The 54,231-nt window shown below is 40.4% G+C and carries 44 protein-coding genes and 2 pseudogenes; 22 read left to right on the top strand and 24 right to left on the bottom strand.

Going from position 1 to position 54,231, the window contains the following annotated elements; translation table 11 throughout:
• Nucleotides 1-254: 254 nt before the first annotated feature.
• From U2P89_RS12595 to U2P89_RS12540, 12 genes are all read right to left on the bottom strand, one after another.
• Nucleotides 255-1,175 (bottom strand): toprim domain-containing protein, encoded by a 921-nt coding sequence (locus U2P89_RS12595; protein WP_322191556.1) that lies wholly within the window; start codon nucleotides 1,173-1,175, stop codon nucleotides 255-257.
• 171 nt (nucleotides 1,176-1,346) lie between these two features.
• Nucleotides 1,347-2,414 (bottom strand): AAA family ATPase, encoded by a 1,068-nt coding sequence (locus U2P89_RS12590; protein WP_322191555.1) that lies wholly within the window; start codon nucleotides 2,412-2,414, stop codon nucleotides 1,347-1,349.
• 2 nt (nucleotides 2,415-2,416) lie between these two features.
• Nucleotides 2,417-2,731: a DUF3853 family protein gene (locus tag U2P89_RS12585; protein ID WP_322191554.1), complete on the bottom strand. Its 315-nt coding sequence runs from the start codon at nucleotides 2,729-2,731 to the stop codon at nucleotides 2,417-2,419.
• 190 nt (nucleotides 2,732-2,921) lie between these two features.
• Complete coding sequence (locus U2P89_RS12580) at nucleotides 2,922-3,905, bottom strand: hypothetical protein (protein ID WP_322191553.1); 984 nt, start codon at nucleotides 3,903-3,905, stop codon at nucleotides 2,922-2,924.
• A 116-nt stretch (nucleotides 3,906-4,021) separates the two neighbouring features.
• Nucleotides 4,022-5,296 carry an ATP-binding protein gene (locus U2P89_RS12575; RefSeq protein ID WP_322191552.1) on the bottom strand — a complete coding sequence of 425 codons (1,275 nt, stop codon included), beginning with the start codon at nucleotides 5,294-5,296 and terminating at the stop codon, nucleotides 4,022-4,024.
• A 79-nt stretch (nucleotides 5,297-5,375) separates the two neighbouring features.
• On the bottom strand, nucleotides 5,376-6,665 hold the full coding sequence (locus U2P89_RS12570; RefSeq protein ID WP_322191551.1) for a site-specific integrase: 1,290 nt from the start codon (nucleotides 6,663-6,665) through the stop codon (nucleotides 5,376-5,378).
• A gap of 307 nt (nucleotides 6,666-6,972) precedes the next feature.
• A complete protein-coding gene (locus tag U2P89_RS12565; protein WP_091909311.1) occupies nucleotides 6,973-7,602 on the bottom strand; it encodes a hypothetical protein in 630 nt (209 codons plus the stop codon).
• An 18-nt stretch (nucleotides 7,603-7,620) separates the two neighbouring features.
• Nucleotides 7,621-8,928: an OmpA family protein gene (locus tag U2P89_RS12560; RefSeq protein WP_092026806.1), complete on the bottom strand. Its 1,308-nt coding sequence runs from the start codon at nucleotides 8,926-8,928 to the stop codon at nucleotides 7,621-7,623.
• A gap of 6 nt (nucleotides 8,929-8,934) precedes the next feature.
• Nucleotides 8,935-9,669, bottom strand: a complete 735-nt coding sequence (locus U2P89_RS12555) for a hypothetical protein (RefSeq protein WP_092026808.1) — start codon at nucleotides 9,667-9,669, stop codon at nucleotides 8,935-8,937.
• A 1-nt stretch (nucleotide 9,670) separates the two neighbouring features.
• A complete protein-coding gene (locus tag U2P89_RS12550; protein WP_092026810.1) occupies nucleotides 9,671-10,027 on the bottom strand; it encodes a DUF4870 domain-containing protein in 357 nt (118 codons plus the stop codon).
• 14 nt (nucleotides 10,028-10,041) lie between these two features.
• A complete protein-coding gene (locus U2P89_RS12545) occupies nucleotides 10,042-10,512 on the bottom strand; it encodes a hypothetical protein (protein WP_322191550.1) in 471 nt (156 codons plus the stop codon).
• Nucleotides 10,513-10,544: 32 nt separating this feature from the next.
• On the bottom strand, nucleotides 10,545-11,417 hold the full coding sequence (locus tag U2P89_RS12540; protein ID WP_092026812.1) for a hypothetical protein: 873 nt from the start codon (nucleotides 11,415-11,417) through the stop codon (nucleotides 10,545-10,547).
• Nucleotides 11,418-11,669: 252 nt separating this feature from the next.
• On the opposite strand from U2P89_RS12540, the gene U2P89_RS12535 reads away from it, so the two are divergent.
• From U2P89_RS12535 to U2P89_RS12520, 4 genes are all read left to right on the top strand, one after another.
• The gene (locus U2P89_RS12535) at nucleotides 11,670-12,407 is read left to right on the top strand and encodes a LytR/AlgR family response regulator transcription factor (RefSeq protein WP_091909327.1); all 738 of its coding nucleotides are present in this window, start codon (nucleotides 11,670-11,672) and stop codon (nucleotides 12,405-12,407) included.
• Nucleotides 12,408-13,874, top strand: coding sequence for a sensor histidine kinase (locus U2P89_RS12530; protein WP_091909329.1), 1,467 nt, complete (start codon nucleotides 12,408-12,410; stop codon nucleotides 13,872-13,874).
• A 57-nt stretch (nucleotides 13,875-13,931) separates the two neighbouring features.
• Nucleotides 13,932-15,143: an IS256 family transposase gene (locus U2P89_RS12525; protein ID WP_091909350.1), complete on the top strand. Its 1,212-nt coding sequence runs from the start codon at nucleotides 13,932-13,934 to the stop codon at nucleotides 15,141-15,143.
• 200 nt (nucleotides 15,144-15,343) lie between these two features.
• A complete protein-coding gene (locus U2P89_RS12520; RefSeq protein ID WP_092120838.1) occupies nucleotides 15,344-17,050 on the top strand; it encodes a transposase in 1,707 nt (568 codons plus the stop codon).
• Between the two features lie 29 nt (nucleotides 17,051-17,079).
• On the opposite strand, the gene U2P89_RS12515 is transcribed toward U2P89_RS12520, so the two are convergent.
• From U2P89_RS12515 to U2P89_RS12500, 4 genes are all read right to left on the bottom strand, one after another.
• Complete coding sequence (locus U2P89_RS12515; protein WP_322191558.1) at nucleotides 17,080-18,096, bottom strand: alpha/beta hydrolase; 1,017 nt, start codon at nucleotides 18,094-18,096, stop codon at nucleotides 17,080-17,082.
• A 297-nt stretch (nucleotides 18,097-18,393) separates the two neighbouring features.
• On the bottom strand, nucleotides 18,394-19,218 hold the full coding sequence (locus tag U2P89_RS12510; RefSeq protein WP_322191549.1) for a carboxymuconolactone decarboxylase family protein: 825 nt from the start codon (nucleotides 19,216-19,218) through the stop codon (nucleotides 18,394-18,396).
• Between the two features lie 36 nt (nucleotides 19,219-19,254).
• Entirely contained in the window at nucleotides 19,255-19,752 is a 498-nt protein-coding gene (locus U2P89_RS12505) for a cyclophilin-like fold protein (protein WP_322191548.1), read from the bottom strand.
• A gap of 14 nt (nucleotides 19,753-19,766) precedes the next feature.
• Complete coding sequence (locus U2P89_RS12500; RefSeq protein WP_322191547.1) at nucleotides 19,767-20,825, bottom strand: NAD(P)-dependent alcohol dehydrogenase; 1,059 nt, start codon at nucleotides 20,823-20,825, stop codon at nucleotides 19,767-19,769.
• A gap of 333 nt (nucleotides 20,826-21,158) precedes the next feature.
• On the opposite strand from U2P89_RS12500, the gene U2P89_RS12495 reads away from it, so the two are divergent.
• From U2P89_RS12495 to U2P89_RS12435, 14 genes are all read left to right on the top strand, one after another.
• Nucleotides 21,159-22,055 carry a helix-turn-helix domain-containing protein gene (locus U2P89_RS12495; protein ID WP_092027740.1) on the top strand — a complete coding sequence of 299 codons (897 nt, stop codon included), beginning with the start codon at nucleotides 21,159-21,161 and terminating at the stop codon, nucleotides 22,053-22,055.
• Between the two features lie 115 nt (nucleotides 22,056-22,170).
• Nucleotides 22,171-22,518, top strand: coding sequence for a hypothetical protein (locus U2P89_RS12490; RefSeq protein WP_322191546.1), 348 nt, complete (start codon nucleotides 22,171-22,173; stop codon nucleotides 22,516-22,518).
• Between the two features lie 226 nt (nucleotides 22,519-22,744).
• Nucleotides 22,745-24,310 carry a class I SAM-dependent DNA methyltransferase gene (locus U2P89_RS12485; protein ID WP_322191545.1) on the top strand — a complete coding sequence of 522 codons (1,566 nt, stop codon included), beginning with the start codon at nucleotides 22,745-22,747 and terminating at the stop codon, nucleotides 24,308-24,310.
• Between the two features lie 128 nt (nucleotides 24,311-24,438).
• A complete protein-coding gene (gene rhuM, locus U2P89_RS15260; RefSeq protein WP_416188637.1) occupies nucleotides 24,439-24,609 on the top strand; it encodes a RhuM family protein in 171 nt (56 codons plus the stop codon).
• 20 nt (nucleotides 24,610-24,629) lie between these two features.
• Nucleotides 24,630-25,865: a restriction endonuclease subunit S gene (locus U2P89_RS12480; RefSeq protein ID WP_322191544.1), complete on the top strand. Its 1,236-nt coding sequence runs from the start codon at nucleotides 24,630-24,632 to the stop codon at nucleotides 25,863-25,865.
• A gap of 287 nt (nucleotides 25,866-26,152) precedes the next feature.
• Complete coding sequence (locus U2P89_RS12475) at nucleotides 26,153-26,623, top strand: hypothetical protein (protein ID WP_322191543.1); 471 nt, start codon at nucleotides 26,153-26,155, stop codon at nucleotides 26,621-26,623.
• Between the two features lie 7 nt (nucleotides 26,624-26,630).
• Nucleotides 26,631-26,822, top strand: coding sequence for a hypothetical protein (locus U2P89_RS12470; RefSeq protein WP_322191542.1), 192 nt, complete (start codon nucleotides 26,631-26,633; stop codon nucleotides 26,820-26,822).
• Nucleotides 26,806-29,235, top strand: coding sequence for an AAA family ATPase (locus tag U2P89_RS12465; protein WP_322191541.1), 2,430 nt, complete (start codon nucleotides 26,806-26,808; stop codon nucleotides 29,233-29,235). Before U2P89_RS12470 ends, U2P89_RS12465 begins: the two co-directional genes overlap by 17 nt.
• Before the next feature lie 156 nt (nucleotides 29,236-29,391).
• Nucleotides 29,392-30,291: a DUF488 domain-containing protein gene (locus tag U2P89_RS12460; protein WP_322191540.1), complete on the top strand. Its 900-nt coding sequence runs from the start codon at nucleotides 29,392-29,394 to the stop codon at nucleotides 30,289-30,291.
• A gap of 2 nt (nucleotides 30,292-30,293) precedes the next feature.
• The gene (locus U2P89_RS12455) at nucleotides 30,294-31,127 is read left to right on the top strand and encodes a hypothetical protein (protein WP_322191539.1); all 834 of its coding nucleotides are present in this window, start codon (nucleotides 30,294-30,296) and stop codon (nucleotides 31,125-31,127) included.
• Nucleotides 31,128-31,132: 5 nt separating this feature from the next.
• Nucleotides 31,133-34,357 (top strand): type I restriction endonuclease subunit R, encoded by a 3,225-nt coding sequence (locus U2P89_RS12450; protein WP_322191538.1) that lies wholly within the window; start codon nucleotides 31,133-31,135, stop codon nucleotides 34,355-34,357.
• A 6-nt stretch (nucleotides 34,358-34,363) separates the two neighbouring features.
• Entirely contained in the window at nucleotides 34,364-35,899 is a 1,536-nt protein-coding gene (locus tag U2P89_RS12445; RefSeq protein ID WP_322191537.1) for an RNA-binding domain-containing protein, read from the top strand.
• Between the two features lie 5 nt (nucleotides 35,900-35,904).
• Nucleotides 35,905-36,825: a hypothetical protein gene (locus U2P89_RS12440; RefSeq protein WP_322191536.1), complete on the top strand. Its 921-nt coding sequence runs from the start codon at nucleotides 35,905-35,907 to the stop codon at nucleotides 36,823-36,825.
• Nucleotides 36,826-36,843: 18 nt separating this feature from the next.
• The gene (locus U2P89_RS12435) at nucleotides 36,844-38,460 is read left to right on the top strand and encodes a hypothetical protein (RefSeq protein ID WP_322191535.1); all 1,617 of its coding nucleotides are present in this window, start codon (nucleotides 36,844-36,846) and stop codon (nucleotides 38,458-38,460) included.
• Between the two features lie 431 nt (nucleotides 38,461-38,891).
• Here U2P89_RS12435 and U2P89_RS12430 read toward each other — a convergent pair whose 3' ends face one another.
• The 4 genes from U2P89_RS12430 to U2P89_RS12415 are packed head-to-tail and all read right to left on the bottom strand — an operon-like array spanning nucleotide 38,892 to nucleotide 46,292.
• Entirely contained in the window at nucleotides 38,892-39,803 is a 912-nt protein-coding gene (locus tag U2P89_RS12430; RefSeq protein WP_322191534.1) for a BT_3987 domain-containing protein, read from the bottom strand.
• Between the two features lie 23 nt (nucleotides 39,804-39,826).
• Nucleotides 39,827-41,794: a RagB/SusD family nutrient uptake outer membrane protein gene (locus U2P89_RS12425; RefSeq protein WP_322191533.1), complete on the bottom strand. Its 1,968-nt coding sequence runs from the start codon at nucleotides 41,792-41,794 to the stop codon at nucleotides 39,827-39,829.
• 12 nt (nucleotides 41,795-41,806) lie between these two features.
• On the bottom strand, nucleotides 41,807-44,896 hold the full coding sequence (locus U2P89_RS12420; protein ID WP_322191532.1) for a TonB-dependent receptor: 3,090 nt from the start codon (nucleotides 44,894-44,896) through the stop codon (nucleotides 41,807-41,809).
• Nucleotides 44,897-44,915: 19 nt separating this feature from the next.
• On the bottom strand, nucleotides 44,916-46,292 hold the full coding sequence (locus U2P89_RS12415; RefSeq protein ID WP_322191531.1) for an IPT/TIG domain-containing protein: 1,377 nt from the start codon (nucleotides 46,290-46,292) through the stop codon (nucleotides 44,916-44,918).
• A 366-nt stretch (nucleotides 46,293-46,658) separates the two neighbouring features.
• Here U2P89_RS12415 and U2P89_RS12410 point away from each other — a divergent pair, with 366 nt between their 5' ends.
• Complete coding sequence (locus U2P89_RS12410; RefSeq protein ID WP_322191530.1) at nucleotides 46,659-47,093, top strand: helix-turn-helix transcriptional regulator; 435 nt, start codon at nucleotides 46,659-46,661, stop codon at nucleotides 47,091-47,093.
• Between the two features lie 641 nt (nucleotides 47,094-47,734).
• Here the strand turns inward: U2P89_RS12410 and U2P89_RS12405 are convergent.
• Together U2P89_RS12405 and U2P89_RS12400 are read right to left on the bottom strand one after the other, a co-directional pair.
• Nucleotides 47,735-48,325 carry an ImmA/IrrE family metallo-endopeptidase gene (locus U2P89_RS12405; protein ID WP_322191557.1) on the bottom strand — a complete coding sequence of 197 codons (591 nt, stop codon included), beginning with the start codon at nucleotides 48,323-48,325 and terminating at the stop codon, nucleotides 47,735-47,737.
• A gap of 157 nt (nucleotides 48,326-48,482) precedes the next feature.
• Nucleotides 48,483-48,617 (bottom strand): annotated as a pseudogene (locus U2P89_RS12400) (GNAT family N-acetyltransferase); the annotation flags it as partial.
• A 263-nt stretch (nucleotides 48,618-48,880) separates the two neighbouring features.
• Between U2P89_RS12400 and U2P89_RS12395 the strand changes: the two are divergent.
• On the top strand, nucleotides 48,881-49,444 hold the full coding sequence (locus U2P89_RS12395) for a class I SAM-dependent methyltransferase (protein WP_091907059.1): 564 nt from the start codon (nucleotides 48,881-48,883) through the stop codon (nucleotides 49,442-49,444).
• Between the two features lie 84 nt (nucleotides 49,445-49,528).
• On the opposite strand, the gene U2P89_RS12390 is transcribed toward U2P89_RS12395, so the two are convergent.
• Entirely contained in the window at nucleotides 49,529-50,362 is an 834-nt protein-coding gene (locus U2P89_RS12390) for a DNA-formamidopyrimidine glycosylase family protein (RefSeq protein WP_322191529.1), read from the bottom strand.
• A gap of 479 nt (nucleotides 50,363-50,841) precedes the next feature.
• Here U2P89_RS12390 and U2P89_RS12385 point away from each other — a divergent pair, with 479 nt between their 5' ends.
• On the top strand, nucleotides 50,842-51,891 hold the full coding sequence (locus tag U2P89_RS12385; protein WP_322191528.1) for a rhodanese-related sulfurtransferase: 1,050 nt from the start codon (nucleotides 50,842-50,844) through the stop codon (nucleotides 51,889-51,891).
• Nucleotides 51,892-51,920: 29 nt separating this feature from the next.
• Here U2P89_RS12385 and U2P89_RS12380 read toward each other — a convergent pair whose 3' ends face one another.
• Nucleotides 51,921-53,555, bottom strand: coding sequence for an ABC-F family ATP-binding cassette domain-containing protein (locus U2P89_RS12380; protein WP_322191527.1), 1,635 nt, complete (start codon nucleotides 53,553-53,555; stop codon nucleotides 51,921-51,923).
• A gap of 130 nt (nucleotides 53,556-53,685) precedes the next feature.
• Between U2P89_RS12380 and U2P89_RS12375 the strand changes: the two are divergent.
• Nucleotides 53,686-54,177, top strand: a pseudogene (locus U2P89_RS12375) (DMT family transporter); the annotation flags it as partial.
• Nucleotides 54,178-54,231: the final 54 nt, after the last annotated feature.

Genomic DNA, 54,231 nt, shown 5'->3' with positions numbered 1-54,231 from the left:
GCAAGCCGGGTGGTGTGAGAGGGCGGGGGAGTAATCCCCCTACCTACTCGATTTTCCAAATGTACTATGGCGTAGCCCATAAAATTGCGGTTGATTGTTAAGTGAGTTTGCGCGAACTTGGGGTGTCCAGAGGGGTTTACCCCTTTGGCTTATTGGGGGATTTTTAGCGGATGTGGAACGAAGCGTTAAGAAAATCCCCTAATAAGCTACGGCATTTCTTCGGTGGAAATGCCCCGTGTGTCCGCCTCGTGGGTTTAGCGTTTGATACGCGTGCCGATTTTCGGCATTGTTTTTTCTACTTCGATTGTTTGTTTCTTTTGAAACTTCGGAAGCTTTTTCCCGCACAAATAATCGTTCACATCTTTAAATTCGGCGTATCTTTTTGAAATATCCACCACGGGTAAATTCAGTTTTTGCAGTTTTTCCAATGCCTGTTTACCGGCTTCGTCATTATCCAAAAACGCGTTGATTTTTTCGTGTTTCGAGAGAAACGGGACAGCTTTTTCGAGGTTGGCGGTTGAGTTGAGAACAACGGCTGAAACGTCGGCTTGCCCAGCTTGCAGAGTAAGTAGGCTGAGATAGTCCATAAATCCTTCGAAAAGATTAACGGTTTGCGTTTTCTTATCGAAAGTGGTGATTTCTTTGGGCGGAAGACAACCTTTGAAATAGGGATTTAAGGTTTCAAATCCGTCTTTGTCGCTGGGAAAAGCAACGGCGAAATACGCTTTACCTTTCAGCGTGTAATATACTTCTTTGCAGTATTTCCGTGCCAAATCCATCGGTATTTTGCGATTTTTGAGCATTTCAATCAGCGCCGGATGGTTTAACGGCTTGATTTTCACATCGGATATTTCATCTGAAATCTCCTGCTGTCGAAAAGAAAAAGACGATTGATGTGTTTGGGGATTGGGAACGGCTTGTTCAATGGCTCTCAAGGCGTCCGAAACGCTGTTTGTTTGGTGCAGTTTCATCGCCAAATCAATGATGTTGCCTTTTTCTCCGCTTCCGAAATCGCGCCATTGGTTGATGTTGCGGTTTACTTTGAACGACGGTTCACTCTCGTTTCTGAATGGTGATTTGTACCAAAGATTATGACCTCGTTCTTTGCTCGGTTTTACTCCGATACGGGACAAATAGTCTTCGATGCGGATTTGCTTGGCTTGTTCTGAATTCATAGTTGTAAGATTTTTATATTTGGATATTTTTTCTTTTCGTTAGCAAAATATCGTTATATCGGTTCAGTACGGTACAGGAATATATAGCCTGAGACCATACCGAACCGAATTTTTCCGTCGGTTCGGTACGGGTCGCCACCATAGGCACCCGTATTGTACCGAACCTCCCGGTCAATAATAGAATTTGGGGTTAAAAACATACTGCTTGCTTCTATTTTGAATTATCATCCGTTTGTTTTTTAGGAACGTAAGCAGTTTCTTCACTTTACCGATACCGTAAGTAACTCCGGTTACCGTGGCGTAACTCTTCCGCAAGGCTTCCACCATTTCGCCGTAACCGAATCCCTTTTCGGCGTTTTCATAAACGAGCTCCAACGCTTGGCGGTGTTCGTTTTCGGAAAGTTCGGTGTAGTCAAAGCCGTTTTTCGCAGATTCCGGTTCCGCCTGATATTCCGTGTCTAACTGCGGAATATTGATGTTGTCCGGTTCGTCGCAAATGCGGAAGGCGAATTTTTCAAACGGTTTGGAGCGGATAAACGATGCCGAAACGATGCTTCGGTCTTCATCCGCGGGGTCTTTGGTTACTTGCAGAACGGTTTCGGCTTTGTTGTTGAGTTCCGTGCCGATGTGTCCGCGACTGTTGTCGTCGCCTTTGTTCAAGTGCAACACGGTTTGGATATGGATTTCCCGTTCGCTTGTCCACTGCATCAAGTCTCCGATGAGCGTGGTGGCTTGTGTGGCGTTGTTGATGTCGAGCATCAGGTCGCGAATGCCGTCAATGATTACCAAGCCTACTCCTTCTATGCTGTAAATGGCTTTTCGGATGATTTCGCACCGCACGGCGGGATTGGCAATTTCCCGAAGGTGGCTGAATATCAGGTTTTCTGGCTGACGGTCGAGCGGAAGTCCGGCAAGTTTGAGGATGCGTTGCAACACTTTTTTGCAGTGGAACGGGCTTTGTTCGGTATCGAAATAGAGAATTTTTCGTTTCCATTCGGGCAATGACGCCCGATATTCCAACACTTGTCCGTTGATTAACGCCGATGCCACGATTGCCGACACGTTGAACGTTTTCTTGGCTTTGGCTTTTCCGGTGGACGCGCTGAAATTGCCCAGCGTGCCGATAATGGCGTCGTCCACTTGCAGGATGACGGGCGGAAGCGTAAACTCGTCGGTAACACGCACGAGCGATTTTTGCCAAAGTGCGTCGAGGTCGATTTTGCTGTTTCTTGTTTCCATCGTCATTTTCTTCCGCCTGTTTTACGTCCGGCTAATTCAAGTGCAAGTTCAGCATCTACAATGATTTTCCGCCCAATTTGCGTGATGGCTCGGTCAATTTTCCCGCTTTTCTTGATGCGGTGCGCCGTGGGCATACTGCACCCGAAAAGTTTGGCTATTCCGGCAATGCCATACACGTGGCGTTTCTCGGTTCCGTCGTGTGCGATGGTAGATGTGGTTTGTTGGGCGGTTTTCCCGATGCAGTTTTCTTGCAGATACAAAAATTCTTCGCCCGTCATTTGCCACAATGGTTTTTGTTTTAAATTTTGCAAGTCCATTATTTTTTCCTTTCATTGTTACGATTTTACAATTGCCTTGTACTTCGGCGGTTGATGTTCGAACGATGCAAAGGTAAGGGCGTAAGAAAGTGGTAAGGATGTGGCAGGAATAAAAATATCCAATTGAAAATCAATCGGATATAAAATTATTTTGAGTGGTAAAAGTGGTGGTTCGGTTAGAGAAACCGTTTTAACTAAAAAGCTCTTTTATTTCACGTGCAAATTGTTCCGATTTCCGGCTTGGCACTTCGGAAATAGGTTCTTTGTATTTTGATTTGTAGTAACTCTCGTCAATTTCCAAATGTTGAAGAATAGATGTCCGCCATTCCGTTTTGTTGCCGGATTTGATGTTTTCGTACATTTTGTAAACAAGAAAACAGACACGTGTTTTTTCGCCTTGCTTCAATTTTAATATTTTGTCGCTTGCCAGTAAATTTATTGCCGTGTAAAAATCGGTTTCGGAAAGATTTTCAAAAATGGTATTGTTACAAATTTTGTGGATTTCCGATGCCGTTTTCATATCGAAAAATATTCCTTCAGGCAGGCTGTGAATTGTTTTTGGAATATATTTTTGAACTATTTCACTTAGCTTTTGGCTCAACGTTAGAATTTTCGGGAAATAATTATCTTGATATTTTTCTGCCGTTTTCCGTGCAACATTCTGTTTTTCATACAAGTCGTTCAGTAGTGCCTTTTCTTCATTGTATTTTTCGGTCAGTGCTTCGTGTTTTTCCCAAAGTCGCTTTTCTTCAATCTCTGAATGCGCTCGAAAACCAATCATATCCAACGAATTGTTGATTTCGCTTAATTCTTTCCAACGCTTTTGAGTATTGTGTAATTGGTCGCCGATTTGGTCTTCGTATTGATTGACAAAGTTATCGCAAGCTTTTTCAATGTTCAAGTTTTTAAGTGCATTCTTATTTGACAAAATCAGCCGGATATTATTCTGAATTTCAGTCGAAAGACTTTCTATTAATGTCTTGTAACGTTCCAATTCGGTTTGCATCGTCAAGTCAATTAGCATTGTTTCAAACAATTGGACATTATCAAATTGGGTGTGAAAGTCAGCAACAAATTGTTGTTGTGTAAACTCAATCAAACGCCTGTTTGAAACTTCGGCAATTATCGCATTGAGTTGGGTGTATCGGGGAAGGATGTCGGTGATTTGGGTCATAAAGCTATTTTCGTTCGAGCAAATTGGACTGTTCTTGTTCTACTTTATCTATGGATGATGGCATTGATGTTATGCTTTCAGCTTGCGCAAGAAGCTCTTGCGTAAATTTGAACAGATTACCTATTTAGCATTTCATCTAAATTCCACGCCGAAATATGTTCAATTCCTTCGTTGGTGGGGATTTTGTAATCATCCATACTTACCACATATTTATCAAAATTATCATCGATAAGTTTCAATGAGCGGTACTCTCTTTCGATGGTTTTTTCCTCCGTCAATTGTAGCGTTACTTGCAAATAAAGCCTTTTATCGCCTTTTATGGCAACAAAATCAACTTCCGCATCTTTTATCGTTCCCACGTAAACTTGAAATCCGGCACGTCGCAAACTCAGATAAACGGCATTCTCCAACAAATAACCAATTCCGTAACCGTACCCGGCGTAAAGATAGTTTCGATAAGCCAAGTCGTTCAGATAATATTTGCTGTTGCCCGAAATGGTGTCTTTTCCTTTTATATTGTAGCGTTCGGCACGATGAACAAGAAATGAATTTTCTAAATAATTGATGTAAGACGACAAGGTTTCGTAGTTTGTTTTCCGCTTTTTAGATGCAAAGAAGTTGATGATATTTGTTATCGAAATAAGGCTTGATGCAGTATTGACTAAATAAACAAATAAATCATCTAATAGCTTCACATCTTTGACGTTATAACGTGCAACAATGTCTCGCAACATAACAGTATCTTTGATGGATGACACGTAATTTTGCTTCATTTCATCGTTGGGCAGATTGAAAAGTTCGGGCAAAGCACCGCTTTGAAGGTATTTTCTGTAACTTTCGCTACTAATTTCCAGTCCTGAAATTCCACAGAATTCGGGAAAACTAAACGGGAAAATCTCAAATTCAACGTATCTACCCGATAAAAGTGTTGCTAATTCACCGGACAAAAGATTAGAGTTGGAACCGCTGATAAACAGCTCGCTCGGTTCTGCAAAGTCCTGTGAATGTGAGTTTACAAATCGTTCCCACTCGTCTATATACTGTATTTCGTCAATAAAAATATAGACTTTCCCGATTGGCTTTAATGCTTTCCGATAGGCTTTGTAAAGTTGCTCCAACTCAACTGCACTTCGCAAAGTAGCCAACTCCATATACTCTTTGTTGATGTAAAGTATATTCTCGCTCTTTACGCCCTCGGATATTAGCTTTGATGCGATTTGACGCAGAATATAACTTTTACCCGCACGGCGCTGACCAACAAGTACTTTTACCAACTTATTGCCCACGTACTGACCGATTTTGTCCGTGTAAGATGTACGGGAATATCCCAAATCTATCGGGTTACTATCCCAAAAATTGTACTTCCTTATTGAATTAATTATTTCAATCATACTTGAAAATTTCCAGCAAATGTAGGAATTTTAAAACACACTTGAAAATTTTGACCAGATTTTTCTTCAAATAATCTCTCTACAACTGATTAAACTTACTCATGGCGCTCGCTTTTATATCGTCGGCAATGTCGATGTAAGGTTTCATTGCCTTATAATCGCTGTGTCCTGTCCATTTCATAACCACGTTTGCCGGAATGCCGAGGGAGAGAGCGTTGCAAATGAATGTGCGACGAGCGTCGTGGGTGCTTAGCACGGCATATTTGGGCAAAATAGTTTCAATGCGTTCGTTTCCTTTGTAGTGTGTTTGATGCACCGGATTATCAAGCCCTGCCAGTTCAGCCAAATCTTTCAAATAACTGTTCATTTTTTGGTTGGATATTACGGGAAATACTTTTCCGTTCTCAAAATGAAAATCCTTGTATTTATCGTATATGGCTTTGCTTTTATCGTTAAATTCGATGACAATCCTGTCGTTGGTTTTCACGGTTACAATATCAATATACGAGCCTTTTATATGCGAATGACATAAGTTATACACATCGGAATAACGTAAACTTGTGTAACAGCAGAACAAAAACACATCACGCACCTTTTCTAAATACTTTTTGTCTTCGGGGATTTCAAAATCGGTCAGTTGTTTTAACTCTTGGGCGTCTAAAAACACCACTGTTTTTTGCGCGGTTTTCAGTTTTGGTTTGAAATCCATAAACGCATTATCCACTGTCAAGTTCTTTGATGCAGACCAGCGAAGTACCCATTTCAATAAGCCTATTTGTTTGTCGATGGTTGAGTTTTTGAGGTCTTGCTTGTGAAGCATATCAGCAAAAGCGGAAAGTCCCTTCTCTGAAAAATCATCCATTGTTGGCTCGGGATTCCATCTTTCAATGTGCTTTTTTAAGGCATTGAATTTTTGCAATGTTCCTTTTGCCCAATTGTTTCTTTTGCTGTTTTCTGAAACAAACTCGTTGAACACCTTCCAAAACGACAACACTTTTTCCTCTTGAACGGCGTTATCTGTGGCTACATCTTTTTTAATGACAAGGTTAAATATTTCTCGCAACTCAGTCGTTGTTGGCATTTCCTCCTTCACTTCAAATTCTTTGAATATCTTCTGAATTTCGGCAAAATACGCTAACAAATCCGCATTGATTTCGGATGCAGACTGTTTGAGTTTATTCGTACATCCGTTTTTCACACGTTGTTTTTCCAAATCCCACTTTGCCACATCAATCCTATAACCGGTGGTAAATTCCACTCGTTGATTATTGTAAACAACCCTCATTCTGATGGGTACATTCTCTACAATGGGCTTTCCATTTTTCTTTCTGCTCTCTAATGCAAAGATGATATTTCTCTTGATATTCATGCTATTTAGCCTTTAAAATCTACACCCAAATTTACACCCATTTTTTGTCATAGCAAAGGATATTTAGAGATATTTTATGAAAAATATTTTCACATAAACAGTTGGTATATAGACAATTGATGTTTTATGGTATTTTATGATAGTAATGTGATTAGTCCCGTCCATACCGCAAAATAAAAGGTAAAAAGCTTGTAAAAAGCTTTTTACCTTTTTCCTTTTTTAAGATTCATTGATTCTTATACTTCTTTACCATACAGGATTATTGATCTCACCATCTATCTTTGTTGAAGTATACTTTATAACAAAATCACTTCAACTTGTTGATATTTAGGTTTGCAATTAGACTCCAAAGTTCATCAGGATTCATGTTTTCACCTTCTGCGTCAACCATAAATCGCTCATCAACAGTTGTTTTGATTTCCGAATTATTATCTTTCTTGTAATATGTTTCCAATGATTGACTTCCCTCTCTTTGCTTAGTCTGTTCTGTTTTAGAATCAGACTCCGATTCGAAACCTTTTGCCATGCCGGTCATAAAGCCCTGAAATGTATAAATAGCAGCGCCTGCCTCACCGGCTCCGTCAGTTATCGTAATTCTCATTGACTTATCACTTGCCCCGTTTTTGAATTCAAGCGTTCCGGAGGTAGCGGATGATGTCTGAAATGTAAATGAACTCCTTTCCATGTCCCCAAGTTTTTCGGGCATCCAGCTTTTAAATTTCTCATTATCAATAGGGGTTATTTTTTTTAATTCTTCCACCCGTTTCTCCAAATCCTTGGATGTTTTCTCTATATTCTTCACGTTTTTTACAAGGTCTTTTGCTTGGTTGACAGACTCTTTAGCGCTTTTTATTTTTTCTGCTGTTTCGCTTTTACAAGCACTAAGTACAAGAAATGTGGTAAACAATAAACCGATTAAGTAAATTTTTGTTCTCATTTTATTGAAATTTTCAAGTTACAGTTTTCTGAATTCCACCCTTCTGTTCTGTGCTTTGCCTTCGGTAGTGCTGTTATCAGCCACCGGTTCTGTTTCCCCTTTTCCGCTTGTAAGAAGAGTGTTTGATTCGATTCCGAAATTATCCACCAGGTATTTTTTAACTGCCAAAGCACGTTTGTCGGAAAGTATCTGGTTGTCTGCTTCCTCACCATCACTATCTGTATGGCCTATAATGACGAAGATAGTACCCGATGCAGATTTCATGGCTTCGCCAATTTCGTTCAATACATTTGCTGAATTAGGCTCAATTTTATCGGAACCGCTGGCGAAATGTATGTCGTTGGTGGTGAATGTCCCATTCTCCAATAATTCTTTCATTACATTACTTCGCGCATCAATACCGGACTCTGCAATTACTATGTTGGAAACGTAAAAGTATGAACTTTTTGTTTCTTTTGCTCCGTGCGTAGCTGCATGAAAATAAATGGCTTGAGCAAAGTCGGGTTTAAAGTCTCGAGGAGCATCACTCATTTTAACACCATTGATGTATGATCGAATCCGTTCGTGATTATTTACCTCAATTGCAACATGAATTTTTTGATTTAGAGGAACCTGATATTCTGTTTTTAACCATGCACTTCTGCCGTCTTTCCGGGTACCGAAGTTCCATGAATCATAATTACGGTCGTTCTGTGAATACATCAAAAACCCGTAAGAATTGCTGCCAGCGAAAGAATAATCGATTTTATCGGGCTTAGTGCCGATGGCAAATCCTGCCAATCGATAATTTAAATTGGCCGGCATAATCAAATCGTATTCAATAGTGAAATTGGCCGGTAAAGGCTTTGTCATTTCTAAACTTACGGTTGATCCTGCTGGGATTTTCAACCATTTTTCACTGAAACCGTTGAGTTTTGTAACTTCTCCCCCTTGTGATGTGTTCCATTTGGCCGGGAAATCTCCAATGGCATCGGGTGCAAAGTCATCAGAATATAGGATTATCGACCCACGTGTAAACTCTACCTCGTTTGCGCCATCTTCCAATAGAATAGATGGTTGCTGCATATCTTCTGAACCGGTAAAGTCTTCGTTAGGAAAATTACTATCGGGAGTTCCTTCTTTCTTTTTTCCCTCCAAAACTGCGTCAAGGGCTTCTTCGGTTTTCTCTTCCGATTTTTTATTTAACTTGCGTTCAACGGTATTTACAACACCTTGTTCAACACCACGTTGAGCAGCTTCTTTCAGTTTCTTCAGTATTTGAGCTTCTGCGTTATTCGTTAAAACAACCGAAAACAGAAGGATTATGATAATATTTATTGTTCTCATTATGATTTAATTAAATTGTGAATAATAATATTTTGCATGCCATAGGATGGCATCCATGTCATCGGCATTTGAAATCGTTACAACCGAAGGAATAGGAGAAGTATCAGAGATACCGGTTTCCTGTATGGCTTCAATCTTATATTCTATCAAATTAAAGCCTTTTTTTAACCGGAGCGTATATTGATACTCCATGTCAATCGTATTTTCTGTATAGGAAATACTCTCTTTGCATAGTGTTGTCAAATCGATATTTTGTTCGCAGTATATTACTTCATAAAACGAAGCCATTATCGGGTTTTGATAATACCGGTCTTCTAACCAGGGGATTAAACCAATATCCGAAACGGGGAAAAGTGTCGCCGCCCACGGTCTGTTTTGATGGGAAAGGCTAAAGTAACCTCCTTTATAAACAACAGTACCTTCAGCTACACCGGTTATATCAGGACATGAAAAAAATAACGCAAAAGGAAGCTGAGTTGCAAATATTTCTTTGGTTTCCGGAGCAATGGTATCTGGCAGCTCTTCCGGAAAATCTATCGAGATATTTCCCTTATTATCAACTGTTCCCACTTTTACCGGATTATCCAAGCCAAACATAAATAAAACAATATCCATGGCCGGCTTGTCCGGGGTTGCGTTTTCTATTTTACCGGTGAAACTTTGTTGGCCTGAAGCCGTAAACGAAGAAATGAAGAAAAACAATTGTAAGAATAGTAAAAGTGTTTTCATTTTCGTTTGCATCTTACTGTACCGATTTAAACCACTCAGCGAACTTATTTCCGAGAATAGGAACGGCCTTTTCTTTATTATTAATAGCGTTTATCAATCCCATTATCAACATGTACATCACAATGAAAAAACCTATTATACTTATTATCCATCCCAAAATGGGAATTACATTGATGATACTGAGCGCTATTCCGGTTACCATTAGCCCCAACGACTGGCGGATATGAAAACTGGCAAAAGGCTCTTTTTTCTCGTTGTTCATAACAAAGGCCACAACTAATCCAATGATGGTAAGGTAGGCGATGATGGCTGTACTGTTTTTTACAGCTGCGGGTTGCGGTTCAATGACTGTTTTGTTTTCTGTTTCCATTTGTCTGAATTTAATTATCTTGATACACTGAATCTGATCGGTTCAATCCTCCCTGCTGCACCACCCGAAGGTACCATCTCTAATGTAATATCAAACATATCACCCGGAAATTCATATCTACCATCACGATTGAGTTTGGATTGGGATTGCAGAGCAGGGATGAAATCAAAGGCCTCTGCCGGAACGTACATATCTCCGGGAAGCCATGGCCAGTTTTCGCGTGAAGACTTTGAGATAACCTTGCCGTTTACACTTACGGTGGTTACCATATCAAACAGGACAATCTGATCACTCTTAGCATCTAATGTGAAGACTATCTGGTATTTGTTGTCCTTAAAATCTTTGAACAGTTTTACCGGTTCGCTGTACTTGATTGATGATGACTGAGATACTCCTTTAATGTTGAGTTTTCCTCTGAATTCCTGTGCTGATACCAATGACACAGCAAATAATATAGTAAATACTGTTAATATAATCGTTTTCATTGTTTTAGGATTTTAATTCATTTAATTATTCGTCAATCGTACTTATTCATGTTCGGTTCTGCCGATGAAGTTCTTGTTCCCGTAATTCCGTTGATATTGTACGGACTGTAATGATCAAGTTGTCCGTATTTGTGCCTTTTGTCTTTGATGTAAATATATCCGGTTAATGAATTGAGGGTTGGATCATTATTGACATCAATGAAAAAATGAAACCGACCTTCTTTTCCATCGCTGTCTTTGTATGGGCCTCCAAAAAAGTACTTGTGATTGAATCCGGATGAAACATCTTTTCCGCCTTTCAGATCAGCAACGCGTATATAGTCGCCCTGCTTGAAAAACAGTTTTGCTTCTATGTGCTCTTCACTGAACCACTTTATTTTGAGTTGTCCTATTTTGTTCGTTTGCCAGGTGCCTGTCCACAATACAGGCTCTTGTGTTGGAGGCGTTATAGGTTGTATGTTATAAGTAGGTATTGGTTCTCTTGTTGAAATATTGGCAACGTTAACTTTCGTGCCTTTCCAAGTACCTTCTTTATTGGTACTGGTAGTGTAAGTGCCGTTGAAGTTTTGTTTTGTTGCACTTAAATTAAATGAGAACTGCCCGTTCGAGCCCAACACTCTGTGATGCTGAATTTGGGAAGCAGGTTTGTTTAAGCCGGGTTTTAACATATAGCTTCCACTAAAAATCCCCTGGCGATTGGTTACATTTCCTGAAATATTACCTCTCAGCACATAATCGCCCATATAGGCTACAATATTCCTCGTTTGTGTGGAAGAGATGCTGAGCTCTCCAAAAGTGCTGTTCCATGTGCCTTTCCAATCAGTGGCTACTGCTGGAAGTGATCCCGCAAGAAAAATGATTAAAATTAATGTGTACTTGTTTGTTGCTCCAATAATGCATTTCATAACTATAATTTTAATGTGATAAATAAAACGTTGAGAACAAAAATAAGTACACAATTGAGCAGCTGTATACGTTTTTTTATATATGGGAACTTTTGCTTTATATGTGGTTGTATCAGACTGCTCGATGTTGAAAATTATATATTTGAACTAATTTACAGAGTGTACAGTTTTTTATGCATTATATACAATAAGGCTATTGAAAACAGAATAATAAAATTATATTTGTTGAAAAATAAAAAATTCTGTAAGCGTATGATTAATGCCATAATCGTTGACGATGAAATGAACGCCATAAAAGCGCTATCGCTGGAATTGAAAAACTTCAGGGAACAGGTTTCTGTGAAAGGGCATTTCACAAGCGCTTCGGGTGCGATTGATTTTTTGAAAAATAATGAAGTAGATGTTGTTTTTCTGGATATGGAAATGCCCGAAATGACAGGTCTGGACTTTTTGGAACGTTTTCAGCAACGTAATTTCTTGGTGGTTTTCACAACTGCTTTCAGCAAATATGCCCTCAATGCCATCAAACAAGAAGCGGTTTATTATCTGCTCAAACCCATTGATATAATAGAACTTGAAACCTGTATAAAACGCATTGACAAAGCATTGTCAAAAGATACTTTTGAAGAGAAATTAGATGAAGCATTGAAAAAACTTAATTTAATAAAAGGGGGGCCGCAGAAAGTGAAAATTAACCACGATGGTAAAATTGTTTTTTATCATCCCGATGAAATTTTATACGGAGAAGGAGATGGGAATTACAGTTGGGTTCACTTCGAGAATAAAAACAAAATACTGGTCACCAAAAAGTTGAAACAATTGGAAGAAGATCTGCAAGAACCCATTTTTTATCGCGTACACAATTCGTATATAATTAACCTGAATAAAATAAAAGCCTACAATAAGAACGAAGGGGTGGTCATTTTAGAAAACAAGGCGGTAATTCCTGTATCGAGACAAAAAAGAAACAATATTTTATCGAAGATTTGAATGGTTGAAATCAAATTAATATCAATCATCCTGTGGAGTGTTACCGCCAGCCTTTTGATGATTTTTATCCTCATTTCATCCTCTATTTACCGTGTCAACAAGGATAAAATATTTATATATTACGCATTTTACTGCTTTTTCCTGTCAGCCTATGTAATTTATAAGTTCGATTTTTACCAGCCATATTTAGATTGGATCATTGAACGAAGGAATCCGGCTTTTGGTTATATGGTTCAGGTGACATACCATGCCTTTTACATGATGTTCGGGATTCGCTTTTTAGAGTTTCACTCCTATTATCCTAAAATCTTTAAATATCTCAACCTTTATTCTCAAGTGTTGATAGGTATTAGTATTTTCGGCATACTTGTGCATTTTTTACCGTTTATATCAAGACAGATATATTCCATTTTCTTCTTATATATATTTCTGCCCATTCACCTTTCTTTAGCCTTCTTTATTATCATTAAATCGCTAAAAACAAAAGCATTTGCACGCTATTTTTTTACAACGGGCTCATTTTTATATATGGCATTGTCTATGTATGCACTCTTCATATCTTTAAAGGTCGTAAATAATCCAATTCCCAATTGGGTCGATCCTATAGATTTTTTTTACGCAGCCATCATATTGGAATGTTTAGTCTTTAGCTATGGGCTAAGTTACAGAATACGATTGTTGCACAATCAACGATTGACTTTTCAGAAAGAGTTGGAGATTGCACAACAAAAAATGCAGGAAAAACTGAAAGAAGAAATTAATCTTCAGCAAAAAGAGAATTTAATTCTTTTGGAACAAAAACAAAAGCAGGAGTTGATAACAAAGGTAGCCTTCCTGCAACAAAAGGTGCTGCGAAGCCAAATTAATTCTCATTTTATTTTTAACGTGCTTAACTCCATCAAACTGTTTATTCTGGAAAACGATGCACCTAAAGCTTCCCTTTACTTAGGAAAGTTCGCCCGCTTTATTCGCGAAGTATTAGACAACAGTATAAATGACTTGACCAATCTTTCCGACGAGTTGAAAACCATAGAGCTTTATCTGAATATTGAACAGATGCGATTTAACGACATCTTCAACTATAAAATAGATATTCAGGAAGATTTAAATCTGATACGCTATCCATTTCCACCCTTGCTTCTTCAGCCTTTTGTGGAAAATGCTCTCTGGCACGGATTGATGCAGGTAGAAAAAGATGCGCGTCTTATAATCAGGGTATATGCTGATACTGGAGGTTTAATCATAGAAATTGATGACAACGGTATCGGCTACAACAAATCTATTTCAACTAAAAAAGAAGGTCACCAATCCTTGGGATTAAAAATTGTACAAGAACGAATCGAACACTACAACCAAAGTCAACAATTTGAAATTAATTACACGATAACCGACAAGTCAGACACCGGAAACAATAACGGAACTATTGTAAGAATTATCTTAAGAGACACCATCCCGATTTTTGTGTAAATGTGAAGAGTTGATATAAATTATTAACTTTAAACATTCGCACAAATGGAAGAGAAAATGGCAAAAAGCAAATCAAACGAGAATCAAGGTTATATTGTTCCTGGTCAGTTGTTTGACAAAGAGTTTCTGAAACAGTTCCACACTCAGGACGATGTAGACAAATTCATGAACGACCTTCATGCGCGGCTCTATGAGCAACTTTTGGACAGCGAGATGGATGCGCATCTGGGGTATGAGAAAAACAACAATGCCGGAGACAACAGCGGCAATTCGCGTAACGGTTCATATACTAAAAGGATACAGACTCTACACGGAGAGGCTGATATTAAAGTACCACGTGACAGGAACGGAGAGTTTGAGCCTATAATAATACCGAAACACGAGAAAAAAGGTATGTCGTTAGAGCGTCTTGTCATATCCTTGTACGCCAAAGGGATGAGTGTGTCTGACATAGAGGATGAGTTGCGAGACATCTATCAGGTAAATCTCTCAAGCTCGGTGATTTCCGTGATAACGAACAAGGTTACGCAGTCCGCTCTTGAATGGCAGAACAGACCTTTGTCACAGCAGTATATGATTGTATGGATGGACGGCATAGTGTTCAAAGTGAGGGATGGCGGCAAGGTCATCAACAAGACCGTATATCTTGCCGTAGGGCTCGACAAGACCGGAAGAAAGGAAGTTCTCGGGATGTGGGTCGGCAAGGCTGAGAGTTCGTCCTTCTGGATGACGGTACTGACAGATATGAAATCAAGGGGCGTGGAGGACATCCTCATAACCTGTACTGACAATCTCAACGGCTTCACCGACACCATCCGCTCTGTATTTCCTCAGGCTGCGACACAAATATGCGTCGTCCACCAGATACGCAACTGCTGCAAATATGTCGTCTACAAAGACCTGAAGGCTTTTACGGCTGACATGAAGGAAATCTATTCCGCTCCTAACCGGGATCTGGCGGCAGCAGCGCTTGACCGTTTCGAGGGGATCTGGGGCAAGAAGTACCTGTACGCAGTCAGGAGCTGGCGAAACAACTGGGACGACCTCACCACTTTCTTTGAATATCCAATTGAAATCAGGCAGATTATATATACTACCAACCTCATAGAGAATCTTAACGGCAAGATCAGAAAGTATACGAAAGCAAAACTTTCATACCCCAATGATGATGCCGTAAAGAAGTCCGTATATCTTGCTATCAGCGAGATAGAAAAGAAATGGACTCAACCCGTCAGAAACTGGGGCATTGTTTTCAACCAATTTATCTGAATTAGTTTAGATTTAATCTGACAGTTAAGGGCAAAAACTTAAATTTGAGTCCGCTCCGAAAAGTCGGAGTGATAATTTAGTTTAAAATTTTTTGTACAATAAATTTTATAAATCAGGTAAATTTCACCTGAAAAGTTCTTTGAAATATTTGCGTATATAGCTATTATTCACTACCTTAGTAGGGCTTAAAACTGTATAATATGTTCAAAAAATCGGACGAAAACCCTCAATTGGGCATTTTTTCATCACCGACGGAGTACTTCAGAGACTCTAAGAAGAAAGAATACCTAAAAAATGACTCCTGGCATAACCGGTTCCGAAACCATGTTGTAATGCGTGTGGATGAGTCTATTTTCAGACCACTTTATTCTAATGGAACGGGGGCTCCTAATGCCTCTATCCGTATTTTGGTCGGTATGATGATCCTCAAGGAAGGCCAGGGATGGAGCGACGCACAATTGTTTGAGAACTGCGCATACAATTTACTTGTCCGCAGTGCTCTGGGTCTGATGTCGTTAGAGGACGCTGAGCCTGTTTCATCCACTTACTACCTTTTCCGTCGCAATCTGGTTGACTATGCAAGGGAACACGGCGAAGACCTGTTCAAAAAGTGCCAGGGGCAAATCACCCGTGACCAGCTATTGGAGTTTGAGGTGAGCGGCAAGCAGGTGCGCATGGACAGTAAACTGGTCGGCAGCAATATCGCCTGGTACTCCCGTTACGAGTTGATTCATGAAACCCTGCGTCTGTTTATCAATGAAAGGGAGGAACATATCTTCAATAAGAGCCTGTCCAAAGAGATGTTTTCCCTTATCGAAAGCATACAGGGTGAAACGGGCAACAAGGTGGTGTACCGCAGTACAAAGGCCGAGGTTGATGCCAGGTTCGTTGAACTGGGCAAACTGATGTACCGTTTTATAGGGCTCTTCAAGAAGCATGACTATGGTCATTACCAGACCCTTAAAGCGGTTTTCGAACAACAATACTCGGTTGGCAGGGACAAAACTGTCGTTCCTCTGGAAAAGGAGAAAGTCAGCGCCAAATCCATACAGTCACCCCATGACACCGACTGCCATTACCGTGACAAAGACGGCAACAAGGTCAAAGGGTATTCGGTGAACGTCACCGAGACATGCGACCAACCGGGAGATGACAAAGATACGGCATTGAACCTGATAACCGATACCGAGGTAACGGTGGCATCGGCTCCGGACAACGGCTTCCTTGAACAAGCCCTGGATCGGACACAGGAAATAATATCCGACAAAATAGAGAAAGTATATGCCGACGGGGCTTACCACAGTGCTGATAATCAGGAGTATTGCCAAAGCGATAAAAATGGCATCGAGCTGATACTCACAGGCATGCAAGGCCCCGCACCGAGATATGACATCCGTTTGGACGAACAGAATGAAATCAATTTAATAGTAACCGACAACAAAACAGGAACAACAATACAGGCACAACGGGTAAAACTCCGCAAAGACAAAACACAGAGGAAATGGAGGATCAAGACTGAAGAAGGAAAATACCGCTACTTCGATGAGGATAACCTCAGGGCTGCCGCTCTGAGGAAGAAATTGGACGATATCCCGATAGATGAAAAAAATATCAGGAACAATGTCGAAGCAAGCATTTTCCAGTTAGGATACCATTACCCGAATGACAAGAGCCGTTACAGGTCACTTGCCAAGCACAAACTATGGGCATACTCCCGCTCGTTGTGGATAAACTTCGTCAGGATAGTGAATTATATGACGCGAATAAGTCAAAGAGCGCTTTTTTGGCAAAAACTGCCACAATATATAATTAATTTATGTTTCAATATGTATATTATTGTAAACATACTTTCAATTAATAAAAACAATCACATTTGTCCGGTTAAACTTCATTTTTCAGCAATTTGAAAAAATGGGGTTTTCAGAGCAGACTCATTTTACTTCAAATTTTTATCGAAGAATGCTTCCATCCGATCATAATGAATGGCACCGGCTTTATTGTCGTACAAATCGGTATGGACGGCTCCGGGGATAATCGTCAATTCTTTGTTATCACCTTTGAGCGCCTTGAAAGCGTCTTCGCCCATATAGCGGCTGTGAGCCTTTTCACCGTGGATAACGAGCACGGCGCACCTGATCTCTCCCGCATAAGCCAGCAACGGCGCTTTCATATAGGAGAGATTGCTCACTGTATTCCACCCTTCGTTCGAATTCAACGAACGCTTGTGATAACCCCGTTGGGTCTTGTAGTAATCGTAATAATCTTTCACAAACTGCGGAGCATCTTCGGGCAACGGGTCAACCACGCCGCCGGCCCGCTGATACGTGCCGTTCGTATAATCGACCAACCGTTGCGCATTGAGCTGTTCCCTCATCCGGTAGCGTTGCTCCTCATCCATCGAATCGAAATATCCCTTGACGGCTACACGGCTCATATCGTACATCGTCGACACTGCGACAGCTTTGATCCGGGTATCGTTGACGGCCGCCGCCAACGAGATGCCTCCCCATCCGCAAATGCCGATGATGCCAATCTGTTCGGGGTTCACATCGCTGCGGGAGCTGAGGTAGTCGATGGCAGCGCTGTAATCTTCCGTATTGATGTCGGGAGAATTGACGTAGCGGGGTTCGCCGCCGCTCTCGCCGGTGTATGAAGGATCGAAAGCGAGGGTCAGGAACCCCCGTTCAGCCATGGTTTGAGCATACAAGCCCGAAGATTGTTCCTTCACCGCCCCGAAAGGACCACTAACGGCTATAGCCGGCATTTTCTCGTTTTCTTTCCCTTTGGGAATGTACAAATCGGCTGCCAGGGTGATGCCGAACAAATTTTTAAATGTTACTTTTTGATGTTTCACTTTGTCGGATTTCGGGAAAGTTTTATCCCATTCCTGTGTCAGTTTTAGTGTACTATTCATATTTTCTCCTTCTTTTTGGTCGTTTGTACTGGCAATCATTGCGATTGCTAAAATTATAATTGCTATTCGTTTCATATTATGCGATTTATTCCATTGCTGATTTCTTTCCCATTGTATGGTTACATTTTTTCATCCAAGTGCATTACGCAACTCTTCGGGAGCCGTCTGCTTTGCCTATTCAAGTATATTGGCTTTGGAGCCTCCGTTTATCAGGAAATCGATTCCGGTTGTGTAACAGCCTCTTGCACTCACACAACAGGTTATGGCTACGCCAATCGTATCCGAAGCAACTCATACAATGACTTCTCCGGTTTTCTTTTTTGTGTGTTGTCAAAATTATTTGGATAAATTCCGATAATCGGAATCGTTTACCGGCTCCAGCCACTGCGTTTTATCTTTGGCCGTATCCATAATGGAAAGGTGAGAAAACCATTCATCTGTCGTTGCACCGTGCCAATGTTTTACGCCAATCGGAATGGTCACCACATCCCCTTCCTGTAAAAATTGTGCGGGTTTTCCCCATTCCTGGTACCAGCCTTCGCCGGCCGTCACCATCAGAATCTGTTCCGTGGTATGCCTGTGCCAGTTGTTCCTGCAAGCCGGCTCGAAAGTCACGTTAGACACATTCAGGGTATTCGTTTTATCGGGAGATACCATCGATTTCAGATAACATTTTCCGATAAAATAATCTTTGTACTTTTCATTCGGTTCACCCAGGCCGAAAATTCCTGCTTTGGCATTGACGGGATCGCAATTATTTTCCACATAAACCTCTTTTGCCAGACGAAATGCTCCCCACCCCTTTGGCCAACCTGCATAAAATGCAATGTGCGTAAGGGCTTCGGCCATTTCTGCCCTCGTGATACCGTTTTTCTTGGCCGTTTCGAGATGATATTTCAGCGAGGTATCCGTAATACCCGCACTGACAAGTGCGGTTACGGTAATAAGGCTTCTTAATTTCGGAGAAAGTTCGGCCTGACGGCTCCACACCTGCCCGAAAAGCACATCGTCGTTAAGTTCCGCGAATTTGGGCGCAAAATCGCCCAGTTGGTCTCTACCGGCCGTTTGTTTTTTTATTTCTTTCATTATTGTATGATTTTGAGCGTTCACATTCATTATAAAAATGGATAGAATCAATGGGAAAATAAGTTTTGATTTCATTGTCGTTGTCATTTCATTTTTCTCAAAAAAACAGATTTAATCTTCTTTTACCAACTCAAACTTCACATTGATGTTCCCTGTTGTTTGAAAAAGTTCAACATCTTTTTGAATACGACCTACTTTTTGTAGATTACCGATTATTTCGCCATTCTGCCTGTAAAAAATGACAAAACTGTGCCATGGAGTCCAGTATGAAATGTCTCCCACTTCATATCCGCTTGTGTGTGCCTCATAAGCCGGCAGTGCTTCTTCAAAGCGGTACACCATTTCCCGCTCGTATAAATCCTGCATTGGCAGAGTTAACGGAAGTTTATCTATAAAACTTTTTGCTGTTGCATTATCATATAAATCGGCAAACAAGACTTTGTCGCCTACTGTTATCTTTAATTTTGTTGTTTTCATTATATTTGTTTGTTTAATGGTATCCGTGTTTTCAATAACACCGGGCTCTTCAATCTCCATTTCGGATTTATTGCAGGAAGATAGAGAATAAGAGCTTATGATAAAAAGAAATATTGAAAATAATCTTGTCATAATATTTATTATTTTTAAAAAGTACTTGCATCTATTACATATCTGTACCGCGCCTCTTTATTTACCACTTTATCCCAAGCTTCATTAATTTGGTCAGCTTTGATAATTTGTATCTGCGGATAGATACCTTTTTCAGAACAGTAGTTCATTACTTCCTGGGTTTCGGGTATTCCACCGATTAAAGAACCATTCAGATTCACCCGGTTGCGTATCATTAAAAAATTATTGACCGATAAATTGCCTTTGATAGGCATACCTACCTGAGTGAACGATTTATACGGTTTTAAAACCATCGCATATGCCGATATGTCAAAATCATAAGGAATGGTGGAAATCATATAATCCAACTTACCATAATAAGGTTTCAAACTGTCCATCGTATCAACCACAACTACTTCCTTGGCTCCAAAACCTTTGATATCTTCTACTTTTGAAGCAGAGGTAGTGAAAGCGTACACTTCCGCACCTTTTGAGACTGCCAGTTTGATGGCCAAATGCCCTAAACCTCCAATACCGGCTACTCCCACTTTATCTCCTTTCTTGAAATTGGCCCTCATTAGAGGCGAATAAGTGGTTATCCCGGCACATAACAAGGGAGCCGCATACTGCAGGTCGATATTTTCGGGAATTTTAATCGCAAAATGTTCCTTTACCACAATGTTGTTGGAATATCCACCCTGTGTAATTCCCGATGGAGAAGTTTCATCCGGAGAACCATACGTGTAAATGGTTTTGCCATTCTCGCAATGTTGCTCTTCTCCGTGGTTGCAACTTTCGCATTTCATGCAACTGTCGACCATGCACCCGATTCCGGCTTTGTCTCCAACTTTAAATTTAGTTACATTTTTACCTGCTGCAGCTACAATTCCTGCTATTTCGTGTCCCGGAACCTGTGGGTATTGTTGTGGTGCCCAATGGTCGCGTTCCTGGTGAATATCCGAATGGCAGATGCCCGAATATTTGATTTCAATTAAAATATCATTATCACCTACCGGACGACGTTCAAATTCCCATGGCGAAAGTTTTCCGGTTTTGTCAGAGGCTGCGTAACCTCTTGATTTTACTTTTTTCATTTTTGGTTCTCTTTTATATGTTTGTGAAAATATTTGTAAAGGTTTTGCAAGCGATATGCCTGCACCGACAAGCATTGCCTGTCGAATAAATTTTCTCCTTGACGATTGTTTATGGATTGTTTCTTTCATCTTTTCGATTTTAATAAAAATATCTTAACGATTGTATCACAACATTTTCACTTTGCAAAGTACGCATAATAATTTGGCATTTATTTTATACATAAAACGGATTATCAGGTTGTTTTTTACCACTTTTACGGATTTTTCAACCATCTGATTGCAAATGGAACAGGAGTTATTAAATTTGCACCGTAAGACTTCAATATTTTGACTATGGAACAAATTTCTAAAATAGATAGTGTAAGGCAGTATAATAATCATGTAGGGGTAGATACACTACATCCTCTGGTGAATGTTATCAATTTCGATAATAAGCCGGCCATTCAACATTTTAAAAGATATATGGGTATCTATGCCATTTTTCTTAAAGATGTCAAATGTGGCGATATTACCTACGGATGCCAGTCTTATGATTATGAGGATGGCACGTTGGTTTTTGTATCACCCGGTCAAGTTTATGGTATCGATAGCAAAGGCGTCGCTATAAAACCATCAGGATATGCCCTGATATTTCATCCCGACCTGATTGCAGGCACATCGTTATCCAAAACAATTAAAGATTATACGTTCTTTTCTTATGAAGTGAACGAAGCGCTGCATCTTTCAAAAAAGGAACGGGAAACCATTGTTGATTGTCTGGAAAAAATCGCTTTAGAAATTGATCATACCATTGACAAACACAGTAAAAAGCTGATTGTTTCCAATATCGAACTGCTATTGGATTACTGTATGCGTTTTTACGACCGTCAATTTATTACCCGTACGCATGTTAACAGTGATATTTTAGTGCGTTTGGAAGGCCTTCTGAATGATTATTTCACATCGGGCGAAGCGATTGATTTAGGATTTCCTACCGTAGCGTTTTGCGCAGATAAATTGCATCTGTCACCCAATTATTTTGGCGACCTGATTAAAAAAGAAACCGGAAATACTGCTATGGAATATATTCAAACCCGGGTGATTGATGAGGCTAAAATCAAAATATCGGATTCCACAAAAACCATGAACGATATAGCTACCGAATTGGGATTTAAATACCAACAACATTTCACCCGTCTGTTTAAACAAAAAGTTGGTATAACTCCCAATGAATACCGAAAGTTAAATTGAATAGAAAAACAGGTCCCGAAAGTATATTTTTGTATAGCTCCTATTGTAACCTTCCCTATTTACTACCACACAAGAAACAATATTGAGAAATGGCGGATGGATTTATCTTGAAAACATGGATCGGAATAACGTAGAAGGTAAATTTTCTTCGTATGTTTTTCTGAATGACGAGAAGAGCAAACTCTTTTTTAGTAAAGAACATCCTGATACTTTTGTATCTTATGGAAAATACGAAATGCGTTTGAGAGACAAGATACTTGTGGAAAACGGTCAGGTTGTCAAAGCAAAAGTCAAATGGTATGGTTTAGGAAGTTATGCATATCCATATCTCTGGAAAACAAATAAAACTGATTCTCAATATCAGGAATCGTGGGATGATCCGAGATTGCCAAAGAAACGAAAGAGTGAATCAGAGCAAAAACAGTCTATTGTTCCAAAGAGAAGTAGAGGAAAAAAGATATAGATATCTTTACTTTATAAGTCTGTTAGCCATATTTTCTTCTTAGTGTTTAAAATGTGATATTTAAATTAACATTACCACCTGTTTATCCGGTTTAATTTCTTAAATTTGCCTTTCATAATATGGTCTTATAGAGATATGGTGTAGAGGGAGATATCTAACTTTCAAGTAATAGCTTATATCAAATAAGATAGAGTAAGAATATAATTGTGAAAATTGAAAAATAAATATGGCGAAGAAAAACAGGAAGGCGGTAGAGGAACCTTTGGAGAAACAACTTTGGAAAACGGCAGATAAATTGCGAAAAAACATCGATGCTGCAGAGTATAAGCATATCGCATTGGGACTTATCTTTTTAAAATACATTTCCGATGCTTTTGAGGAGCTATATGAGAAGCTGAAAGCGGAAGAAGCGAGCGGAGCAGATCCCGAAGATATTGATGAGTATAAAGCTGAAAATGTATTCTTCGTACCCAAGGAAGCTCGTTGGGAGTATCTGAAATCGCAGGCGAAACAACCCACTATCGGGAAGACGGTTGATGCAGCGATGGATGCCATAGAAAAAGAAAACAGTTCTCTCAAAGGAGTGCTTCCAAAAGTCTTTGCCCGTCAAAATCTCGATCCGACCAGTTTGGGAGAGTTGATCGACTTGATAGGTAACATTGCATTGGGTGATGCGAAAGCCCGAAGTGCCGATGTGTTAGGCCATGTATTCGAGTATTTCCTCGGGGAATTTGCCCTTGCCGAAGGCAAAAAAGGAGGACAGTTTTATACGCCTCGAAGTGTAGTGGAATTATTAGTCGAAATGCTTGAACCTTATGAAGGTCGGGTTTTCGACCCATGCTGTGGTTCGGGAGGTATGTTTGTCCATTCCGAGAAGTTTGTAAAAGAACATCAAGGTCGGGTAGATGATATTTCTATCTATGGACAGGAAAGCAACCAGACCACTTGGCGTTTGTGCAAGATGAATCTTGCCATTCGTGGTATTGATAGCTCGCAGGTAAAGTGGAACAACGAAGGCTCTTTCCTCAATGATGCCCATAAAGATTTGAAAGCCGATTATATCATAGCCAATCCACCGTTTAATATAAGCGACTGGGGAGGAGACTTGTTGCGTAAAGACGGACGTTGGCAATATGGCGTACCTCCGGTTGGAAATGCCAATTTCGCATGGTTGCAACATTTCATTTATCATCTGGCACCAAACGGACAGGCCGGTGTTGTGCTGGCAAAAGGTGCGTTGACCTCTAAAACTTCGGGTGAAGGAGAGATACGTAAGGCACTAATCGAAGCCGGATTGATAGACTGCATCGTGAATCTTCCGGCTAAATTATTTCTCAACACACAAATCCCGGCAGCACTATGGTTTCTAAGCCGTAACCGCACCAATGGGAAATTCCGAAACAGGAGTGGAGAGATACTGTTTATCGACGCACGTAATCTTGGCCATTTGATTAACCGTCGTACACGTGAACTCTCGAATGGTTCGGAGAATCCGGAGGATAATGATATTGAGAAGATAGCCGGCACTTATCATAATTGGCGCAACTCGGATGGACAATACGAAGATATAGCAGGTTTCTGTGCTTCCGTACCTGTTGCAAGAGTAAAAGAGTTGGATTATGTACTCACTCCCGGACGTTATGTCGGATTGCCCGATGAAGAGGACGATTTCAATTTTGCAGAACGATTTACCGCACTGAAAGCTGAGTTCGAAGCCCAGCTCGAGGAAGAATCCCTGTTAAATGAGCGAATTAGAGAGAACCTCGCTAAAATTAAGTTGAATGGAGAATAGCTCTCAAAATAAAAATGAAATTGTAGTATATCAGGCTGATAATCTTATCATGGTTGAGGTTAAGATTGGAAATGATACCGTTTGGTTAAAGCGTAATCAAATAGCAGTTTTTTTAATAGGGATAGACGATTGGTAAACATATCAATAATGTCTTTTCTGAAGCTGAACTTGTAAGGGAAGCAACTGTCGCAAATTTTGCGATAGTTCAAATGGAAGGTGATAGGGAGGTAGAAAGGCAAGTTGAACATTATAATCTTGATGTAATAATATCTGTTGGTTATAGAGCGGCATATTTTTGAAGTTAAAAAAGAAGAAGGCGATGAGTGAATGGAAGGAGACTGATTTTGGGAAAATTCCAAATCGTTGGGATTTGAAAAAAATTATTGATATTAAATCTGAAGACAAGAGGGCTATTGCTATGGGGCCTTTTGGTTCAAACATTAAAGCCGAGAATTTTGTTGAAAAAGGAGTTCCGGTTATTAGGGGTACTAATCTTAATTACCCCAAATATGTCGACGGTGATTTTGTTTATTTGACAGAATCAAAAGCTGATGAATTAGCTGGTAGTAATTGTAAAGCAGGAGATTTAGTTTTTACGCATCGAGGAACAATAGGACAGGTCGGATTAGTTCCAGATAAGTATCCACGTTATGTTATTTCGCAATCAGGAATGAAGTTGACTGTTAATCCGTTATTGATTAATAATGAATTCCTTTTCTATTTTTTTAAATCGGAATATGGTCAATATCAAATACTGAAATATGAGTCACAGGTTGGTGTACCGTCTATAAGCAATCCCTTAACATCATTGAAAGAAATAGAAGTTCCTTGTCCTCCTCTTTCTGAGCAAACGTCCATAGCTTCAATACTTAGTAGTTTAGACCATAAAATAGACCTTCTTCATCGCCAAAATGCTACTCTTGAAAAAATAGCGGAGACGCTTTTTAGGAAATGGTTTGTGGAAGATGTTAAGGAGGAGTGGGAAATGGGTAAATTGGGAGATGAATTTGATTTTACAATGGGGGCGTCACCTCCTGGAGAAAGTTATAATGAAGAAGGTATAGGTATTCCAATGTATCAAGGTAATGCTGATTTTGGTTTTCGATTTCCAGTAAATAGAGTTTTTACGACAGACCCTAAAAGATTTGCTGAAAAATACGATACTCTTATTAGTGTAAGAGCACCAGTTGGTGAGCAAAATATGGCTAATGAAAGATGTTGTATTGGTCGTGGTGTCGCAGCTTTCAGATTTAAAAAGGATAATTCGTTTTACACTTACACTTACTACAAAATGAAATCCTTAATGGATGATATAAAACAGTTTAATGAAACTGGAACTGTTTTTGGCTCAATAAGTAAAACGGATTTCGAAGCTCTTGATATTGTAATTCCAGATAATGGAACTATTGAAATGTTTCAAGACAATGTACGTGATATAGACAATAAGATATTATTGAATTCAGAACAAATATATACCCTTACATCTCTTAGAGATATCTTGTTGCCGAAGTTGATGAATGGGGAGGTACAAATAAATAGACATTATATTGATTAAGAAACAAGATAATTGGTAATCAGATACCTAAAATCTTATTCGATATAAACTCTAATAACTAAATTTTAAATTATAATTTATGGAAAATTATTCAAACAGAAGTGGCAATTCCCCAATTACGCATTTTCAAATAGAAAACGAAAGAATCATCGTTTGGTTCAAAGGTGGGAAGTCTTACTCATACAGTTATCGTAAAGCGGGAAGAGCCCATGTTGAACAAATGAAAATTTTGGCAAAAAGCGGTAGCGGATTAAGTGCCTACATTACACGGAACATACGATTTGATTATGACTAATGAATTAGATAAGAAGATTGTAACTATTTATTTTGATAGTCCAATGTCATTTGAAGCAAAAAATATCAAGCCTTTAAATGGTATTACAGGCTTGTATTTCATTTTCAGTTCTACCATTCAGGTACAATATCCGTTTGATAAATCAAAGTTGCTATATATCGGAATGAGCGAAAGAAGAACAAACAGTATTGGGAGCCGACTAATTGGACATTTTGAAGGTAAATCAAGAAATATTGGATTAGTAAATTACAGAAAAGTAGAACCGCTATGGTTTACTTACATCAATATTGAAATATTACGAAACATTTGGGATTTCAGAATAGAAGATTTAGAAAGTTATTTCATTCTGAATTTTGTTGAACATTATGGCGTATATCCAATTTGTAATAACAAAACGGGATTTGAGATATTAAATAATACGCTTACAACGGATTTTAAAATTGATTGGAGTTACTTCAAGTAGAAACACAATGGCAGATAATAAAGTAAAATCAGGTAAAGAAATTTTAGATGATTTTTTCACAGAAATTTCATCTATTGAAAACGTTGATAAAATGATTGCTGACAGTTTGGCGGAATTATACACCAATGGAAAATTAACCGACAAGAATGTGGCTAATGAACTACAAAAAATAAGAGCTGAAAATGACAACGAAAATTAAAAGCATATCAATTACAGGAATCAGAGGAATAAAAGAATCCATTTTATTACCGCTCAATGAAAAATCTGTTTTGCTTTATGGCGATAACGGAACAGGGAAAAGTAGTATTTCTGATGCTATTGAGTGGTTTTACACAGACAAAGTTTCTCATTTATCAGGGAGTGAAATTGATTTAAAAGATGCTTTGCGAAATTCGTATCAGAAAGATACTGATATAGCTTCTATTGCTTTTTCATATAACAGAAATGTAATTGATGCTACAAAAAGTTTGTTTAGTAAAAGAGGAAAGCTGACATCTGAATTGTCTAATTCATCTGATGATTTTCAAGAGTATTATTCTGCGTCCCAAAGTGAAAATTTATTGCTTAGATACCAATTTTTGCGTGATTTTATTGACCAAACGAAAGGAGACAAACTCAAATACTTATCGGATATTATTGGCTTCTCAGAAGTAACCAAAACGAAAGATGTTTTAAGAAAAGCATTTAGCTCAATCAAATCAGAGATAAAAGCTCAAAACTTTGAGGCGCAAATCAATAACGAAAAGCAAACTCTAATCGCTAAAATTGGAGCAGCAGTTAGCCAAGAGAGAAACTTGTTTGAAATCATAAATGAAATTATTGAACCATTAAAAACGGGAATTACTGTAAACTCAATTGATGATATTGATACAGTTCTGAACCGCATCAAGAGGCCAGTAAATACAAAACAGATTGAAGAACTTCAATTCTTAGAGAACACCAGTAAAACACTTTCAACTCTTAAAGATGAAATATCTTTTATTGATGGAGAATATGAGAAATACTTTTCAGAGTTTAATAAGATTGCCGATGATGTTCAAAGTATAATGCAAACATTCTTTGTAGAGCTATTGAAATCAGGTGAAACTGTTATTACAAAGAAATATCACAAAGAGGATAATTGTCCACTGTGTCTACAAGAAAAAAACCTTGAAGAACTAAGAACCGATATTCAACGTAGGTTAAAAGAAATTGAAGGATCATCTAAAAAGAAAGCTACTTTTGATACTGCTAAAAAATCCATTACTGATATTGTTGTAGAGCGATTGAAACGACTTGAACCCATAGTGAATAATACTTTACTTAATGACCGAGAAAACGAGAATATTAAAAAGTCTATAACAAATTTAAGTAATAAGTTAGCCGAATATCAGAAGGCCGCTAATGAGAAAGTTACATCAGGAAACAAACTTCCGGTGAATGATGTTTTGATTTTATGTGAAGATGATTTCAAAATTCAAGAGCATATTTTCACAAGGATTGAAGAGTTAGGGGCTACAATAAAAAATGATAAATCAACCGAGTTTTATGCAAACATTTCTGCTGCTAAGGATGCTTTCTTGAAAATCAAACGATTTGAAAAAGATAAGAGTAAATTAGAGTATCAAAAAGATTCTTTGGAACTTATTTATAATGAATTTGTAAAACGTCAAAAAGAAGGGTTGGAAAGTTTTATAAATACGTTCTCTACTTACATCAATGAATTTTATCAATATATGAATCCTGGTGAGCAGTTTCACGAGATAAGGATTGTAACCATTGGAGAAGATGATGAATTAAACGGAATTACCATTGAATATAAATATAATGATGAATGGGTTTCTCCACCACAAAAATATTTTAGTGAATCGCATCTAAATTGTTTCGGGATATCATTCTTCTTAGCATCAGTAATTGCTTTTAACAAGAAAAATAAATTTATCGTGTTAGATGATGTTATTTCAAGTTTTGATTCCACTCACCGAAAACGTTTTGCAGATTTATTGTTTGAGAAATTTGCCAATTATCAATTTATTCTTTTGACACACGAAGCACAATGGTTTTCTTATGTTCGACAATTAGCTAAAAGAAAAGGTTGGAAAATAGAGGAAATCAAATGGACGGAAGTAAAAGGTGCGCATCTTGAAGAAAAGCCAAACGACCTGAAAGAGTTTATTGAAAGAGAACTTGCTAACAGTTCGATTGAAACGCTTGGAAATCCAATACGGAAATACTTGGAAGCTAAGCTAAAGGATATCTGTTTGAATTTAGAGGTAAAAGTTAATTTCAGGTTAAATGACGTAAATGAAAAGAGGATGGCAGATGAATTATTGAATGAATTAAAATCAAGAATCAAAGACAAAGGAGGACAAGATCTAAAAGCGAAAATTCCTATTATTGAAAGAGTTGCAAACTCTTCAATCCTTGGAAATTTACTTTCTCACGATAATCCGTTTGATGCTAAAATTGGGGATTTAAAAGCTTTTTGGGAAGATATAAAAGAACTTGAATCCGTATTTTATTGTCAAGAAACAGCGTGTAAGCGACCTGAAGTTTCAATGAAGAACTATGATAGTGTAGCAAATAAAGTACGATGTGGTTGTGATAAAATAAAATACGATTGGAAAAAATAATTTATCATGACCTAAATCGCCAAATATATAGAAGTGTTTGTCATAGATTTGTGGAGAAGTAGGTCTATGAGTATTTAGAAGAGGTTAGTAGATTTTGCAAACTCCAAATATAAAAACAAGACCCAAGAATCGACCAAAAAACTGTACATTTGCAGTATGTTATATTACAGGAGAAAAATAGTATTGGCTTTACTGGAAGTGTTTGACGGACAACTGACGGCAAAGAGTTTGCAGAAATATCTGTTTCTGTTTACCCGTGTGCAGTCGGTTAAAGCATTCGATTTTATACCTTATCGTTACGGTTGCTTCTCGTTTCAAGCTGATCAGGATTTGTCCACGATGGCGAAATATGGTTATCTTGAAATATCAGAGTATCAGAGTGGCAGATTCATAAAACTCAAACAAAACGGAGAATATCTGGAAATGCTTGACAAGTCCGACCGCCAGGCATTACTCGATGTGAAAGCCGAATTTGGTTCGATGTCTCAGACCGATTTAATACGCTATACTTATCAAAAATATCCCTATTTTGCTATCAATAGTTCAATTGCCAATGAGTTGCTGACGAAAGATGAATTAGCCCGAATAGAAAAACAAAAACGTAAGTTCACAGAGCCCCAGTTGTTTAGTATCGGTTACGAGGGTATCTCGCTTGAGACATATATAAATAAACTGATAATAAACGATGTGCACGTCTTATGTGATGTACGCAAAAATGCTTTCAGTCAGAAATTCGGATTCTCGAAAAGCCAGTTGCAAAAAGCCTGTACGGGTGTTGGTATTCGCTATATGCATATACCGGAATTGGGTATTGAATCAGAAAAGCGGCAAGAATTGCATTCGCAAGCCGATTATGATTGTCTGTTCGAGAACTACGAAAAAACAACACTGAAAAAAAATAAAGAGGCGCTATTAAAAATACGGGCGCTGATTGAAACCTATGGCCGGGTGGCTGTTACCTGTTTCGAGAAAAATCCGCATCAATGCCATCGTACGCACGTTGCCAATGCATTGATGCAGTTACCCGATATTGACTATTCGTTTAAACTCTTGTAGACATGGCATTGACTAAAGTCCTCATTACCGTCAAAACATATCCAACCTTATCGGAGAAATACGATGAGTTGGTCTGTACCGCCGGTTTTAGGGAAGATGGTTCATGGATTCGCATTTTCCCGGTACCATTCCGTAAACTCGATTATCAGAATCAATTCGAGAAATGGCAATGGATAGAAATCGATTTGGTAAAAAACACGTCCGACTTTCGGCCTGAAAGTTATCGGCCAACGGATTTGGATAGAGAAATCCGTATGCTCGATAAGATTGATACCAAAAGTGACTGGGCCAAAAGAAAACTGCATATCGGCGATACGATCTGGGATAATATGACTGAGTTGATAGCCGCTGCGAAAGAACCTAATATAAGGACATCATTGGCCATTGTAAAACCCAAAGAGATTCTCGATTTTATATGGAGACCTTGTGAAAGGGAATGGGATAAACAAAAGATGGACAAGGTCATTGCCAACAAAGCCCAGGGGAGCTTATTCGATGAGGAAGAAACCCGGTTGGTTTTTAGAGTGGTGAAGAAATTACCGTATGAATTCTCTTACAAATTTATCACAGAAGATGGTATAACGAGAACCCTAATGATTGAGGACTGGGAATTGGGCATGTTGTACTGGAATTGTCTTAAGAACGCAAAAGGTGACGAAGAGGAAGCCTGTCGAAAAGTGAAAGAGAAATATTTGGACTATATGTGGGGGCAACGTGACTTGCGTTTTTTCATGGGAACAACCAAAGTGTTTCATAATGTCTCGCACAATCCTTTTATCATTATAGGTACATTCTATCCTCCTAAAGTCGATACCCAACAGTTGTCATTATTTTAAAGCTTATGCCCCGAATCACCGAATCCCACATAGAGGAATTTGCCATAGAATTGCTGGAAAAGCAGGGCTATGAATATATCTATGCTCCGAATATTGCACCCGATGGTGAAACTCCCGAGCGTGAGAGTTACGGACAGGTAATATTGATTGACCGCATTCGTCGTGCAGTCAGGCGGATCAATTCGGGTATTCCGTTAGAGCAGCAGGAAGAGGCCATCCGGGAGATTCAGCGTATAGCATCACCCGAATTGATTTCGAATAACGAGACTTTCCATCGCTATTTGACGGAGGGTATCCCGGTAAGCTACCAACAAGAAGGTAGCGAACGTGGTGATCTGGTCTGGCTGGTTGATTTTCAGGATCCATTGAACAATAATTTCGTGGTTAGTAATCAGTTTACAGTCATCGAGAATAACCACAATAAGCGTCCTGACGTTTTACTGTTTGTGAATGGTCTGCCTTTGGTGCTGGTTGAGTTGAAAAATGCCACTGATGAAAATGCTACCGTGAATGCCGCCTTTCGACAAATGGAGACTTACAAGTCGCAGATTCCTTCACTATTTACGTACAATGCCTTGCTGATCATTTCGGATGGATTAGAGGCAAAGGCCGGATCCCTTTCTGCCGGGTTAAGCCGTTTCCTGGCATGGAAGTCTGCCGATGGTGAGACGGAGGCATCTCATCTGGTCAGTCAGCTCGAAACGATGATTACCGGAATGCTGAATAAAGAAACGCTGCTCGACCTGATTCGCCATTTCATCGTTTTCGAGAAGACAAAACGTCAAGATGCTGAAACGGGTACTTTTACCATAGAGACGGTAAAAAAGATTGCGGCTTATCATCAGTATTATGCAGTAAACCGTGCCGTTGAATCTACCCTTAGGGCATCCGGTTATATAAAGGAAAAGCAGGAAAGCGCCCTTATTGAGCCTCCCGAGAACTATGATCTGCCGGGAGTAAATCAACAGCCTATAGGAGACAGAAAGGGTGGGGTTGTCTGGCATACGCAGGGTAGTGGAAAATCATTATCGATGGTGTTTTATACGGGAAAGATGGTGCTTGCCATGGACAATCCGACCATCGTGGTAATTACAGACCGGAATGATCTGGACGACCAGTTATTCGACACCTTTGCCGCTTCAAAACAATTACTGCGCCAAACACCGGTACAAGCCGAAAGTCGTGCCGACTTACGGGATTTATTAAAAGTGGCTTCCGGCGGTATCGTTTTTACCACTATCCAGAAATTCAATCCCGAGGAAGGGAACGTGTATGACTTGCTTTCCGACCGTGAAAATATTATCGTGATTGCGGACGAGGCGCATCGCACGCAATATGGATTCAAGGCTAAGACGGTAGATGAAAAGAACGAAGCGGGTGATGTTATTGGCAAAAAAACAGTATATGGATTTGCCAAATATATGCGGGATGCTTTGCCCAATGCTACCTATCTGGGTTTTACGGGTACTCCCATTGAACATACGGATGTAAACACACCAGCTGTATTCGGGAATTATGTTGATATCTATGATATTGCACAGGCGGTTGAAGACGGTGCTACTGTCCGTATATATTATGAAAGCCGACTGGCAAAGGTAAATCTTAGCGAGAAAGGGCGACAATTGGTCGAAGCTTTCGATGATGAACTGGAACAGGAGGACTTGACAGACACGCAGAAAGCTTTTACAAAATGGACGCAGTTAGAAGCGCTTGTCGGTAGCGAGAATCGGGTCAAGAAAATAGCCAATGATATTGTCAATCATTTTGAAGAGCGTCAAGCAGTTTTTGAAGGTAAGGGGATGATCGTTACAATGAGTAGGCGCATTGCGGCGGATTTATACGATGCAATCATTGCAATAAGACCCGAATGGCACTCGGGGGAGTTGAACAAAGGAGTGATCAAGGTGGTAATGACGACAGATTCTTCGGATGGAGCGAAGATAGCAAAGCATCATACCACGAAAGAACAACGGCGCAGGTTGGCAGAGCGAATGAAATCTCCCGATGATGAGTTGAAATTGGTGATCGTCCGGGATATGTGGCTCACCGGATTTGACGCTCCCAGTATGCATACGTTATATATCGACAAACCGATGAAGGGGCATAACCTGATGCAGGCTATAGCGCGTGTTAATCGGGTATATAAAGACAAGCCGGGTGGTTTGGTGGTGGATTATCTCGGTATTGCTTCGGATTTGAAAAAAGCGCTATCGTTTTATTCTGATTCGGGAGGTAAAGGCGATCCTGCCATAGCGCAAGAGCAGGCGGTTTCGTTAATGCTTGAAAAGTTGGAGGTTATATCCAATATGCTTCATGGTTTCTCTTACGAAGATTATTTTGAAGCTGATACTTCTAAGAAATTGAGTACCATACTTGCAGCCGAAGAGTTTATCTTAGGCCTTAATGACGGTAAGAAGCGTTTTATAAACGAAGTCATAGCCTTGTCCAAAGCATTCGCCATTGCGATTCCGCATGATGAGGCGATGGATGCAAAAGATGAAGTAGCCTTTTTCCAGGCGGTGAAAGCACGGCTTGTCAAATTCGACAGTACCGGTTCAGGACGTACCAATGAGGAGTTGGAAACAACGATCCGTCAGGTAATAGATAAAGCCTTGGTAAGTGAACAGGTCATTGATGTCTTCGATGCAGCCGGACTTAAAAAGCCGGATATATCTATCTTGTCGGAGGAGTTCCTGTTGGAGTTGAAAAACATGGAACATAAGAACATCGCGCTTGAAGTGCTGAAGAAACTACTCAACGATGAGATAAAAAACCGGGCGAAGAAGAATCTGGTAAAGAGTAGGTCATTGTTGGAAATGCTTGAAAGTTCCATCAAGAAATATCATAATAAAATTCTTACTGCTGCAGAAGTAATCGAAGAACTGATTGAATTAAGTCAGGAAATTATCGCCATAGATAATGAAGCCAATGAGATGGGGTTGACTGATTTTGAATATGCTTTCTATACCGCTGTTGCCGACAATGACAGTGCCCGGGAATTGATGCAGAAAGATAAGTTAAGGGAATTGGCTGTTGTGCTTACTGAAACGATACGTCAAAATGCTTCTATCGACTGGACGATAAAAGAAAACGTGAAGGCAAAACTGAAAGTTGCCGTCAAGCGTTTACTCAGAAGATACGGATATCCGCCCGATATGCAGATGTTGGCTACGGAAACGGTATTGAGACAGGCGGAGATGATTGCCGAAGAATTGACGAGAAATAAATGATGTGGTATGGTCATCAAAGAAATCATAAAACAGCCCGAAGGCAGGCGCTTAGAGTTCAAGGAAACACTTCCTGAGAATGCTGATTTGGCAAATACCATCATTGCCTTTGCAAATGATGCCGGAGGAGAACTGTATATTGGTGTCCGAAATAATCCGAGAGAGATTGTCGGACTTCCGGAGGAAGAGCTTGTGAAAATAGAGGAGCAGATTAGCAATATTATATTTGACCGGTGCTATCCTGCTATTCTGCCGGATATAACTTTTCTAGCAGAAGATGACAAGCATATTATACGGGTAACGGTGTATCGTGGTAGTGCGTTGCCTTATTATCGGAAAGACAAGGGAAAACTGAAAGGGACTTATATCCGGGTTGGTTCCTCCAATCGTTTGGCGGATGAGGAAATCATAGCGGAATTGGAGCGTAGAAAACGAAACATATCATTCGATAGTGAACTGGTAATGGATAAGCCTGCAAGAGAGTTAAACATTGAGAATTTCAAGCAGGAATATCAGGATAAAACCGGAGAGGCTCTGGACACGCAAGCCCTTCGTAAGTTGGAACTTGTCAAAAAGGTGAATGGGACGGAATACCCGACGAATGCTTTGGTCTTATTCTCTGATGATGAGCTTCGTCGTTCTCTGTTTCCTTTTGTCAAGGTGGAATGTGCAAGATTCAAAGGAGTTACTTCGGAAGAATTTATTGATCAGAAAAGCATTTTGACCAATATCGCTACACAAGCGGAGGAAGCCTATAATTTTGTGTTGCGCCATATAAACAAAGGTGCTGTTGTGGAGGGTGTTTATACCGTTTCCCGTTGGGAATATCCGGTAAAAGCGATAAGAGAAACCCTCCGGAATGCAGTTGTCCACAGAGACCTGTCGCTTTCCGGAAAAGATATTAAAGTGGCTATTTATGACGATATGGTCGAAATAACAAGTCCTGGGCTTTTGCCTCCTTCTATTGATTATGCTGCAATGGAAAGCCGACAGAGTGATGCCCGCAACAAAGTTATCGCTCCGGTATTCAAACGAATGGGAATTATCGACCAATGGGGAAATGGCTTAAAGCTTATAGCTGATGAATTGAAAGATTATCCTCAAATCGAATTCCGTTGGAAGGAAACGGGATTATCGTTTCAAGTACAGTTTGTAAAACTTGATTATGTTGCGCAGCAGGAGTTACAGCAAGACTCACGGCAAGAGTTAGGGCTAGAGCTGGGGCTAGAGCTGGGGCAAGAGCAACAGCAGGAGTTACAGCAGGAGTTACAGCAGGAGTTACAGCAGGAGTTACAGCAGGAGTTATATAACCCTACATTATATTCTGAAGTACTATTCAAAATAGTAGATGCGCCTCTTTCTCGAAAAGAAATTTCGGAAGCTCTTGGTCAGAAACAAGTTTCAGGCCAATTATATAAGATATTAGCTAAGTTGACAAAAGATAAACTCATAGAGAATACTATTCCGGGAAACAAAAATCATCCGAAACAAAAACTTCGTATAACCAAACGGGGCATCATCTTTTTAGAGTTATTGAAAAAGTGAATTTTATGAATAAGAAAGAGGAACTACAAAAATACGTTGAAAAACGGATACGGGAAACAGGTATCGGCACTCCAACTATCGAACAACTCAACGGATTTCTTGCCGAATGGATGCAAATTGAAAATAGTCGCCCGATAGCACATTTCGATGGTTATTCTCCTACTCAAATGCAACAGATCATGCATAATCTGTTTGGAGAGAACTGCCCTGTTCAATTGGCAAATTTTGTCGATGAAGATTGTAATTCCGTGCCGTTATTCCGGCAGATAAAAGAATTACTGGAAATTATCGAAAAGGAAGAAAATCTTAAGTTAACCCAAACGGGGAACCTTCCACCACGTATCGTGAAGGAAGTGTATTCTGTGGGAGCCCCTGAACCTCATATCCAGAGTGGCATAGTTAAATTGCGTACGGAGAAAGATTCTGTCTCTGTCCAAATGGCAAGAATAGCTGTAGAATTGATGGGGGCAGTAAAGAAACGTAACAATACTCTTTCTTTGACAAAGAAAGGAAAAGAAATCATGAAGGATAACCGGACGTTGTTGTCAGGCTTATTAATCGTGATGTTTACAAAATATAATCCCGCCTATTTCGATTCCTATTCGTCTGAAAATATCGGATATGTAGGTCTCGGTTTTAATCTTGTGCTATTGCATAAATACGGGAAGAAAGACCTAAAAGATACATTCTATTCCGACAAATATTTTAAAGCATTCCCCTTATTGCTTGGCGAAGTTGCAGAGGGATATAGCTCACAAGAGGAAGTGGCTACATATTGCTATTCACATAGGATATTCGACGTGTTGTTTTATCATCTTGGACTTGTTACCATAGATGAAAGGAATAGATACAGTCCAAATCATGCCAAATTGATTCATAAAACTCCTCTTTTCGATGCGCTATTTATTATTAAACCTGCCCGGTAAGCAATATACTATCGCTTTATGAACAAGATAATCGAATTACAGGAAACGAGTCCAAACTTTTGGAAGGCCAGGTATCGGGGAAACTATGGAACCTACACCATAAAAATAGAAACCGACGGCAGAAATACCCGGAATTTTTCATGCTCCTGCCCCAGTGACTATTATCCTTGCAAACATATCCCGATAGTGCAGGCATCTATCAATGAGCGTATTCACCGGAACAAGGTAAAACCTGAAAAGCCTGTGTTTGAGAGTGTGGTCAGGGGAATATCCTTGCATGATTTGCAGGAGTTTGTGATTCGTTTCGGATTGCACAATAGCTCATTTCAACAGACTGTTTTGCTGGAATTTACTCCTCAACAAAAGCAGCACGGAAATATTGATTATTCAGAAATCATACGTTGTGCCTTGGAGGATACCGATTTTGATATGGATGATAGCTACGATTATCAGTTTGACTGCTTTGAAATCGACGTTTTGGATCAATGGCTCAATAAGTCAAGAGAGTATATTGAACAAGATAATTGGAAGGAAGCAATCCTGATAGCGAAAGCCTGTCTTGAAGAGTATGCTGAATGGACGAGGAGAATCGATGTTGATCCGGATGGATATATCAGTGAAGAGTATTTGTATGGGCCATTCGATATTCTTGAAAAAGCATACGAAGCTGGTTGTTTAACAGCGGAAGAACTTTTGGCATATTGCAAAAAAGAGGTAGGAAAGAACAAATATGACAAGGTTACCCGGAATCTGTTTAACGATCTGCTAATGAATCTGACGCAAGATACCGATCCTGAAGCCTATATTTCGATGCAAGATAGGTTGTTCAGCAATCTTTCGGATAAAAGCTCTTATGAAGCCAAACAAATCCTGGAGCGGAAAATCGACTTTTATAAGCAGCGAGGAGACGCTCAGATCGCACGGAGAATACTTGAAGAAAATCTACAGATTGAAGACTTTCGTCAAATTATTGTCAAAGAGATGATTGCAGATAATAAATACAAGGAGGCGAAAAGATTGATCAATGAGTATATCCAAAGTAAAGATACGAACAACAGTTTTAATGGATATCATTCTTGCTGGGATGAATACCTGTTGGAAATAGCCCGGAAAGAAAGCAATACAAAAGAGATACGGAGAATATTCCGTAAGTTTATTGATAGGGCTTTTCACCTTAAATATTACCAGCTCTATAAATCAACTTTTTCAGAAGACGAATGGGCTACGGAAAATGAGAAGTTGATAAAGCATTACCAGAAAGGGAACAATTGGTTTATCTCAAGTATTGCTGATATTTTTGTGGAAGAGAAACAGACTGCACGTTTATTGGCATACCTGACGAAACATCTCCGCTGTAATATTTTAGAACAATATTACAAGCATATAGCCGATGAGTTTCCTGAAGAAACAGTAGCCCTTTTCAAGCAAGCGGTTGATGAATACATGAGAAATACCGGTCGGGATGTATATGACAACACTGTCAAACATTTCGAATCGATGCTTAATGTAAAGGGAGGTGAGGATGTCGTAAAACAGATGATTGGTATTTATACAATGCAATATAAGACCCGGAGAACAATGATTGAGGTATTTACACGGTTCAGTAAGTCAAGACTGAACTTTTACATATTCTAGACTGTTTGGATTTTGTCCGAAATTATTACTTTTTTTCGGACAGGATTTTTTATAATTGCATCTTCATAAATATTCCTTACCTTTGTGAGGTAGTTCATTGACAAAATTGCAGAAAGTTGAAAATCACCGAAGAAATCACGGTGGCAATTCGTGAGCGTGGATTTTCAGACTTTGCTAACATATTGGGCGGAAGTTGGTTGGCCTTGAGGTTCATATTCCGTCCATTATCAACAAATGGTTAAAGCGCTGACAATAAATTTTATATATTGGTTGTCAGCGCTCTTTTTTTGCTTTTTTCAGGTAAAAATACCTGCAATGAAAGATTATTCCATCCTTATTATTGATGAATTTCAGGAATTTGACAGTGAAAATTCGTCCATATTCAGTGATATTCAGAATCTATGGGATCGGGTTCTTCTTCAAAAGAATCCCTATTTTCTGAATGTCCCCTTCATGCGATAGCGGATAGTCCCCTGCATGTAATCATACCAGAAGGTGAACGTATTATTGCTGAATGTCGCTTCACCGTCTTTAATATCCATCACACCCCAGGGTTCCACGGTAAAAGTATTTGTACCTGCAACTTTGCCGAATTGAATACAATAATTATTTATCGCATTGAAATAATCTTCACCCGGATTCCATGAATTACTGTACTCACTCAATGTTTCTTTCTCTTTTTCGTGGAAGAAACGTACTGTATCGGCTGAAACCGCGGTCAATGTGCGTTGAATACTGACAGGAATAGGTAAACCTACTTCACTCCACTGCCCATTTTCATCTTCTGTCAACGCGCTCTTCGTTGCTTCCATCTGGTAAGCCCCTGAGAACTCGTTAGTCAGGTTTAATGTTAGAATCAACGTAGTGTCTTGTTCCGATTTCATATAATCGGAAACCGATTCTATCGCGAAAGGGATTGCATAGAGTGAATCGCAGTGTAATCCGGTACTGTTCACAGTAAAAGGCAAATGAGCATAAATATCCCCTGCTTTGATGGTGGTTGTCCAGGAAGGGATCTGTATCGACTCAGACGGTAATCGCTGGTATTTTACCGGTGCATCAAGCATATACTTGTTGTTATACCAACTGATGATACCGTCATAGTGTGCGAGAGTAATGTTTACATCACGTTCGGTTTTCAAGGATCCGCTCACAGCAAGAGAAATAAAAGCTTCCTGATTTTCACCGTAAGGAAGATCAAACGACAAAACATTGTTGTATGATCCTACAATATAAATTTCTTTCCGATATTGCTCCGAAGCCATTGGATCGACTGCTTCACATGCCGAAAATGTTATAGCCATCAGCATGGAGAATAACATATATATTTGATCTTGTTTCATAATTTATCATATAATTAAAGCGTTTACCATCCGGGGTTTTGAACTAACTTGTCATTTTTATCCAAAGCGGACTTGGGTATAGGATAAAAATAGTTTTTATAATCAAAATACCTTCGCGCCTTATCGTCAGTCAATGTCGTAATGGTGTAGAATGCCTGGCGTTCAGTTCTTTTTGCCTTGATATTCATCCCCAATACCGGCCGGTTGTAAGCAGCATAAGCATCTCCCCAACGACGGAGATCATGGTAACGATGCCCTTCGCAAACAAATTCGATCCGTCGTTCTTTTTTAATCAAATCGCGCATTTCCGCCTGGCCCGGAAGTACCGTCAATCCGGGTAAACCGGCACGGTAACGAATTTGATTGAATGCATTCAGAATTTCATCTTCATCCCTGCCTGTTACTGAAATGCCTTCTTCCGTGTAACTTCCTTCCAATTCATTCAGTGCTTCGGCATAGTTCAGCAGAATTTCAGCGTACCTGAAAATGGGAAACGACTTAGGACGAATAGAGCCGCCTGTGATAATGTCTTCCGCATTCACGTATTTTTTCAGTGTATATCCCGAATGATTGTAATCCACGGCAAAATTGGCGGGCGGGCCGGCATTCCCATCGGCATAATACTGTACCTCAAGATTTTTAAGGTTGCTTGAGCCTGTATAAGAAGCATTGGGCCAGATGCAGTGGTTGAATCCGACAGAGACATAAAAACGCATTTCACGATTGTCGTGCATTTTTGCAGCATTTGCAGACAATGTATAACCCGAAAAACTTTTAGCTATCCCGATCGCTTCATGCGCCGCCTCTGGTTGCGAATAAGTTGCCCCGTCTTCCATATAAAAAGCATCCGCGACGTCCTGGGTCAGATTCAATCCGTTCATGCCACCCATCAGTGCAGGCATGGCAATACCGGCCGGCGAATCCTTGCCGCTTTGTGTAGGTTTGCACGAATAAATAATCTCGTCGTTCATGGCAACGGAAACATCCCCGTTAAACACTTCGGCATAAGACCGTAAAGGATCTATGGCCTCTGGATCAAATTGCGGGATCGGACGGTCGTTGAACGTGTTCATCACTACGTCCGGCAATGTTTTTGTATCGTTTTTCCTGGGGGATGTATAGAGTTCATACAACCCTAAATCAATAACTCGTTTTGCAGCTACAGCCGCTTTTCCCCACTTTTCATTATCCGCGTTTTGGCTGATATAGTGTGTACCGTCGCTTTCCCGCCTCCAATCCGCATATAATCCGCCGCTTCCGCCATTGAACCAGGGACTGGCGGAATATAGCCGGACACGCGAGATTACGGCCAATGCCGCACCTTTTGTCGGAATACTTATTTCGTCCGAAGCCCTTTCGGAGTACAAAAGGTCGGCGGCCATTTGCATATTATCACAAATATATTCTACACATTCATCATAGGTACTTCTCTCCTTTGACATTTCTTCCACAGGAGCATCTACCGCTATCGGTTCGTCGGGCATGATCGGTACAGGACCGTATTGCAAGAGCAACTGATAGTAATAATAACCCCGCAGGAAATAGCATCTGCCCATAAAATCCCGCCTGTCCAGATCGGAAATATCCTGCACTTCGCCAATACGTTGTAAAACGATGGATGCTTTCCGGATACCCGTATAATAATTGGCATAATTGTTAAAGTGAGTGCTGAACGCCGTGATCTCGTCAAGCAGAAACTTGATGGCGGCATGCCTGTTGTCATTAAACGAGGTGAAATTTTCATCCGATGCGCCCTGAAACGGATTAGGCGCGTTTGTCCACAAATTCCCTTCATTGGGAAGATAACTGGCGGCTCCCCTTATATACTGATCGACCAGTTCTTTACGCTGAAAGATAGAATCGAGCTGGGTCGTATTCCTGAAATAATCGTCTACATCAAGAAAATCCGAACATGAAAATAGCATAGCACCCAGTATAAAGGCACATGGCAAAATCATTATCCTATTGATATTTTGCTTAATTTTTTTCATTTTTATTCTGTTTTAGAAAGTTGCGTACAATTGAATCGTGAATTTCCGCTGCAACGGGTACACTGCACCGTTGTCAGATGCCTGTGCCGGGTCCCAGAGATTCACTTTGTCCCACACATGCAGGTTTTCCCCCATCAGGCTGAATGTGACCGATTCGAAAACTTTTGATTGTTGCATCCATTTCCGGGGTAAATTATAGGATAACTCAACGTTTTTTATGCGGAGATAACTTCCGTCAGCCAGCCAAAAAGTGGAGGCACGGTTGTTGTTCAGGTTTTCCCCGTAAGTTAAACGGGGAAACCGGGCATTCGGGTTTTCCGTAGCGGGATTACCTGAATAGGACGCGGGTGTCCATCTGTTTGCCTGGTCGGCGACAATTGTCAACAGATTCCCCGTAGAGCCTCCGGCAAACGGATAATAACCGGTTCCACCGAAAAAATACTGCACATCATCTACTCCTTCAAACAAGGTGCTGACACGAAAATTCTTATAGTTGAATTCCAGCGCGAAACCATATTGAATCTGGGGGATATTCGAATATGAAAGCGGCACAATATCATCATCGTCTATCACGCCGTCGCCATTTACATCCTTATATTTGATATCGCCCGGCAACACATTTTCCATGTATGTCTGCTTTGGACTGCTAATGATATCCTCTTCGTCCTTAAACAAACCTTCTGCAATCAGACCGCGCAACACACCATACGGAACGCCGCTGTATGACTGGTAAGGATAATTTACCCCCGATTGTTCCCAATAATTCACTTTATTGCGGGCCAACGTTAGGTTTCCCCGGACAATAAAACTGATATCTTTATTTATTTCCTGCGTGTAAGAAGCATTCCCGTCCACACCCCATGAAGTCATGGTGCCGATATTTGCATAGGGAAGCGTTGCATTCAACCCTGATTCAAGAGGGATACTTTCGCGTTTCTGGAAAATTCCGGTGGTTTTGTTACGGTAAAAATCCACAGTGAAATCTATCTTATTGTTGAACAATTTACCGTCAATACCCAGATCCAGTTTTGTCGTAGTTTCCCATTCCATATTTGCCGCCCCGATCTGTGTTTCCCCGATAGCGGTTCCTCCCCAAATACCGGAATTGATGCCTTCCACTATGGTGAGATAAGGAAAACGAACCGTTACACGATCATTGTCCACCAAACGGTCATTACCTACCTGTCCGTAGGAACCACGAAATTTCAGATAATTGAGAAATTGTAATTTGTCGTTAATCAATTGATATTGTGTAGGAACCCACCCCAATGCAATGGAAGGGAACGTGCCGTAACGCCTTTCCCTGTTAAAATTCTCAGAACCGGTATATCCGATATTACCTTCCACCATATAGGTGTCTTTGTATGAATAGGTCGCCCTGCCGGAATAAGCCTGATAACGTTGGGGAATAGTCACAAAAATTCCATCACCCCATCCGCTGTTTTTGGTATCCTGGCGATAGGCGTGTATTAAACCCGTAACGCGATGATCTACGTTAAAAACCCGGTTATAGTTCACCTGTGCTTCAAAATAATATTGCCTGTCGGAAGAAGACGACTGCACTGAAGTCAGATCTTCTTTGGTTACTTTTCTTTCGGTCAGAAGGGAACCGTCGTTGTTGCGTCCCGTCTTAGGGTCGGCAAAATACAAATCGGGTCTCATTGAATTAAGAACGGTATGCGAACCGTTTGTTGTCAACGAGAAAAGCCCTTGCACGGACAACCCTTCGAGGAACATGCCCAGATCCTGATTCAATGTCAGATTCGTTTTTGTCGTATAGCGCTCTATCGCTTTGTAACCGGTGTAATTCAATTGAATGTAAGGAGACATTTGATCCGCATTCACACCATAAGCGGGCAACTGTCCGTTAGAATAGCTGACGGGCACAATATTGGGGGGTAAATTGGCCTGGGCTGTCCAAAGGGCATTGTTGTCATCCCCGAATCCGGGAGCATTTTGCGAGACAAACACGGTCTCCATATTGAGCGAAAGCGTGGTTGAACGGGTTACATTGGCATCCACGTTCGCCCGGAAGTTATATTTGTGGTAGTCCACATTGGCGCTAAAAGGAGAAGAAGCATCCTGCTTAAACAAAGCTTCATTGTTGAGAACCCCCAAACTGACATAATAACGCGCCGCTTCCCCTCCGCCCGATAAGCTCAGGTGATGCTGCGTGTTCCAGACATGATCTTTTAAAATGACATCCCTCCAGTTCACATCCGGATATAAATCGGGATCGAGACCTGTCCGGTACAATTCCAACTCGGTGGGCGTATACAGCGCATTATTTCCTCTTACGATCCTGGCCTCATTAGCCAATAAGGCATATTGATAGGCGTTGGCATACTCCGGCATACGGGGAGAATAGGAATAGGTAGAATTGGATTTGAAATTGATCCGCATTTTTCCTGCCTTACCTCTTTTAGTGGTCACCACCACAACGCCATTGGCTCCCCGGACTCCATAAACAGCTGTTGCTGAGGCATCCTTCAGCACAGAGAAGCTTTCGATGTCGGCCGGGTCGAGGTCGTTAAGACTACCTTCAATACCGTCAATCAGCACCAATGCGCTTTGATTGGCTCCGAAAGTACTGATACCCCGTATCCAAAATTCGGAGAAATCATTTCCCGGCTCTCCGGTACGGGTCACCGAAATAATACCGGGAACACGTCCTCCCAACATATTGGCTACGGAAGTGGCCGGAACCTGCAATTCGTCCGGTTGTATGCTGGTAATGGCGCCTACTACCGACACCTTGCGTTGGCTGCCCCGTCCTGTCACTACGACTTCCTCCAATTCGCTCACATCGGGTGTCATACCGATCCTAACCCTTTCCTGACTCGAAGTGTATGTAATTTCAAGTGATTTATATCCCAGGTAAGAATAGACTAAAGTGCTCCCGGCGGGAACATTCTCGATTCTAAACCTGCCTTCATAATCGGTAACGACACCGGTTCCGGTACCTTTAATCTGTATGGAGACCCCGATCAATGTTTCTCCCTTTTCATCCATGATGGTTCCTGCCACATTCACTGTTCCGGTCTGCGCAAACAAACCGGACGACAGCACCATTATCACCAATAGAAAAAATGTTTTCTTCATGTTTTTTAATCTTAGAGGGTTATTGAACTGCATATCTCCTGACGGTAGCTTCCCACCATTCCGCGATAAAGAAGTTCCCGTTTCCGTCGTATGTAATATCACGCGGATCAAGAAATATCGCTTCGGCCGGATTACCGTTTGTCTGTGGCGATTCTACATTCAAGGTTCCTGCAACAGTGGACACGTAACCATCCAAAGCGGAAATCTTCCTGATCACATTCGAGTTGTTGAACTCGCAAATATAGAGGTTGCCGTCGTCGTCCATGCACATCCCCCTCGGATCCCTGAAACGCGCATCGGCAAGACTACCATCCACAACGGCGCTCTGGCTGGGAGAACCGGCGTAGATATCCGACTGCACACCGTCCGTCCAGGCCGAACCAGTCTTACTGATCTTATAAATACAATATTTGGCGTGATGAGAGAGATAAAAGCAATCATTGAATTTATCATATACGAGGTAACCGACATAGTCAGCCTGGTCAAAAAGATCCTCACCCAGGTCTTCGGTTTGTTGTGTGTTTATATTAAAACGCCCGAAAAAACCGCTTTTATGGCAAAAATAGAGCCATTCCTGTTGGGGATCGTGCTCTTTATCCATCATCACCATGCTTTGAATATGGTCATAGCCCGACCCCCTGGCCGGAATTTCACCTATCCTGTAAGGCATCCATCCATTATCCTTTCTGTATTCGTAAACAGTATGGGTAGGATTCAAGGTCGTCGCATATACCACGGTCTTGTCTTCATTGATGGCCGGTTTCCCCAGATAAACCCCGTCTTGCAGGGTGATAACCCTATTATCATTCACCGAAATAAAGCGCACCTTATTCGCCATTGACTCCCACGACCCGAAGGTCATGATCTGATCATCACCAAGCGCTACAATTCCCATTATTTTATAAAAATGAGACTCGTCCAATGTCCCATCCTGATAAAAAGCACCTGTACCGTCCCGCAAACCAATACCCGCAACCCAGGACACATACGCGGAAGCGGTATAATGGAAGGTCTTCGGGGCAATTACCTCTGCGCTTTCCCCCACCACTACCTTTATCTGGTTATCTCCACCCGATAACCTGGGGGCTAAACAATAAATAGAACTACCGTTCACACTAATAACGGATGCTTCCTTATCCGAAAATCCATCATTAAAAAAGACTTTAACCTCACTGGTAACATTACCGAAATTTGATCCGGTAATTACCACTTTTTCCGCGATTTTACCCGAATCGGGCATAAATCCGGTAATTTCCACAGGCAGGCTGGGATTGAAAGGTGTACCCTTATCCGAATCCTGCTGATAAACATACGTTTCGTCCTTGCAGCTATGGACAAGGATGAGTAATCCTGAAAATAGGATTACTGACAAAAATTCAAACTTTTTACTTTTCATTTTTCATTTGTTTTAGAGTAAACTTCTCAGGTTTGTTCAGTGTAATTTGTGTGTTTCTTTCGTGCGGAGTATAGTCATCGTTTTATATTTTTATGAGGTTATTATTTTTTTTACTTAATATTTGTGTATATATCCTGTTCGTTATCTCTCATAATTAATGCTTGTGGGCTATATAATGAACTGTTTATCAGATATATCGAAAAAATGAATATTCTTAAAAATCGTAATACAACGACAAAGAAAAAAAGATTTTTTGTGAATAGCAGGACAATACGGGGTTATAATTATGCAATATTGGGATATAATTATACGTATATTCCAAAAAGTCATTACTTTTGTTATGTCATACAGAAAACGGATTAATAAATGGAAACGAAAGAGCAGATTTTCAGAAACACCCATCACGGGCACGCCGTCAAGCGTATCCGCCATACCTTAGGGATTAAGCAGGAAGTCTTGGCAGACATGATGGGAACAACCCAGGCACGCATTTCCAACAGTGAACAGAAAAAAGTGCTGGAAGATGAAATGATCGATAAATTCGCCAAGGCCCTGAACGTGGCTCCCGAGTTCATCAAAGAGTTGGAAGAAGACCCGGTGACTTTCATCATTGAAAACAATACCTTTGAAAAAGGAAGTATGGCAGGGATTTATAATGTCGGAGATTTTATAAATAATCCTGATCCTGTTGACCGTTTTATAGAATTGTCCAAAGAAAAAACTGCCCTCTACGAACGTATTGTTGAGTTGGAGAAAGAAAAAAACGCACTTTTGGAGAAACTGCTGAAAGAAAAGGAATAATTGCCGGAGCTATAATAATAGGCTTTGCCGATCAAGGTGCGGTAGGCGTTTTCTATTGTCCCCCATGATGATCCGTTTTTGGTCATATATTGGTGCAATCACAACAAATTTCTGTAATAAAGTCAAGACTTAGGCTTATAATTCGCCGGAGCAACTTTATAAATTTATAAGGATGGTGCAAGGATGATATGGAGATGGTATAGAGTTATGCCGGAGTAGGTACGGCCGAGAACCGGCCATACTTTTAATGTCGTCACTTATGAGTTTGATTTTAATCTAATTAGAATGGAGGAAGATTGTTGCATGTTGAGAGCCTCATTGGCTCTATGGAGTCCGGATTTTTTAATACATTCTCCTTTTTGTTAAAATCATGCTGTTTTTTTACTCGGGCTGGATTTAGATGAAACAGTGTTTGCAAAAGGCCCTTAGGAATTGTTACGCAATAAGTTGACCACATATTGTGTTTCATTATTTTAAGAAAACTCAAAATAAACGGCATACGTAGTATGTACTTCCAGTTCTGACTTAAAAAAAGACGTAATAAGCCCTAAATCATATAAGTTAATAAAAATGCAGGTATCCGTAACGGCAATTTTGATTTTTATTTCTTAAACAGTTGTTTGGCATGAAAATGTTTTTTTCTAAAACATCGGCTGGTGTTCTTTTTTAAATTCAGCCAATGACTGATTGGTCAATGACGCAGCCTTAGACATCGATATTTGCTCTTCAATCAGTGCTCTGAATAAAAGCTGCCTGAAACGGTTGCTTTCTTCCACTCCCCGATATTCCACAGGTTCATCTACTTTCCAATTCATTTGATTTATAAAGAAAAAGAATTGTTTGGTATAATGCTCGTTAATAATTCCGCAGGATTTTGCCCTCATCACAATAGCCTGCATGGAAATACCGTATTGTTTTTTGATATTCCCTAATTCTAAAGTAGAAAGTTTATTGCGATGTGCTCCCAATTCAGCGATAATAGCTTCGTCAGGAAGCAACATTGCCCCTGCAAATTGATGGCACAAAATTTCTTTTTGTTTTTCGGTTATATCTCCGAATGTCAACAATAAATGAGCTAACTCATGAAGCAAAGTGAAACGGATCCTGTCCGGCTTGTTGGCTTTTCTCTCATTATAAGCAACAACCGGGATTTTCCCATTGACAAAGGTTTGTAATCCATCGAAGTCTTTGGCAACATCCAACTTTAGCACCTTAATGTTTTTATCTTCCAAAAGCTCTACGATATTAAAAATAGGACCTTTACCTAACTCCCACTTATCTCTTAGAATGTTTGCGGCATTGTTTACCTGTTCATAATGGGTAACCGCCGGGAAATTTTTCAAAGGATGCTCAAATTCATTTTTTAGTCCTATGATTTCTTCCAGTTTATCCGTTATCAAACTCCTTCTTTAGCCATGCTTTTTTGAGTTCATAGCCTTCCCTGCATTTTTTATCGGAAAAAGCACAGCAAATATGCTCTTTGTCAATGTTTTCCTTTGTAAGAGTGATGTAATTATTTTCCATAATTTTCTATTTTATTGGTGTATATATTTTCAATGGTATTGTGCATACTTCTTTATTATTTAAGGCAAAGGTATGCAATTCAACATAATAATTGTTGTCCAATACCGCCAATTTTATTGTAATATACTTCCCGGATGATATTTTTGAAATATCTCAGTGTGAAATTTTATTTTTTGTTATTAATGCCTGCATATTAGTTGATTTTTGCTGATTGTCAAATAACTACTACTTTTGTCAGTAATAAGTAAACAGTAAGGTTTCTAATGAATAACCAAAACAATACACATTTACATCCGTTAGAAAACGCAAGTGCGTTGGAGAGCCGATTTCGCAGATTACTGCAAAATCCGAGGAGAATACTGAAGAAATATATTCGGCAAGGCATGACAGTCCTTGACTTAGGTTGTGGCCCCGGTTTTTTTACACTTGAAATTGCAAAAATAGTTGGCGAAGAAGGAAAAGTCATAGCGGTTGATGTGCAAGAAGGGATGCTTGAAATATTGAAACAAAAGTTGAAAGGCAGCGAACTGAAAGAGCGAATCCAAATTCTTAAGAACGAGCCACAAAGCCTCGGATTTTCAGAGAAAGTAGATTTTATCCTTGCCTTTTACTCTTTCCACGAAATGAAACACATAGACCATATCATTCAGGCCCTGAAAGAAGTAATGAAACCAAATACGGAAATTTTAATTTCTGAACAGAAAATGCACGTCTCAAAAGACGTGTTTAAAAGCATAGTGATCAGAATGATAAACAATGGATTTGTCGTTTGCCGGCGACCGAAGATATTTTTTAGCAGAAGTGTTGTTATGAAAATTGGAAAATAGATCCAATTGTCCAACATCCTTGTATAAGTAATGCCGGAGACAATAGGAGGAGAGTGGGGTGGAATGATTTTGTGAAGAGATAATTTATTCTTCAATTCTTTGGCATTCGGGGCAGTAATAAACTGAACCGCCTAAATAAGCTTCTTTTACGATGGTACCGCCACAGCGGGGACAGGGATTTTTCCATGTCTTGGCAGACATGATTGTCCGGTAACCTCCGTTATTGCCGTATAGGTCTGTCTGCGTATCACGTCCACCTTCAATGGTCATATCTATCAGGTTATCTTTCAGGGATTTGAAGAGAACTTCCTTTTTCCTGTCCGACAGGATTGATATTTTCTGCTTTGGGTTGATCCGCGCGTTGAACAAAATATCCTGCGTCACACCGTTGCCTACACCTGGAATACGTTGTTCAGTGGCCAGCAGGGCTTTGGCACTCAATGTTTTTTTCGCTTCGACAAATAGTTTTTCAAATTCTTCCTCACCATAGTCGTTGCTTATCGGAGAAATACTCTCCCTGCTTAACTTGTAATATTTATTATCGATATTTCGATCAGGATAGGCGTTGATAAATCCGTACATGGCGACTGAGAACGCAAGGAACGATCCGTCATCGAACGTCAGCAACAACTGGTAATTGGCAGGTATCTTGTCGTCCGGATTGTAATAACGGGCAATAACCCCGTCGCCGATATTGATCAGGGCGTTGTCCGAAAGGCTGAAGTCTACAAACATGCCATACCCTTCGGAGGAAAGTATGGTTTTGCCGACAAGCAGTTTTCCGTATTCCTTCGGGTTGCCGTTATAGAATGTAAATTTATGCGGCTTGGTGGCATTGAACACTTGTGTGATTGTTTTGCCGCTCAGCATGTTATTGGCCTGTTTGCTGAGAGTCAGTACTTCGGGTAATTCTAACATACTATTCTGGTTTTATTTTTCAATGGATATATATATTTCCGGAGCGGCATACCGCAACTCTGGCAATATTGCATGTCAACAGTCTGATCCATACCACAAAGATACAATACCTACTCCGGATATGGTTGCCTGAAACAGGTATTTTTCTACATAGATACAAAATAAAAAAGACGGTCTGTTTTTTTACTCTTTTTATACGATGGAAAATCATAAACTTTTACAGAATAAACTAAATAATAGATATTCTTGTTGTATTTTTGTCGTGCCGAATGCATAGTTATCCTGTAAATGGGATAATCCGGCACATATATGTTTATCATTTTAGTCATATGAAACTCGCTTTTAGTCATGTTCTTGTATAAGAACGGTTTTTATGCTCGTTTCACAGAATTTCCGGCTGTTCTCATCCATGGTACACTTTGGACTGATTGGACTGCACCTGTCCGGTGGGAATAGTTTTTAAAAAGAGTTTATTTATCATGCCTGTACTTCATAATCGTATTTCCAACGCTGAACTTAAGTTGCGGATGTTGCGGGAAACTGAACCTCGTATTACGATTTCATTCTACAAATATTTTCATATTACTGATCCGCGTCAATTCAGGGATGACCTTTATGTAAAGTTCGATGCCATAAAGGTGTTCGGCCGCGTCTATATTGCACATGAAGGGATTAACGGACAAATCTCCGTCCCCGAAAGCAATCTGGATGCTTTTCGTGATATCCTGTATGCCGCCGATCCGGCGTTGAACGGTATCCGTTTGAATATCGCGGTGGATGACGACGGCAAATCATTCTGGGTGTTACGCATGAAAGTGCGCAACAAGGTGGTTGCCGACGGTATCGACGATCCGGCATTCGACCCTTCCAGGACGGGAAAATACCTCAAAGCCAAAGAGTATAATGAGATCACGCAGGATCCCGACACGGTCGTGGTAGATATGCGTAACCATTACGAATATGAAGTGGGGCATTTTGAAAATGCGGTTGAAGTCCCTTCCGACACGTTCCGCGAACAGTTGCCGATGGCGGTGGAGATGCTGAAAGAGCACAAGGATAAAAATATTGTGATGTACTGCACAGGCGGTATCCGTTGTGAAAAGGCGAGTGCCTATATGCTTCATAATGGATTTAAGAACGTGTACCATGTGGAAGGTGGTATTATTGAATACGTTCGCAAAGCGCGTGAAGAAAATCTTCCGGTGAAATTTATAGGGAAGAATTTCGTGTTCGATGAACGGTTAGGCGAACGTATTACGGAGGATGTGATTGCCCGGTGCCACCAGTGTGGAGAGCCGTGCGATACACATACCAACTGTAAAAACGAGGGCTGTCACCTGTTATTTATCCAATGCGAAAAATGTGCGGCAGAGATGGACGGATGCTGTTCCGACGAATGCAAACAGGTGGTTCAACTACCGGAAGAAGAAAGTAGAAAATTGCGGAAAGGGACTGATCGCGGACGAATGATTTTTAATAAATCGAGAAACAACCCACTGCTTCGTAAAAAACAGGTTTCGGCAAAGTAAATAAATGCACTTTGCACTTGTTTAACGAACTATTTCCGTTCTATTTCCCGGAGGTTCTCCATCTTCTTTTTCTTCAGGAATCCGTAGATATCTTCGAGATGTTCGGCTACTTTCCGGTTGCCGAATTCGTATACTTTTTTCACCAGACCATTCAGGAAATCGCGGTCGTGCGATACAACAATCAACGTACCATCGAAATCGACCAGCGCCTGTTTCAGGATATCTTTGGTCTTCAGGTCGAGGTGGTTGGTCGGCTCATCGAGAATAAGCAGGTTGACCGGTTCGAGCAGCAGTTTTATCATCGCCAGGCGGGTGCGTTCGCCTCCCGAGAGAACTTTCACTTTCTTGTCGATATCTTCCCGTCCGAACATGAATGCCCCCAGAATATCCCTGATTTTTGTCCGGATATCGCCGACGGTAATATCATCGATGGTCTGAAAAACGGTCAATTCCTCATCCAAAAGCGATGCCTGGTTTTGTGCGAAATAGCCAATCTTCACGTTATGTCCTAATTGCAGATTCCCTTCGAAACCGGTTTCTTCCATGATACATTTTACGAGTGTGGATTTCCCTTCACCGTTACGGCCGACGAATGCCACTTTTTCTCCCCGTTCGATGGTGAAATTCACATCGTTGAAAATCAATTTTTCACCGTACGATTTACTTACATTCTCTGCAATAACAGGGTAGCTTCCCGAACGCGGCGCCGGAGGAAATCGCAGTTTCAGGGCCGATGTATCCACTTCATCGACCTCCACCAGCTCCAGTTTCTCCAACATTTTCACACGCGACTGCACCTGTAATGTTTTCGAATAGGTACCTTTAAACCGTTCGATAAACTCTTTGGTTTCGGCAATCATTTTCTGTTGGTCGTCATACTGCTTTTGTTGCTGTTCGCGGCGTTCCTTCCGCAATTCAAGGTAGTGCGAGTAGGTTGCTTTGTAGTCGTAAATACGCCCCATGGTAATTTCTATGGTGCGGTTGGTGATATTATCTACAAATGCACGGTCGTGCGAAATAACCACCACTGCTTTGGCACTGTTGATAAGGAAATCTTCGAACCATTCAACGGAATCGATATCGAGGTGGTTAGTGGGCTCATCAAGCAAAATAAGGTCAGGATCCTGCAAAAGGATTTTTGCCAGTTCTATGCGCATGCGCCATCCGCCGCTGAATTCCGATGTCATCCGGTTGAAATCGCTTCGCACAAATCCTAATCCAAGCAGCGTTTTTTCCACAGCTGCATCGTAGTTGATCTCTTCGACACCATAAAATTTTTCGCTCAATGCGGAAACGCGTTCGATGAGTTGCATATATTCGTCCGATTCATAATCGGTGCGTACGGTAAGTTGGTTGTTGATGCTTTCAATTTCCTCTTCCAGTTGATGGATACGCGAAAAGGCCTGTGCTGTTTCCTCGAAAACAGTGCGTTCATCTTCGGTCATCAGGTGTTGCGGAAGATACGCAATGGTGAAATCTTTGGGTGTGGAAACTCTCCCTCTGGTCGGTTGCCTCACGCCTGCCAGAATTTTCAGCAATGTGGATTTTCCCGCACCGTTTTTACCCATCAGGGCAATGCGGTCTTTGGGATTTATTACAAAAGAGATGTCCGAAAATAATGCCGCTCCCCCGAACTCTACGGCCAATCCATCGACTAATACCATAATCTTGTTTTATTTTTCAGGGTGCAAAGATACGTTTTGAAATCGACTAAGTATACTTTTATTTCTTCAATCCGGATTTCTTTATCCCCAAATGTTGTACTTTTGCATCCGTTTATTGAAAATGTAAATTATGAACGGAAAAGCAAAAGGATATATACTTGCGGCCATCGCTGCCGCCACATACGGAATGAATCCTCTATTCGCATTACCTCTATATCAGACAGGAATGGATCCGGATTCTGTATTGTTTTTCCGCTATCTGTTTGCAATTCCTATTTTGGGGATTATGATCAAAGCACGTGGACGTGATTTCAAGATACAACAGAAGGAAATTCTACCGCTAATTGCTTTGGGACTTCTGGTCGCTCTCTCCTCACTTACCCTCTTCCAGAGTTATAATTTCATGGATGCCGGAATTGCATCGACCCTGTTGTTTGTTTACCCCATTATGGTAGCATTAATTATGGTTGCCTTTTTCAAAGAGAAAATGACCTTGCTGACTATACTGTGTATTTTGATGGTATTGGGCGGTATTGTATTGCTCTTTAAAGGGGGTGACGGTTCTACTTTGAGCATGACAGGGATCCTGCTGGTGATGGCCTCGGCCTTATCATACGCTATTTAGTCGACCCTTAAAAAGCATTCAATAGTCTATAATACAGTAAAATAGTAGATA

This window comes from Proteiniphilum sp. (assembly GCF_034331125.1).
In the GTDB taxonomy this organism is placed as follows: Bacteria; Bacteroidota; Bacteroidia; order Bacteroidales; family Dysgonomonadaceae; genus Proteiniphilum; species Proteiniphilum saccharofermentans.
This window is presented reverse-complemented; position numbering and strand designations above follow the sequence as displayed.

What these genes read in the sequence shown, in the direction of transcription:
- U2P89_RS12450 (WP_322191538.1), top strand. Translation starts at nt 31,133, where the DNA reads ATGCCCCGAATCACCGAATCCCACATAGAGGAATTTGCCATAGAATTG.
- U2P89_RS12500 (WP_322191547.1), bottom strand. Translation starts at nt 20,825, where the DNA reads ATGAAAAAAGTAAAATCAAGAGGTTACGCAGCCTCTGACAAAACCGGA.
- U2P89_RS12595 (WP_322191556.1), bottom strand. Translation starts at nt 1,175, where the DNA reads ATGAATTCAGAACAAGCCAAGCAAATCCGCATCGAAGACTATTTGTCC.
- U2P89_RS12490 (WP_322191546.1), top strand. Translation starts at nt 22,171, where the DNA reads ATGGATCGGAATAACGTAGAAGGTAAATTTTCTTCGTATGTTTTTCTG.
- U2P89_RS12480 (WP_322191544.1), top strand. Translation starts at nt 24,630, where the DNA reads ATGAGTGAATGGAAGGAGACTGATTTTGGGAAAATTCCAAATCGTTGG.
- U2P89_RS12545 (WP_322191550.1), bottom strand. Translation starts at nt 10,512, where the DNA reads ATGAAAACGATTATATTAACAGTATTTACTATATTATTTGCTGTGTCA.
- U2P89_RS12415 (WP_322191531.1), bottom strand. Translation starts at nt 46,292, where the DNA reads ATGAAAAGTAAAAAGTTTGAATTTTTGTCAGTAATCCTATTTTCAGGA.
- U2P89_RS12460 (WP_322191540.1), top strand. Translation starts at nt 29,392, where the DNA reads ATGTTATATTACAGGAGAAAAATAGTATTGGCTTTACTGGAAGTGTTT.
- U2P89_RS12390 (WP_322191529.1), bottom strand. Translation starts at nt 50,362, where the DNA reads ATGTTAGAATTACCCGAAGTACTGACTCTCAGCAAACAGGCCAATAAC.
- U2P89_RS12540 (WP_092026812.1), bottom strand. Translation starts at nt 11,417, where the DNA reads ATGAAATGCATTATTGGAGCAACAAACAAGTACACATTAATTTTAATC.
- U2P89_RS12385 (WP_322191528.1), top strand. Translation starts at nt 50,842, where the DNA reads ATGCCTGTACTTCATAATCGTATTTCCAACGCTGAACTTAAGTTGCGG.
- U2P89_RS12425 (WP_322191533.1), bottom strand. Translation starts at nt 41,794, where the DNA reads ATGAAAAAAATTAAGCAAAATATCAATAGGATAATGATTTTGCCATGT.
- U2P89_RS12495 (WP_092027740.1), top strand. Translation starts at nt 21,159, where the DNA reads ATGGAACAAATTTCTAAAATAGATAGTGTAAGGCAGTATAATAATCAT.
- U2P89_RS12530 (WP_091909329.1), top strand. Translation starts at nt 12,408, where the DNA reads ATGGTTGAAATCAAATTAATATCAATCATCCTGTGGAGTGTTACCGCC.
- U2P89_RS12585 (WP_322191554.1), bottom strand. Translation starts at nt 2,731, where the DNA reads ATGGACTTGCAAAATTTAAAACAAAAACCATTGTGGCAAATGACGGGC.
- U2P89_RS12445 (WP_322191537.1), top strand. Translation starts at nt 34,364, where the DNA reads ATGGTCATCAAAGAAATCATAAAACAGCCCGAAGGCAGGCGCTTAGAG.
- U2P89_RS12580 (WP_322191553.1), bottom strand. Translation starts at nt 3,905, where the DNA reads ATGACCCAAATCACCGACATCCTTCCCCGATACACCCAACTCAATGCG.
- U2P89_RS12475 (WP_322191543.1), top strand. Translation starts at nt 26,153, where the DNA reads ATGACTAATGAATTAGATAAGAAGATTGTAACTATTTATTTTGATAGT.
- U2P89_RS12515 (WP_322191558.1), bottom strand. Translation starts at nt 18,096, where the DNA reads ATGATTGCCAGTACAAACGACCAAAAAGAAGGAGAAAATATGAATAGT.
- U2P89_RS12550 (WP_092026810.1), bottom strand. Translation starts at nt 10,027, where the DNA reads ATGGAAACAGAAAACAAAACAGTCATTGAACCGCAACCCGCAGCTGTA.
- U2P89_RS12435 (WP_322191535.1), top strand. Translation starts at nt 36,844, where the DNA reads ATGAACAAGATAATCGAATTACAGGAAACGAGTCCAAACTTTTGGAAG.
- U2P89_RS12570 (WP_322191551.1), bottom strand. Translation starts at nt 6,665, where the DNA reads ATGAATATCAAGAGAAATATCATCTTTGCATTAGAGAGCAGAAAGAAA.
- U2P89_RS12590 (WP_322191555.1), bottom strand. Translation starts at nt 2,414, where the DNA reads ATGGAAACAAGAAACAGCAAAATCGACCTCGACGCACTTTGGCAAAAA.
- U2P89_RS12575 (WP_322191552.1), bottom strand. Translation starts at nt 5,296, where the DNA reads ATGATTGAAATAATTAATTCAATAAGGAAGTACAATTTTTGGGATAGT.
- U2P89_RS12430 (WP_322191534.1), bottom strand. Translation starts at nt 39,803, where the DNA reads ATGAAACAAGATCAAATATATATGTTATTCTCCATGCTGATGGCTATA.
- U2P89_RS12520 (WP_092120838.1), top strand. Translation starts at nt 15,344, where the DNA reads ATGTTCAAAAAATCGGACGAAAACCCTCAATTGGGCATTTTTTCATCA.
- U2P89_RS12465 (WP_322191541.1), top strand. Translation starts at nt 26,806, where the DNA reads ATGACAACGAAAATTAAAAGCATATCAATTACAGGAATCAGAGGAATA.
- U2P89_RS12560 (WP_092026806.1), bottom strand. Translation starts at nt 8,928, where the DNA reads ATGAGAACAATAAATATTATCATAATCCTTCTGTTTTCGGTTGTTTTA.
- U2P89_RS12535 (WP_091909327.1), top strand. Translation starts at nt 11,670, where the DNA reads ATGATTAATGCCATAATCGTTGACGATGAAATGAACGCCATAAAAGCG.
- U2P89_RS12525 (WP_091909350.1), top strand. Translation starts at nt 13,932, where the DNA reads ATGGCAAAAAGCAAATCAAACGAGAATCAAGGTTATATTGTTCCTGGT.
- U2P89_RS12420 (WP_322191532.1), bottom strand. Translation starts at nt 44,896, where the DNA reads ATGAAGAAAACATTTTTTCTATTGGTGATAATGGTGCTGTCGTCCGGT.
- U2P89_RS12395 (WP_091907059.1), top strand. Translation starts at nt 48,881, where the DNA reads ATGAATAACCAAAACAATACACATTTACATCCGTTAGAAAACGCAAGT.
- U2P89_RS12440 (WP_322191536.1), top strand. Translation starts at nt 35,905, where the DNA reads ATGAATAAGAAAGAGGAACTACAAAAATACGTTGAAAAACGGATACGG.
- U2P89_RS12410 (WP_322191530.1), top strand. Translation starts at nt 46,659, where the DNA reads ATGGAAACGAAAGAGCAGATTTTCAGAAACACCCATCACGGGCACGCC.
- U2P89_RS12505 (WP_322191548.1), bottom strand. Translation starts at nt 19,752, where the DNA reads ATGACAAGATTATTTTCAATATTTCTTTTTATCATAAGCTCTTATTCT.
- U2P89_RS12510 (WP_322191549.1), bottom strand. Translation starts at nt 19,218, where the DNA reads ATGAAATCAAAACTTATTTTCCCATTGATTCTATCCATTTTTATAATG.
- U2P89_RS12380 (WP_322191527.1), bottom strand. Translation starts at nt 53,555, where the DNA reads ATGGTATTAGTCGATGGATTGGCCGTAGAGTTCGGGGGAGCGGCATTA.
- U2P89_RS12470 (WP_322191542.1), top strand. Translation starts at nt 26,631, where the DNA reads ATGGCAGATAATAAAGTAAAATCAGGTAAAGAAATTTTAGATGATTTT.
- U2P89_RS12565 (WP_091909311.1), bottom strand. Translation starts at nt 7,602, where the DNA reads ATGAGAACAAAAATTTACTTAATCGGTTTATTGTTTACCACATTTCTT.
- U2P89_RS12455 (WP_322191539.1), top strand. Translation starts at nt 30,294, where the DNA reads ATGGCATTGACTAAAGTCCTCATTACCGTCAAAACATATCCAACCTTA.
- U2P89_RS12555 (WP_092026808.1), bottom strand. Translation starts at nt 9,669, where the DNA reads ATGCAAACGAAAATGAAAACACTTTTACTATTCTTACAATTGTTTTTC.
- U2P89_RS12485 (WP_322191545.1), top strand. Translation starts at nt 22,745, where the DNA reads ATGGCGAAGAAAAACAGGAAGGCGGTAGAGGAACCTTTGGAGAAACAA.